This window comes from Streptomyces sp. NPDC030143 (genome assembly GCF_055573695.1).
Map to the genome: position 1 here is coordinate 1 of NZ_JBVIAY010000007.1, position 56,193 is coordinate 56,193.

The following is a 56,193-nucleotide window of genomic DNA, read 5'->3' on the forward strand; positions in this document are numbered from 1 at the left end:
GTTGATAGGCCGGATCTGGAAGCACGGTAACGTGTGGAGGTGACCGGTACTAATAGGCCGAGGGCTTGTCCTCAGTTGCTCGCGTCCACTGTGTTGGTTCTGAAACCACGAACAGCCCCGCACCCCTCATCTGGGTGGTGTGGTGTGGCGTTCACAGTTTCATAGTGTTTCGGTGGTTATAGCGTGAGGGAAACGCCCGGTTACATTCCGAACCCGGAAGCTAAGCCTTACAGCGCCGATGGTACTGCAGGGGGGACCCTGTGGGAGAGTAGGACGCCGCCGAACAATTGTTGAGGAAACCCCCGTGCCATTCGGCACGGGGGTTTTCTGCGTTCAGGGCTCCACCAGGTGCGTTTCGTACGCGAGGATCACCGCCTGGATGCGGTCCCGGGAGCCGGTCTTCGCGAGGACGCGGCCCACGTGTGTTTTGACCGTGGATTCCGCGAGGTGGAGGCGCGTGGCTATCTCCGTGTTCGTCCAGCCCTTCCCGATGACCGTCAGGATTTCGCGTTCCCGGTCCGTGAGAGCGGCGAGCCGGGGGTCCGGGGCGCTCGGAGCGGGCGGCTCGGCCGTGGCCGGGAGGTGGTGGACGTAGGTGTCCAGGAGGCGGCGGGTCAGGCTGGGGGCCACCACGGCGTCTCCCGTGGCCACCGCCCGGATGCCGGCCAGGAGCTCCTCGGGCTGTGCGTCCTTGACCAGGAAGCCGGACGCGCCGGCGCGCAGGCCGGCGAAGGCGTACTCGTCGAGGTCGAAGGTAGTGAGAATGAGGATGCGGGTGCGGTCGCCTGCGGCGGTGATGCGGCGGGTCGCCTCGATCCCGTCCATGCCGGGCATCCGGACGTCCATCAGGACGACGTCCGGGCGGAGTTCGGCCGTCAGGCGGACCGCCTCGGTGCCGTTGGCCGCCTCGGCCAGGACCGCGAGGTCGTCCTGGCTCTCCAGCAGCATGCGGAAACCGAAGCGCTGGAGGGGCTGGTCGTCGGCGATGAGGACGGTGGTCACTGCGGGGGTTCCTCCGGTAGGTGCAGATGGACACGCCAGCCCCGTTCGGGGTGCGCGCGGGGGCCGGCTTCGAGTGTGCCGCCGTACAGGGCCGTGCGTTCGCGCATTCCGGGAAGACCCCGGCCGCCGTCGGTGGCGGGTGGGCCACCGCGGCCGGTGTCGGTGACCGTCACGGTGACGGCGCCCGAGTCGGCGTAGGTGAGGGTGATGTTCGAGGTGGCGTCGGGGCCGGCGTGCTTGAGGGTGTTGGTGAGGGCCTCCTGGACGACGCGGTAGACGGTGAGCTGGCGGCCGGGCGGGAGGGCCGGGGTGCCGCGGACGGTCGTGTGGACGGGGAGGCCCGCCGCCCGGACGCCGTCGAGGAGCTGGTCGAGGTCGGTGAGGGTGGGCTGCGGGGTGAGGTCGGCGTGCGGGGCGGGGGTGTTCTCCTCGCGCAGGACGTCCAGCAGGCGGCGGAGTTCGCCCAGGGCCTGGCGGCTCGTGGTGGCGATGGCGTCGAGGGCCTGGGCGGCGCGCTCGGGGGACTTGCCGGCGGCGTAGCGGCCACCGTCGGCGAGACCGGTGATGACGGAGAGGTTGTGGCCGATGATGTCGTGCATCTCGCGCGCTATGCGGGTGCGTTCGGCGGCGGCGGCGAGGCGGGCCTGCTGGTCGCGTTCTCTCTCCAGACGGCGGGCGCGGTCCTCCAGGGCCTCGGTGTGGCTGCGACGGGTGCGGACGGTGACACCGATGGCGGCGGCCACGACCAGGGACATCAGCAACGGGACGATGTCCTTGTCGGCGCCGCCGTCGGGGTGGCGCACGGCGAGGACGACGGCGGGGAGGACGACGAGCGGAGTCGACCACAGGAAGCGCAGAGGGCGGCGCAGGGCGATGTGGAAGACGACGAGCAGCAGGAGCAGCTGGGCCTGGAGGGCGGTGCCCGTCCAGGCGTTGACCAGGGCGAACGGGATCACGGCCAGGAGTACGGCCAGAGGGTGGCTGCGTCGCCACAGGAGGGGCAGCGTGAAGCCGAGGCTGAGCACCAGCACGAGCGGGAGCGGGGCGTCGGGGTTGCGGGTGACGTTGCGCCAGCCTCCGCCGTAGTCGATCAGGGCGGCCGTGGTCCAGAAGGCGGTCAGGTGGAGGTCCCACAGCAGGGGGTGGCGTCGGTCGAAGGCCTGGACGCGGCGCGATACGCGTTGGACGTACCGGGTGAGGGGTTCGGCGGTCTGTTCCTCTGGGGGCATGTACATGTCCTGCGGCACGGTGTCCATGGTGGGGGGTGCGGGGGCCGTCGTGGAGCCGGTTCCCGTCATACGTCCCGGCGCTTCAGCAGCAGGGCGGCGAGGGCGAGGGTGGCCGCCGTCCACAGGGTGAGGGCGAGCAGGGCGGCGCCGGGGGAGGGTGTGCCGGGGGCCGGGGCGGCCCGGGTGAGGGCTTCCAGGGACCTGGAGGGGGCGCGGCGGACGAGGTCGTCGACGAGAGCGTACGGGAGCGCGCCGAGGATCTCCGGGAGGATCATCACGGCTCCCACGAGGACGCCGATGGCGAGGGGGACCGAGCGGACCAGGGCTCCGATGGCGAGGGCCATGACGCCGAGGAGGGCGAGGCCGAGGGCGTTGGTGACGAGGGCGCGGGCGACGCCCGGGTCGCCGAGGGAGGTGGCCTGGTCGGTGTCGGCGAGGAAGGTCTGGGCGAGGGGGAAGGTGACGAAGTTGGTGGTCAGGACGGTGAGGAAGGCGACGCCGCCGACGACGGCCGCCTTGGACCACAGGACGGGCAGGCGGCGGGGCACGGCGGCCAGGCTGGAGCGGATCTGGCCGCTGGAGTGCTCGCCGGCGGTGGCGAGGATACCCAGGGTGCCGATGGTGAGGTGGGTGAACTGCATGCCGAGCAGGACCAGCAGGACGGGGTCGATGTCGTCGTCCCCGCCGCCGGACTCGTAGGTCGCGCCGATGGCGAGGCCGATGCCGAGGGTGAGGACGACGGTGAACGCGAGGCTGATCCATGTGGAGCGGATTGTCCACAACTTGTGCCATTCCGAGCGCAGGATGCGGACGGGGTGACCGCGAGGTCCTTCATGCGCGGGTTCCTTCCGGCTCGCGTGCGGTGAACTCGACCGCGTCGCGGGTGAGGTCCATGAAGGCCTCCTCCAGGGAAGCGCTGTTCGGGGTCAGTTCGAACAGGGGGATGCCGTGGGCGGCGGCGGTGCGGCCGATGTGTTCGGCGTCCGTGCCGTGGACGTCGAGGGTGCCGGGGGTGGGGGTGGTGATGTCGACGCCGGGCGCGGCCAGCAGGCGTACGAGGGCCGCCGCGTCGGGGGTGACGACGCGGACGGTGCCGGAGCCCGAGTCGCGGACGAAGTCGGCGACGGTGGTGTCGGCCAGCAGGCGGCCCCGGCCGATGACGACCAGGTGTTCGGCGGTCAGGGCCATCTCGCTCATGAGGTGGGAGGAGACGAAGACCGTGCGGCCGTCGGCGGCCAGGGACTTCAGGAGGGTGCGGATCCACAGGACGCCCTCGGGGTCGAGGCCGTTGACCGGTTCGTCGAGGATCAGGGTGCCGGGGTCGCCGAGGAGGGCGGCGGCGATGCCGAGGCGTTGGCCCATGCCGAGGGAGAAGCCCTTGACGCGGCGGTGGGCGGCGTCGGTGAGACCGGCCAGTTCCAGGACGTGGTGGACGCGGGCGCGGGGGATGCCGTGGGTGTGGGCGAGGGCGCGCAGGTGGTGGTACGCCGAGCGGTCGGGGTGGACCGAGCGGGCCTCCAGCAGGGCGCCGACCCGGGTGAGGGGGGCGGGGTGGCCGGCGTAGGCGGCGCCGTCGAGGGTGACGCGGCCGCCGGTGGGGGCGTCGAGGCCGAGGAGCATCCGCATGGTGGTGGACTTGCCGGCGCCGTTGGGGCCGAGGAAGCCGGTGACGGTGCCCGGGTGGACCGTGAAGGAGAGGTCCGTGACGACGCTTCTGGCGCCGTAGCGTTTGGTGAGTCGATGGGCCGTGAGCATGGTGTCGATGCTGCTCGGGGGGTGGGGTGAGGGGCGTCCGACGAGGGCTCTATATGGGGTGAGGGGGGTAGTACTCGGGTACTACGGTGGTCCGCATGAGCTATGTGATCCGGTCCGTGCGTGCCGAGGAGTGGGCGGCGGCGCGGGAGTTGCGGCTGCTGGCACTGCGGGATCCGGTCGCGCACCTGGCGTTCCTGGAGACGTACGAGGAGGCACTGGCGAAGCCGGACTCCTACTGGCGGGAGCGGACGGAGAGGGTCGCCGAAGGGGCGCCGGGGGCGTGCCAGGTGGTCGCGGAGGGGCCGGACGGGGAGTGGGTCGGGACGGTGACCGTGCTGCTGGAGGAGGCCGGAACGACGGACTGGGCGGGGTTCCCGGTCGAGCGGCGGCAGGGGCATGTCGTCGGGGTGTTCGTGCGGCCCGAGTGCCGGGGGATCGGGCTCACCGAGGTGCTGTTCGACGCCGCGCTGGAGTGGGCCTGGGGGCGCGGAGTGGAGCGGGTGCGGCTCATCGTGCACGAGGACAACGGGCGGGCGCGGACGTTCTACCGCCGGGCGGGGTTCGTGCCCAGCGGGGTCGTCGTGCCGCTGGGGGAGGATTCCGACTCGCGGGAGCTGGAGTTCGTGCTCGAGCCGGCCCGCGGGTAGGTGTCGTGGCGGCCTGCGGGTGGGCGTCGAGCCGGCCCGCGGGTGGGTCTCGTGGCGGCCTGCGGGTGGGCGCAGAGTGCAAGGACCCCTAGGACAGGCCCCGTACGGGCAGTTCCGTGTCGGGCCAGCGGGTGCGGGCCTGTTCGCGGGAGCGGAGGAGGGCCAGGGTGGGCAGGCCCCGGTCGGCCCCGGTGGCGAGGAGGTCGGGGAGCTGGGGGAGCGGGGCGACGGCGGCGATGTCGTCCAGGACCAGGGTCAGTGGTGGGTCGAGGCGACCGGAGGATGACCGTTCGGCCATGCGCCGGCCGCGCTCGACCACGCTGGAGACGAGGGCCGTGAGGAGGGGCATCGCGCCGGGGCTGGTCCTCGGGTCCTCGATGGATTCACCGACCACGTAAAGCGTTCCCCCTTCGTTCGCAAAGGAATCCAGGGCGAGGGCATCAGTTCGGTTGGGAGTGCAGGCCTCGCGAAGGTGCACCGTGGAGAGGGCGGCCAGCGCACGGGCAGTCAGTTCCAGGGCGACGTCGCGGCGTTCGGGATGGGCGGTGAGGGCGGCTTCCAGTTCGCCGGCCGATCCGGGTGCGGCCTTCCGGTTCGTGCGCAGGGTGCGGACGGCTTCCTGGATTCCGGTGCCCTGGGCCCAGCGGTGGACGTGGCGGATGGTGCGGCCGTCCACCGCGGCGGCGTGCAGGCAGCTGCGCAGCAGGGTTTCCGCGGTGTCGGCGACGGCCTGGTCGAGGCGGGCCGTGGGCCGTACGGGGGTGAGGAGGGCGGTCGCTCTCGCCGCCGCGGTGGCCTTGTCCTCGCAGCCGGTGGTGGGGGACCAGTGGAGGCGGGCCGGGGTGTCGCAGAGGTGGGCGGGGTCGTAGAGGAGGACGGGACCGAGTTTGGCCCGTGCGTCCTTGGTGTCGTGCCAGAGGGCGGGGTGGGAGGTGACGACGAGGGCGGGACCCTCGGCGTCCCGGACCGCCCGGGCCGCGGTGGTGTGGCGGGTTTCCGGCGGTGCGTAGAGCACGGTGCCGTCGGCGCGGTGGGTCTCCCAGCCGCTCGTGCGGTCGGCGGTGAACGGGGCGGCGGGGGGTGGAGCGGCGGCGGGCGGGACGGCGGTGGGGTGCTGGGGCGGCGGTGCGGGCCGGGGGACGTCGGTGGGTTCCGGTTCCGTCCGGGGCAGCGGCACCTCGTGCTGCGCGGGGGCCGGCGCCCGGTCCGTCGCGGGAGCCGGGGCGGTGCCCTCCAGCCGTCTGCGCGCACGGACCGCCCGCCACCGGGCCACCGTCCCCAGGACGAACACCGTGAGGACGAGCAGGAGCATCAGCTGGCCGATGAACAGGCCCCAGAACAGTCCGTAGCCGGGGAGGGCGTCGGGCGGGGTGGTCGGCCAGGCGCCCGGGAGGTCGTGGGGCCGGGCGACGAGGTGGCGCATGGCGAGGGGGGTGCGGGCGAAGGTCACGCCGGCGGGCCAGGCGCCGTGGGAGAGGACGGCCGCCAGGCCGGTGGCCGTCCAGACCAGCAGGGTCATGCCGAGCAGGAACGCGAGTATGCCGACCAGGAGGCCGTCGGGGACACCGCCCTGGCCTCCCGGACCGCCGGGGCGGCCGTCGCCCGGTCTCATGTGACTCCCCCGCCCCTACGCCACCGTCGACTCGGACGAACCGTCCAAGTCGGCCAGGTGCTGTTCCATGAAGGCCGCCGCCCGCTCCTCGGCCTCCCGTTCGGCTTCGCGCAGGGCGTCGTCGTGGGCGAGGTCGACCGAGGACTCGGTCATCGCGCGGTCGGTGAAGACCAAGGGGCGTTCGGTCTCGGTGACCAGGTGTTTGACGACCTGGACGTTGCCGTTGACATCCCAGACCGCGATGCCCGGGGTGAGGGTGGGGATGATCTCGACTGCCCAGCGCGGCAGGCCCAGCACGCGGCCCGTGGCCCTCGCCTCGTCCGCCTTCTGGGCGTAGATCGTGCGGGTGGAGGCCATCTTCAGGATCGCGGCAGCCTCCTTCGCCGCCGCTCCGTCCACGACGTCGCTCAGATGGTGGACGACCGCCACGAAGGACAGGCCGAGACGGCGGCCGAACTTCAGCAGGCGCTGGAACAGCTGGGCCACGAAGGGGCTGTTGATGATGTGCCAGGCCTCCTCGACCAGGAAGATGCGCTTCTTCCGGTCGGGGCGGATCCAGGTGTGCTCCAGCCACACGCCGACGATCGCCATGAGGATGGGCATGGCGATGGAGTTGCGGTCGATGTGGGAGAGGTCGAAGACGATCAGCGGGGCGTCCAGGTCGATGCCGACCGTGGTGGGGCCGTCGAACATGCCGCGCAGGTCACCGTCGACCAGGCGGTCCAGGACGAGGGCCACGTCCAGCCCCCAGGCCCGGACGTCGTCTATGGCGACGTTCATCGCCTCCGCGGACTCCGGTTCGGGGTGACGCAGTTGTTCGACGATGTCGGACAGGACCGGCTGGCGTTCGACGATCGTCTCGTTGACGTAGGCGTGGGCGACCTTGAGGGCGAAGCCGGAGCGTTCGTCCAGGCCGTGGCCCATCGCCACTTCGATGATCGTGCGGAGCAGGGCCAGCTGGCCCGTCGTGGTGATCGACGGGTCCAGGGGGTTGAGGCGGATGCCGTGGTCCAGGGCGGCCATCGGGTCCAGGCGGATGGGAGTTATGCCGAGGGCCTGGGCGATGAGGTTCCACTCGCCGACGCCGTCCTCGCCCTGGGCGTCCAGGACGACGACCTGGCGGTCGCGGAAGCGCAGCTGGCGCAGGACGTAGGTCTTCTCCAGGGCCGACTTGCCGTTGCCGGACTCGCCGAGGACCAGCCAGTGCGGGGCCGGGAGCTGCTGGCCGTACAGCTGGAACGGGTCGTAGATGTAGCCCTTGCCGGAGTAGACCTCGCGGCCGATGATCACGCCCGAGTCGCCGAGGCCGGGGGCGGCGGTCGGGAGGTAGACCGCCTGGGCCTGGCCGGTGGAGGTGCGGACGGGCAGGCGGGTGGTCTCGACCTTGCCGAAGAGGAAGGACGTGAAGGCGTCGGTGAGGACGGACATCGGGTCCCGCATGGAAAGCCCCTACCTTCGGATGCCGGTGGCGAACGGAAGTGTGTTCACGAAGGCGCGGTGGTGCTCTCGGTCGCACCACTCCAGTTTCAGGTACGACTTGCCCGCGGACGCCCTTATCGTCCGCTTGTCGCGGGCGAGGGCCTCGGGGGAGCGGGAGGAGACGGTGATGTAGCCGACCAGGTTGACGCCGGCGGCGCCGCTGGCGAGGTCCTCGCCGCGCTGGTCGAGGCGGGAGTGGGCGGCGACGTCGCGCGGGTCGACGGTGCGGTTCATCTTGGCGGCGCGGCTGGCCTCGGCCTCGTCGTTGGTCTTCTCGGTCAGCATGCGTTCGATGGCGACCTCGGTGGGTTCGAGGTCCATGGTGACGGCGACGGTGCGGATGACGTCCGGGGTGTGGACCAGGAGCGGGGCGAGGAAGTTGACGCCGACGGGAGTCATCGGCCATTCCTTCACCCAGGCGGTGGCGTGGCACCAGGGGGCGCGGGTGGAGGACTCGCGGGTCTTGGCCTGGAGGTAGGTGGGCTCCATGGCGTCCAGTTCGGCCGGCCAGGCGTTGCGCCGGGTCATCGCCTGGATGTGGTCGATGGGGTGGTCCGGGTCGTACATGGAGTGGACGAGCGAGGCGAGGCGGCCCTGGCCGAGGGGCTGGCGGACGCGGATGTCCGCCTCCTGGAGGCGGGAGCAGATGTCGGTCAGTTCGCGGGCCATGACGACGGCGAGCCCGGCGTCGCGGTCCAGTTTGCGGCCGGACTGGGGCCGGGCGGCGCGGGCCATGGCGTGGGCCTCGGCGGCCAGCTCGCGGGTGTAGTGCATGCAGGCGACGAGGTAGGCGCGGTGCTGCTCGCTGCTTGTCGACACCATCGACTGGAGCTGGTCGTAGGACGACTGGAGCCAGGGCAGGGCCTTGTCGTCGCCGCGCTGGGCGACGTCCTTGGCGTGGGCGTCGGGGTCGGCGGGCAGGGTGCGGGCGAGCATCTGCAGGCGGGTGACGAAGCCGTCGCCGTTGGCCACGTGCTTGAGGAGGGTGCCGAAGCGGTCGACGAGGGCCTCCTGGTCCTCGCTGTCGCGCAGGCCGACGCCCGGTCCCTCGATCTCGATGGCGGCGGTGACGGTCCGGCGGTCGGCGTGCAGGAGGACGGCGATCTCGTCGGGGCCGAAGGGGGCGGCGAGCCAGGTGATGCGGCCGATGCCGGGTGGCGGGCCGACCTCGACCTCCCGGCCGTCGAGGCGGGTGCCGGCCTCCATGGCGGTGGAGCGGTAGACGGTGCCCTGGCGCAGGGTGCGCTTGTAGCTGCGGTTGATCTCGAACCACTTGTAGAACGTGCGCTGCCTGTAGGGCACGTAGACCACGGCCAGCGCGAGCATCGGGAGGCCGGCCAGGAGCACGATGCGCAGGGCGAGGAGGGGGACGAGGAGCCCGCACATCATGCCGAGGAACGCGCCGACGACGATGAGCGCGATCTCGCCGGTCTCGCGGTTGCGGCCGACGATCGCGTTCGGCCGGGCGCGGCCGATCAGATATGTACGGCGGGGCGTGATCGCGTGGGACACGTGGGACTCGGTCGTCAACGCCCTTCACCTCCCGTGCGGTTGGTACTGCTGTTGCGGGTGTTGCTGGCGTGCGGGGTGTTCACCGGGCTGGCGGAGCGGGGCGCGGGTGCGGCGGAGGGGACAGTTCCGCCGCTTCCGTTCCCGGTGCGTGTGCTGTGGGCGGCGACACCGCCGGCGGCCTGGTTGGCGGGGCGGGGGCCACCGGAGGCGGCGCCGCCGTTGCTGTCGGCGCGGGTGCTGTGGGTCTTGATGCCCTGGGCGACGAGGGTCGCCGGGGAGCTGATGACGGCGGCGGCCTTGCCCTCGGCGCCCTGCATGATGCGGTTGTTGCGCGAGTGGGCGATCTCGTCGCCGAAGCCGGGGACGAAGCGGTAGATCATCGCCGACGCGAAGATGGCGAGCAGGATGATGGCGAGGCCGGAGACGACGGCGGAGAAGGCGTCGGGGCCGTCGTCGGCGGAGAGGGCCCCGGCGAGGCCGAGGACGATGACGATGACCGGTTTGACCAGGATGACGGCGATCATGATGCCGGCCCAGCGGCGGACGTGGCTCCACAGGTTCTTGTCGACGAGGCCGGCGTAGACGACCGTGCCGAGCAGGGCTCCGACGTAGAGGAGGGCGGCCCTGATGACGAGCTCCAGCCACAGGACGCCGGCGGCGAGGATGGAGACCAGGGAGACCACGATCAGCATGATCGGGCCGCCGCCGATGTCCTCGCCCTTCTTGAGGGCTTCGGAGAAGGTGCCGAAGAAGGTGTCGGTCTGGTCGCCGGTGGTTTTCGCGAGGACGTCGGTGATGCCGTCGGTGGCCGAGACGACCGTGTAGAGGATCAGCGGGGTGAAGGCGGAGGCCAGGACGGTGAGCCAGAGGAACCCGATGGCCTCGCCGACGGCGGTGGACAGGGGCACTCCGCGCACGGCCCGCTTGGCGACGGCCAGCAGCCACAGCAGCAGGGTGAGGACGGTGGAGGCGGCGAAGACGACCGCGTACTGCTGGAGGAACCTGGGATTGGTGAAGTCGACGTTCGCCGTGTCCTTCACGGCCTCGCTCAGCTTGTCGACGGTCCAGGCGGCGGCGTCGGCGCAGCCCTTGGCGAGGGAGCTGAGCGGGTCGAGGGTGTCGGAGACACGGGGGGTGGTGGTGCCGCCGGAGGTCGCGTTGCCCCGCTCGCAGTACTTCTTGGCGTCGCCCGAGATGAGGCTGCAGTCGAAGCTGCCCGAGGGGGACGGTGAGGGGGAGCCCGAGGGGCTGGGGGAGGGGGCGGGGGTCGGCGCGGCGAAGGCGCGGCCGGCCAGCAGCACGGCTGTCGTCTGGACGGCCGTGAGGACTCCGGCGAGCCGGAGCACGCGGTGCGGGTTACCGGGCATACGTGAACCCTCCGTACTCCTGGATGGCCTTGCTGATCTCGTCGGAGGAGGCGGCCCGGTCGTCGCCGGGGACCGGGGCGGGGCCGTCCTGCTGCTGGTCGGCGACGATCTTCCAGTCGCCGTTCGTCCACCGGAGGTCGAAGGTCCAGGTCTTCCACGACGAGGTGACGGGGTCGGTCGAGGTCTCGCCGGACATGCCGATCAGCCCCAGGTACCAGACGGCGACGCGGGCGGTGGTGTCGGCGTACGCGTGGAGGGAGGTGCCCACCGGGATCACGCGGGAGACGAAGGTGTCTCCCTCGGGGGCGTTGCCGTCGGCGTCGAGGCCCAGCTGGGCGAGGAACTCGGTGGAGTAGGCCTGGTCCTTGGGGGCCTGGAGGGCGGCTGCCGCCTGGGGGGTGTAGACGGTGGCGACGATGGCGTGGCGGTTGTCGCGCTGGAACATGCCGGTGGAGCCGAGCGCCACGGCGTAGTTGGCGGCGGCCGACTGGACGCCCTGCTGGGTGCGGGGGAAGCCCGCGGGGATGCCGCCGCCGCTCTTGGTCTGTACGGGTTTCGTGCCGGTGGCCGCCGTTGCCGCCGCCTCGGGCCGGTTGGCCTCGTCGGCGGTCGTGGAGGATGCGGAATCGTCTCCTCCACGGTTCGCGAAGGCGATCGCGGCGATGAGCAGGACGACGACGCCGACCACCGTGACGAGGCTGCGCGAGGAGGAACGTCCGGGGCGGCGGGCGCCGCCGTAGGGGTCGGCGCCGGGCAGGCGCAGGCGGGTGCCCGCGGGTTCGCCGTAGTCGTGTTCGTCGCCGAGGCTCATGCCGTGTACGCCCCCTCGCTGCCGTACCGGAACGCGTGGAAGTACGACGGTAGCCGTGCTGGTTCCCGCGCGGGCGCGGTGTGGTGACTCGACATCAGGGAAACGCAACCTCAGCCGGTGGGCACGACGGGTGGGTGGGGTGGAGGGGGCCGGGCGTGCCCGGACGTGACGGACGGGCTACACGGCCATGCCGTACACGATCGTGAACAGCGTGCCGAGTGAGCCGATGATGAAGACGCCCGTCAGGCCCGCGATGATGAGGCCCTTGCCCTGTTCCGCGCTGAAGGTGTCCCTCAGGGCCGTGGCGCCGATGCGCTGTTTGGCCGCACCCCAGATCGCGATGCCGAGGCAGAGGAGGATGGCGACCGCCATCACGACCTCGATCATCACCTTGGCCTCGTTGCCCAGGCTGCCGAAGGGGCCCCAGTCCGGAGCGATCCCGCCGATGATGGTGTTGATGTCTCCCTTGTCGGCCGCAAAGAGCATGTAAGTCACCGCCCCTGATGGGTTGTTCCGCAGTCGGTCCCCTGCGGTGTGCAGAGGTCAGGCCTCATTGTCGCCGACGATGGCGCTGTCGTATGTCGACTTGGCGTCATTGTCGGGCGGGATTCGTACGAATAGCTCGTATGGTCACTCTGTGTATCACGGCAGGTCACGCCGGGCAATGAGGTGGCAGCGGAACCTGTCGTGTGGTTCCGTCGTTGTCCCACTTCACGGCATGGGCGCCGTTTCTGACGGCTGGTCGGGTGAGAGCCCCTTCGATGTTCTCATGACGGCTGCGCCGACGCGTGGTCGCCGTGAGGCACGCCGAACGGGCCGCGGCTGGCGGCCGCGGCCCGTTCGTCCTCGCCGTCCGAGGCCCCCACGGCCCACGGCGGCTGCTCGGTGAGGTGGTGTCAGCCGGTGAAGGCCTGCGTGCCCTGCGGGGTGCCCCAGCCGGTGGGGCCGTCGTAGCCGGACCGGGCGGTGCAGAAGTAGCCGGTGGTGCAGGAGCCGTTGCTGCCGCTGGTCACGTCGTTGAGGGCGGAGGTGCCGGCCGCGGCGTACGGGTAACGGGCGGGGTAGTCGCTGCTGCCGGACGTCCCGGCGAGGGCGTAGACGGCGGCGATGATCGGGGCGGAGGCGCTGGTGCCGCCGTAGGTGTTCCAGCCGGTGCCGTCGGAGCCGTAGGTGTCGTAGACGGAGACGCCGGTGGCCGGGTCGGCGACGGCCGAGACGTCCGCGATCATGCGCTTGGCGCAGCCGGTGTCGGTCTGCCAGGTCGGCTTGACGTCGTAGGAGGAGCAGCCGGAGCCGGTGCCCTCGGTGCTGCTGGTGCGCCAGACGCTCTCGGTCCAGCCGCGCGTGGTGGAGGACGGGGACAGCTTCGTGCCGCCGACGGCGGTCACGTAGCGGGAGGCGGCCGGGTACTCGGCGCCGTAGCCCGCGTCGCCGGCGGAGACGGTGATGGCGACTCCGGGGTGGTTGAAGTACGAGGAGTCGTAGGAGGAGTCGGCGGAGGACTCGGCGCCGCCGTAGCTGTTGGAGACGGACTTCGCGCCGAGCTTCACGGCCTCGTTGACGGCGGTGCCCAGGTTGGCCATGGAGGCATTCTTGGCCTCGACGAGCAGGATGCGGCAGTTCGGGCAGACGGCGGAGGCCATGTCGAGGTCGAGGGAGATCTCGCCGGCCCAGCCGCTGTCGGGGGTGGGCAGGGAGGTGGCGGAGCCGGTCTGGCCGACCTTCCTGAAGCAGCCGTCGGCGGTGGTGCAGGCGGACAGGCCGTAGTGGGAGCGGTACGTCGCGAGGTCGGACTCGGCGTTGGGGTCGTCGTAGGCGTCGACGACGGCGATGGTCGCGCCGGAGCCGTTGCTCGCCGCCGCGGCGGTCAGGCCGTAGGCGTCCTGGAGGTCGGAGGGGCCGTAGCCGGTGGGGGTGGCGGAGGAGGCGTCGGGGGAGACGGTCGCGGGGGCGACACCCTCGCGGGCGGCCTGCTCCTCCTGGAAGGCGGTGGTGCCGGAGGTGACGCGCAGGGCGTGGCAGGACGCGTAGCCCGGCCTGGGGGTGCCGCCGCACTGGGCGGTGTACCGCACGTGTGCCTCGGCGACGGCGGCGGCGACGGCCCGGGCGCCGGCCGGGTGGGGCGTGGCGGTCGCGGGGGCCGCGCTCGCGTGGGCCGCGGTGCCGAGACCGGCGAGGACGAGGGCGGCGGTGGCGGCGGCCGCGGCGCCGACGCGGCGCCATCTGCCCTGGGTGCGGGGGGAGTCGGGGGTGGACGTACGCAACGGACAGCCTCCTGTGAGAGGTGGACAGAGGCCTGCGGGTGGGGGGGTTCCGCCGGTGTGATTCCCGGCGGGGGCGGCGGCCCGCGACGACCCTCGCTTGTTGGGTACGTGACAACAAGGTGGGTTCCGTGATCCTGACTCCGGCCTTACGGAAAAGGACACGGTGCTTACCGGGGGATGGCGGGGGGATGGGCGGGCGATGGGGGCGGCTTGACCGGGGACACAGCGGACGCACAGGGAGGAGAGGCGCATCGTGGGGGCGTCGGGGCCGAAGAAATGTGGCCGTGCGGCGAGGCGGGGTTGACCTCAAGCGCGCTCGAGGTACCACCATTTACCGCATGAACACAGCAGAGTTGAGCCGTGAGGCCGAGATCGAGGCGATCCGGCAGGTGGTGGCGACCGTCGAGCACAGCCAGCAGAACGAACTCGTGGAGGAGTTCACCGGCCTGTTCCGGTCCGACGCGATGTGGACGACCGCGCACGGCCGGCGGCTCTTCGGCCGCGACGCCATCACGGACTTCACCCACACCGTGCTGCCGGGCGCGATGGCCGACTCGACCGTCACCTACGAGGTGGAGCACGTGCTGTTCATCCGCCCCGACGTCGCCGCCGTGAAGGTGCGGGCGCAGTACCGGAGCCCCGACGGCCGTCCGCTCGGCAACCCCACCAGCCCGCTCTACGTGATGAGCAAGGAGGACGGCCGCTGGATGCTGACGGCGTGCCAGAACACCGAGGTGCTGCCGCAGACGTGACGGGGCGGCCGCCGCCGGAGGTGGGCCGCCGGGGGCGGCGGTGTCGGAGGTGGGCGGCGGTGGGTCGTGAGCACGGCCTCCGGGGCGCTGTTCACCCGGGGGTGGCGGGCCTGGGGTCGTGTGCCGTGTGCGGAGGGGGGAGGCGGCGGTGTCGTCTGACCGGTCTCTCACCTTCGTCGGCCACAGTGAGCCGGGTGATCCCGATGACCCCGACGATCCGGAGGGTGCGCGCTCCCCGCTTCCTCGGCTCCCGCAGGCGCGCCCTGTGGGCGGCCGTCGTGCTGCTGTCCGTCACCTCCGCGTCCCAGACGGCGGCCGACGCCGGGCCGGGACCCTTCGGGGTGACGGTCGCGGCGGCGGTGACGGCGCGGTCCGCGCGGGTGGGGGCGCTGTTCGCGGCGGGGACGGACGGGCGTCACCTGGCCGGCGAGCACGTGTGCACGGCCTCCGTCGTCCACAGCCCGCACCACGACCTGATCGTCACCGCGGCGCACTGCCTGGACGCGGCCGGGACGGACGTGGGAATGGTCTTCGCCCCCGGGTACCGCGACGGCCGGGCCCCCTACGGGCTGTGGACGGTGAAGCGGTCCTTCCTGCCCGACGGGTGGGCCAGGGATCGGGACGAGGACAGCGACGTGGCGTTCGCGGTGCTCGCGCGGGACGGGGGAGCGGGGAACGTGGAGGACGTGGAGGACGTGGTCGGGGCCGAGCGGTTCGTCACCGGCACCGCGACCGGCGCGACGGCCGTGACCGTCACCGGTTATCCCGACGCCACGGAGACCCCCGTCACCTGCACCGACAAACCCACCGCCCACAGCGGCACCCAACAGCGCGTCGCCTGCCCCGGGTTCACGAACGGGACCAGCGGCAGCCCCTGGGTGAACGGCGACGGCCAGGTCGTCGGGGTCCTCGGCGGACACGAGCAGGGCGGGGCCACGGCCGACATCTCCTACAGCGTCGTGCTGGGGAAGGAGGCGGCACGGTTGTACCGGGAGGCGGCGGCGGATCCCTGACCGGCGGTGGGGGCCGGTCGAACCCGCAGGTGTGGCATGGTCGTCCGGTGGACGCACTGAAGGCTCACGACCCCGCGCGGATCGGCGCGCACACCCTGCTCGCCCGGCTCGGCGCCGGTGGCATGGGGCAGGTCTACCTCGGTCGCTCGCCCGGCGGACGGCTGGTGGCGATCAAGGTGATCCGGGAGGAGATCACCGACCACCCGGAGGCGCTGGCGCGGTTCCGCCGCGAGGTGGAGACCGCGCGGGCGGTCCGCAGCGCGTACACGGCCAACCTGATCGACGCCTCCCTGGACACGGCCCCGTACTGGCTGGCGACGGAGTACGTGCCGGGGCCCACGTTGAGCGGGGCGGTGGGGGTGCGGGGGCCGCTGCCCGTCGAGACCTGTCGGGCGCTGCTCGCGGCCCTCGCCGAGGGCCTCGCGGCCGTGCACGCGCACGGGGTCACTCACCGGGACCTCAAACCGCAAAACGTGATCCTCTCCCCACAGGGCCCTCTGCTCATCGACTTCGGGATCGCCCGGAGCGCCGCCCAGACTGCGCTCACCGAGGCCGGATTCGCACCCGGCACCCCCGGCTTCACCGCGCCGGAGGTCCTGCTGCGCAACGACGTCGGCCCCGCCGCCGACGTGTTCGCGCTCGGTGCGACCCTCGCCCACGCCGCCACCGGCCGGCCGCCCTTCGGTCACGGCGAGCCGGCGGGGGTCGGTTACCGCGCGGTTCACGAAGCCATCGATCTGGAGGGAGTGGAACCGGGGTTGGCGGCCCTCATCGAGGCGTGCGTGGCCAAGGATCCGGCGGCCCGCCCCTCCCTCGCGGACGTGATCGCCCGCTGCGGAGTGCGGACGGCGCTCGTCGAAGACACGTTCTACGGCGGGCTCTCCGCGTTGGGTGAGGCGGTGCCCCCGACGCCCCGGGCGGTGGCCGCGCCCCCGATACCGGCACCCCCGGTCCACCTGCCCCTCGGCCCGCACGACGTGCCCACCGCGAGCGCCGCCCACCGCTACCCCTACACACCCACGCAGGTGACGTCTGCGACCGTCGTCGCCCCGCCGCGCAGGAAGACGTGGCTGATCACCGGGGCGGCCTGCCTGGCCGTGAGCGTGGGTGCGGTCGCCGCCCTCACCCTGCTTCCCGGCAACGACGACGACAAGGGGAAGGACCGGGCGGCGGGCCCCGCTACCACCTCGGCCACGCCCACCGCCACCGCCGGCGGCGACGAGTCGGAGCTGCTGCCGCCGGCCTACGTCGAACAGACGAACCCCTCCCGCGACTACTGGAAGGCTGACCCGGCGTCAGCGGACGGCGAGGGCTCGTGCAGCCTGCCGCCGGAGGAGCGCAACGAGCAGATCCAGGGGTCGGTCGCCGCGGCGGGCGCCGACGCTCCCTACACCTCCGGCAAGGGCACCATCGGTTTTCGGCTCAAGTACGCAGCCGCGGAGCCGTACTACGTCTCCGTGGCCGTCAAGCCGCCGCACGCGATCGACGCGGACACCGGCCGGCCCGTCGAGGGGATGGCGGTGGAGAACCTGGACCTCGGGTACACCAGCAAGCCGGTCCCCGCCGGCACGGAGTGGGTATACCTGACGTACCCCGACGACTTCCAGGAGATCGTCCGCGGTGAGAAGTACGGCGACGCCATCCCCGTCGAGAACGACCCCGGCGACTGGACGGTGCTCTTCCTCCATGTCGAAGGAACCGACAAGTACGCCAGTATTTACTGCCTCGGGTTCGTCGCGAAGTAGCCCGCACGACACGGACAGGCTCGAGAAAGACCCGTAAACAGGGCCACAGTGGGGGAGGGTTGAGGCGTGCGGAAAGTTTGGGTGGTCGGCGGAGCCGCGGTCGGGCTCGGGCTGAGCTTCGTGATGCTGCTCGTCATCGGGGTGTACGTCATCGCCGGAAACGTCGTCAACGGGGTGGGGGGCAGGAGCGTCGGACTGGCCAAGGGAGCCGTTCCCGCCGCCTATCAGACGCTTGTCCAGAAGTGGGGCACCCTCTGTGCCGCCATCAACCCCGCTCTACTGGCCGCCCAGCTGTACCAGGAGAGCGGCTTCGACCCGGATGTCGTCAGCCACGCCGACGCGCGCGGCATCGCCCAGTTCATCCCCAGCACCTGGGCCTCGCACGGCATCGACGGGGACGGCGACGGTGACCGCGACATCTGGGACCCGAATGACGCGATTCCATCGGCGGCGTCGTACGACTGCGAGCTCGCGAAGTACGTCAAAGACGTGCCGGGCGACACCACCAACAACATGCTCGCGGCCTACAACGCGGGTGCCTACCGCGTCATAAGGGCGGGCGGAGTCCCGGCCATCACCGAGACGCAGAACTACGTCAAGCGGATCCGGACGCTGGAGAAGAGCTTCGCCGCCCCCGTCACCCGAGTGGACCCCTCCGAGCAGGCCGCCGGGGCCATTTACTTCGCTCAGAAGAAGTTGGGGACGCCCTATCTCTGGGGTGGGAACGGTACCGCTGATCAGGGCGGACGGTTCGACTGTTCGGGGTTGACCAAGGCCGCCTACGAGAGTGTCGGGATCACCTTGCCCCGGGTGGCGAACGATCAGTACAACGCGGGCCCGCACCCCTCCCGGGACGAACTGCTGCCGGGGGATCTGGTGTTCTTCTCGCCCGACCCGACCAACTCCCGGGCCATCGACCACGTGGGGATCTACGTCGGTGGCGGGTACATGATCGACGCGCCCTACACGGGTGCCGTCATCCGGTTCGACCCGATCGACACCCGTAAGTACTTCGGCGCCACCCGGGTCACCGAAGATGGCGCGAAAGCGCTCCCCACAAGGGTCTGAACCGGACGGTAACCCGCCCCCTGAGCTGCGGTGATGTGTCTCTCTTCGATAACGTCTGCGTGATCATTCGGTGGAGAGTGGAACGTATCAACGGGGGCCGTGCGTTCCTGTTGATGTAGCCGGGCAATGCCTGTGACATCTACGCAGTCCACGGGGGTGGGCAGATGACGGCGCGCGGGACGCGCGTCGGCAGGAACACGATGAAGGGGCCGCAGCACCATGGCTGGACTCGCCGATTCCGGGTCGAACCCCGACGTCGACCTGCTCTATGACATCAACGGCCTCGCCAAGGACGCGCCGCACTGGCTGGACCGCGTCGTCGAGTTCGTCGGCGAGTACGGGCTGCTGCTCGCGATGGTGCTGCTCGTGCTGTGGTGCTGGTGGACCGTGCGCCGACGGCCGGGCAGCGCCGAGGACGCGGCGTCCTCGGTGGCCGCGCTCGTGTGGGCGCCGCTCGCCGCGGGCGTCGCCGTGCTGGTCAACGTGCCCATACGGGGGTTCGTGGAGCGGCCACGGCCCTTCCTCGACCACCAAGGGCTGGAAGTCCTGGTCTCCGGGAAGACCGACTACTCCTTCGTCAGCGACCACGCCACCATCACGATGGCGATGGGTGTCGCGCTGTTCGTCGCCAACCGCAGGTTCGGGCTCGTGGGACTGGGTCTGGGGCTGCTGGAGGGCTTCTGCCGGGTGTACATGGGCGTGCACTACCCGACGGACGTGATCGGCGGGTTCGCGCTGGGGACGGCCGTCGCGCTGCTGTTGTCGCCGCTGGCCTCGATGCTGCTGACGCCGGTGCTGAAGGCCGTGGACCGGTCGCCCCGGGTCGGATGGGTCGTGCGGAGCCGGGCGGCCCGGGAGCAGGCCGTCCCGGACACGCTGATGCCGGGCGCCCGGGTCGAGTCCAACGCTGCGGAGCGGGACCTGGCCGCTTAGAGCTCCGAACACGAGGGGGAGCCCGGCTCGTGCCGCCCGGCACCGCGCCTCGCCGCGTTCCTCATGGTGCGAGGACCCCTGGGGGTCTTTCGCCGTCGGCCCGCGACCTGGTGAACGACAGGGCCCGGGCTCCGCGCCGTGCGGCTCACAGGCCCTGGGGGTAGGCGAAGACTCCGCGCGGGTCGTACTGCTTCTTCAGCTGGGTCAGCCGGGGGAGGGCCGGGCCGTAGTAGGCCTTGCGCCAGTTGGCCAGGGTCGGGTCCGCGTAGTTCTGGTAGGCCGCGCCGGAGGCGTGGGGCCGCATGGCCGTGTGGGCCGACGCCAGCCAGGACTGGGCCGTCGCGCCGCTCGTGCCGGCGCCCCAGGAGACGAGGTACTGGGCCAGCATGCGGGAGCGGCGGTGGACGAAGGCCGTGGCCGTGGGGGAGACGCGGTTGACGGCGCCCCCGAGGGCGGTGAGGGCGATGCTGCCCGAGCCGCCGCGGACGGTCGTCAGCTGCTTCAGCAGGGTCTGGACGCCGGCGGTCGTCAGGGAGCGGTCGAAGAAGTCGGAGCGGGCCGCGTACGTCTCCCGGCGCAGCTTGCCCTGCGGGGAGCGGCCCGGGGTGGAGCCCGGCAGGTGGCACTGGGCGTCCGTGGCGAAGGAGGAGCAGCCGGCGTAGATCTCCATGGCCTGTTCGTAGGAGCGGCGGCGCAGGGAGACGCTGCTCGCGGGTGCGCCCGCACGGTCGGCCAGACGGTCCACGGCGTTCTTGAGCTGGCCGTGGGTGCCGATGCAGAACGCGGAGACGGAGATCCTCGGGGTGCCACCGGGGGAGTTGGACAGGTGGAGGGCGGACCAGATCTCGTCAGGCTGTGAGGGGCCCCACTCCTGCCAGGCCTTCACCACCGCCGCCGCCCGGGACCACGGCCACGAGAGGTAGCCGGTGACGGCCTGCGGCGCGGGGTGTGTCCTGAAGTGCAGTTCGGTGACGACGCCGAACTGGGCGTTGCCGGCGCCGCGCAGGGCCCAGAACAGGTCCTTGTTCTCGGTGGCGCTGGCGGTGAGCTGCCTGCCGTCGGCCGTGACCAGCGTCGCCCGGGTGAGGCTGTCGCAGGTCAGGCCGTAGGCGCGGGAGACGACGCCGTGGCCGCCGCCCAGCACCAGGCCGGAGACGCCGACCGTGGGGCAGGAGCCCGCCGGTATCGTGGCGCCCTTCGCGGCCAGCGCGCGGTAGACGTCGATGAGTTTGGCCCCGGCGCCGACCACGGCCGTGCCGCCGCTCGCGCGGATCCGGCTCAGCCGGGAGACGTCGAGGACGAGCCGTCCGTCGCCGGAGGACCAGCCGCCGTAGGAGTGGCCGCCGTTGCGGATGGCGACCTTGGTGCCGTGGGCGCGGGCGTAGGCCAGGGCGGTGCGGAGGTCGTCGGTGTGGGCGACGTAGGCGACCGCCGCCGGTTTCAGCGCGTCGAAGCGCGTGTTGTACAGCTGGCGGGCGGTCGGCCAGGAGGCGTCGCCGGGGCGGACGAGCGAGCCGTCCAGGTCGCGGGCCAGCGCCGCCCAGTTCGCGGCGGCCACCGCGCTCGTCGTGCGCAGCGGGGTGTGCGGGTCCCTGCCGCTGCCGATCCCGTGGACGGCGGCTGCGACCGCCGCTGTCGCGGCCGTGCCGCCCGCGATGAACGTACGTCGTTCCATGTCCGTGCCCTCGCGCTTTCCGTCGGCTCCAAGGAGCGAGACGGGAGCGGGGGGCTCGGGGTTCCAGCGGCGACCGGGCGGTTCAGCCGCGCGCGTGGCCCGCCGCGTCCGCTCTGGCGAGGCTTCTCGCCCTGCGCGCCGGGCCGCGCCAGCCGCAGGTGCAGCGGGCGAGACAGAAGGGGCCGTGTTCGACGGTGGAGGTGCGGTGGAGTTCCTCTTCGGCGGGGGACGGCACCGAGCGGTCCTGCTGGGTCACACCCACACGCTACCCACCCCCGGTAAAGGTCACGTATGGCGGCCGTAAGCCTTCGGCCGCGTGACGGGGTCACCCGGCCGTCGTTAACCGGGGCGACAGGGAGCCCGTGACGGACGTACCGGCTGGGGGTAGGCAGGAGATGGCCGAGCGGCGGCAGCAGCGGTGGGTGACGGTGGTCGTCGCGGGGCTCGTGGTCGGGGTCTGCGCCGGGGCCGCGGGGTGTTCCGACGGCGGGACGCCGGCCGACGACGCGGCGGCGGCCGACCCGGTCGAGACGCTGCGGCGGGCCGCCGACACCCTGGTCCTCGCGGGCAGTTCGAGGGCCCGGACGTCGATGGAGATGGCCGCCGGCGGCACCCGGGTGACCATCAGGGGCGAGGGCGTCTACGACTTCCGGCGGCAGCTCGGGCGACTGCGGGTGGTGCTGCCGCAGGATCCGGCGGGCCCGGGCGCGCGCCGGCCGATCACCGAACTCCTCGCGCCGGGCGCGCTGTTCATGAAGAACCGGGGCGCCGGGGTGCCCGCCGACAAGTGGGTGCGGGTGGAGACGGCGTCGCTGTCCGACGGGAACCTGGTGACCGGCGGGGCCACCGATCCGTACGCCGCCGCCGAGGTGCTGCGCGGGACGCGTTCGGCGACGTACGTCGGCAGGACACGGCTGGCCGGGGTCGACGTGCGGCACTACCGGGGGAGGGCCGATCTGGTGGTGGCCGCGCGGGAGGCGTCGCCGGGCGGGCGGAGCGCGTTGGACGCGGCGGCGAAAGGGTTCGCCACGGCCGTGGTGCCCTTCGACGTCTATCTCGACGACCAGGGGCGCATCCGCAAGGTCCGGCACCGGTTCAGCTTCGTCAACGGCCGGGGGAAGGACGTCGTGGCGGTGGCGTCGACGACGCTGCTGTACGGGTTCGGGTCCGCCGCGGACGTACGGTTGCCGGCGGCCGGGGACATCTACACCGGGCGCATTGCGGTGGAATGACCCGGTCCGCCCTGTTGTGCGGGGGCCGGATCCGGCCAGGGTGCCGGTATGAGGACTAGCCCGTCCGTGCCATGCGCGGTGTGTAGGCCGCTCCCTACTCTAGGAAGCCGGTGACGGCAGAGACGAGGTGATGCGCGTGGCTCCGGTCGGCGGTACGGCGGTGCAGGACCACGAGGCCCTCGCCGAGATCGAGTTGTGCGGGGAGCTGATCATCGCGGCCTCGGCGGCGGAGGAGCGGCTGAGTCTGGAGAGCATCGACGAGGTGCTGCGGGTGGCCGAGGAGAGGAACGCCGCCGGGGGCTGAGGGGTGGTCGGAGCGGGGCTGCCGTCACGGGCCGGGGGGTGACCGGAGCGGGGCGTCGCCGAGGGCTCAGGGGCCGGTCGGGATGCCGTCGACGGCTCCTCGCGGGCCGGTCAGGTCCGCAGCAGGCGGCCGATCGCCTTCGTCGCCTCCTCCACCTTCGCGTCGATCTCGCCGCCGCCCTTGAGGGCCGCGTCGGCGACGCAGTGGCGCAGGTGCTCCTCCAGCAGCTGCAGCGCGAAGGACTGCAGGGCCTTGGTGGAGGCGGACACCTGGGTGAGTATGTCGATGCAGTAGGTGTCCTCGTCGACCATGCGCTGGAGGCCGCGGATCTGGCCCTCGATGCGCCGCAGGCGCTTGAGGTGCTCGTCCTTCTGCTTGTGGTAGCCGTGCACCCCGCGGTCGTGGTCGGTCACGACGCGGTCGGCGGCCTCGGGGGCCGTGCGGCTCTCGGTGGCGGCGGTCTCGGCGGTGGCGCCCGCCTCGGTGGTGGTCATCGCGTCCTCCAGACATATACCCCTACTGGGTATATCGTACCGAACTTCTACGGGTAGGAGGGGTGTGGTCGCTGCTTCGGGTGGCCTGTGGACTGGACCACCCGGCGGCCCCGCTGCCGGTCGCTCTGCCCGATGGGCGACACTGGTGGACGGCCCGTTAGCAGTGGCCGGATGATGCGCCTAGCATCAGCCTGACCGAAACCGATGCATTTTGAGGACCCCACGTGCGCTTTCGTCTGACCCCGAGGGAGACGAGCTTCTACGACATGTTCGCCGCGTCCGCGGACAACATCGTCACCGGCTCGAAACTCCTCATGGAACTGCTCGGGGCGGACACCGCCGGCCGGGCCGAGATCGCAGAGCGGATGCGGGCCGCGGAGCACGCCGGTGACGACGCCACGCACGCGATTTTCCACCAGTTGAACTCCTCCTTCATCACGCCGTTCGACCGTGAGGACATCTACGCGCTGGCCTCGTCGCTCGACGACATCATGGACTTCATGGAGGAGGCCGTCGACCTGGTCGTCCTCTACAACGTGGAGGAACTGCCCAAGGGCGTCGAGCAGCAGATCGAGGTGCTGGCCCGGGCGGCGGAGCTGACCGCCGAGGCCATGCCGAACCTGCGGACCATGGAGAACCTCACCGAGTACTGGATCGAGGTCAACCGGCTGGAGAACCAGGCGGACCAGATCCACCGCAAGCTGCTCGCCCACCTCTTCAACGGCAAGTACGACGCGATCGAGGTGCTGAAGCTCAAGCAGATCGTGGATGTGCTGGAGGAGGCGGCGGACGCCTTCGAGCACGTGGCCAACACGGTGGAGACCATCGCGGTCAAGGAGTCCTGAGCCTCTCATGGACACCTTCGCTCTGGTCGTGACCATCCTGGTCGCGCTCTTCTTCACGTACACCAACGGCTTCCACGACTCGGCGAACGCGATCGCCACGTCCGTGTCGACCCGGGCGCTGACGCCTCGGGCGGCGCTGGCGATGGCCGCGGTGATGAACCTCGCCGGTGCCTTTCTCGGGTCCGGGGTCGCCAAGACCGTCAGCGAGGGGCTGATCCAGACCCCCGAGGGGTCGAAGGGGATGGGGATCCTGTTCGCCGCGCTGGTCGGGGCGATCACCTGGAACCTGGTCACCTGGTACTTCGGGCTGCCGTCGTCGTCCTCGCACGCCTTGTTCGGCGGCATGGTGGGCGCGGCGCTGGCCGGGGGCACGACGGTCTACTGGCACGGGGTGCTGGAGAAGATCGTCATCCCGATGTTCGTCTCGCCGGTGGTCGGTCTGCTGGTCGGATACCTGGTGATGACCGCGATCCTGTGGATCTTCCGGCGGGCCAACCCGCACAAGGCGAAGCGGGGGTTCCGCATCGCGCAGACGGTGTCGGCGGCGGGGATGGCGCTGGGGCACGGTCTTCAGGACGCGCAGAAGACGATGGGCATCGTGGTGATGGCGCTGGTCATCGCCGACGTCGAGGACTACGGGGATCCGATCCCGGTCTGGGTGAAGATCGTCTGCGCGGTGATGCTGTCGCTGGGGACGTACGCGGGTGGATGGCGCATCATGCGGACGCTCGGGCGGAAGATCATCGAGCTGGATCCGCCGCAGGGGTTCGCGGCGGAGACCACGGGGGCGTCGATCATGTTCACGACGGCGTTCCTGTTCAAGGCGCCGATCTCCACGACGCATGTGATCACCTCGGCGATCATGGGTGTGGGGGCGACGAAGCGGATCAACGCGGTGCGGTGGGGGGTCGCCAAGAACATCGTGCTGGGGTGGTTCATCACGATGCCCGCGGCGGCGGCGGTTGCGGCGTGTGCGTTCTGGATCGTGCGGCTGGCGTTCCTGTAGCCCGGCCCGGCAGGGGCTGCGCCCGGGCTGACTCGCCCACGGGCCCGCCCGGGCAGGAGGCTCCGCCGTCGACCCCGCGAAGGGCTCCGCCCCTCCGACCCCGCGAAGGGGCTCCGCCCCTTGGACCCCCGCGGCCTATGCCCACCCGGCCCGGTCGGCCGGCGAGTTGCCGCCGGGCCCACGGTGTGTGGGCGTTGCCGCCCCGTCTTGGGTGGCTCGGGTCGGTGGGAGGGTGCTGGCGGGGGCTTCCCTGTGGGCGTTGCCGTCCCGGCTCGGCCGGCCGCGGGGACGCCGTCGGGGTCTTCGTGTGGGTGTCGCTCGCAGCGGGCTCGGCCGGGGCGGCTGGAGGTTGCCACCGCCGGTTTCCGTGGGCGTCGCTGTCCGCGCTCTGATCGGCTGGGGAGGGCGCGCCTCGGGGGCGGTCGGGGCTGGCTGATCGCCTCCCCGTCCCGCCCCCGTCCGGCGGAGGGAATGCGGTGGGCCCGCCCCCCGGGTGTCGGGGGGCGGGCCCTTTGCGTCCTCGCGGTGGCACCGCCATGCAGCACCGCGAGGGGTTCGCGCTCAGCCGAAGCGGCCTGAGATGTAGTCCTCCGTCGCCTGGACCGACGGGTTGGAGAAGATCCGTTCCGTGTCGTCGATCTCGATGAGCTTGCCGGGCTGGCCGACGGCGGCGAGGTTGAAGAACGCCGTGCGGTCGGAGACGCGGGCGGCCTGCTGCATGTTGTGCGTCACGATGACGATCGTGAAGCGCTCCTTCAGCTCGCCGATCAGGTCCTCGATCGCGAGGGTCGAGATCGGGTCGAGGGCCGAGCAGGGCTCGTCCATCAGGAGGACGTTCGGCTCGACCGCGATCGCCCGCGCGATGCACAGCCGCTGCTGCTGGCCGCCCGAGAGGCCGGAGCCCGGCTTGTTCAGGCGGTCCTTGACCTCGTTCCACAGGTTCGCGCCCTTGAGGGACTTCTCGACGATGTCCTGGAGTTCGCTCTTCTTGTAGTTGCCGTTCAGGCGCAGGCCCGCCGCCACATTGTCGAAGATCGACATCGTCGGGAACGGGTTCGGGCGCTGGAAGACCATGCCGACCTCGCGGCGCACCGACACCGGGTCGATGCCCTGGCCGTAGAGGTCCTCGTCGTCCAGGAGGACCTTGCCCTCGACGCGGCCGCCGGGGGTCACCTCGTGCATGCGGTTCAGGGTGCGCAGGAACGTCGACTTGCCGCAGCCGGACGGGCCGATGAACGCCGTCACCGACCGCGGCTCGACCGTCATCGAGATGTCCTCGATCGCCTTGTGGGAGCCGTAGTAGGCGGTCAGTCCGCTTACGTCGATTCGCTTGGCCATGTCTCTACTTCACTTCCGGTTCGGTCGGTCGCTGTGGGGCCCCGAGCGGCGGTGGCCGCTGCTGCTTCAGCGACTGGTCTTCGGGGCCTTCCAGCGGGCGATGCCGCGAGCCACCATGTTGAGGATCATCACGAAGGCGATCAGCGTGAGCGACGCCGCCCAGGCACGGTCGTAGGCCGCCTGCGAACCGGCGCTCTGAGCGTACTGCTGGTAGATGTACAGCGGCAGGGACGCCTGCGCACCCTCGAAGGGGTTGGCGTTGATGAAGGGGTTGCCGAAGACGAGGAGCAGGACGGGGGCCGTCTCGCCGGCGATGCGGGCCACGGCCAGCATGACGCCGGTGATGATGCCGCCGATGGAGGTCGGGACGACCACCTTCAGGATCGTGCGCCACTTGGGGATGCCCAGGGCGAGGGAGGCCTCGCGCAGCTCGTTGGGGACGAGCTTGAGCATCTCCTCCGTCGAGCGCACGACGACCGGCATCATCAGGATGGCCAGGGCGAGCGAACCGGCGAAGCCGAAGGGCTGCATGTCGAACATCAGCATCAGGCTGAGGATGAACAGGCCCGCCACGATGGACGGGATGCCCGTCATGACGTCCACGAAGAACGTGACCGCCCTCGCCAGGTTGCCCCGGCCGTACTCCACCAGGTAGATCGCGGTGAGGATGCCGATCGGGGCGCCGATCAGGGTGGCGAGGCCGACCTGCTCCAGGCTGCCGAGGATGGCGTGGTAGATGCCGCCGCCGGGCTCGGAGTCGGCGACGACGCCCATCGAGTGCGTCAGGAAGTAGACGTCGAGGACCTTGACGCCGCGCTGGACCGTGGCCCAGATCAGCGACGCCAGCGGGATCAGGGCGAGGACGAAGGCGACCCAGACCAGGGCCGTGGCGATCCGGTCCTTGGCCTGGCGCCGGCCCTCGACGCGGGCCGCGATGACGTAGGTGCCGAGGACGAAGAGGACACCGGCGATCAGGCCCCACTGGACCCGGCTGTGCAGGCCTCCGGCCAGGCCGATGGCGACGGCCAGGGCGATGGAGCCGGCCGCGACGGCCCAGGGGGTCCACCTGGGCAGGCTGGCGCCGCGCAGGCTGCTGGGGCGCTTGTCGGTGACGACGGCGTTGCTCATGCGTTGGCCCCCGAGTACTCCTTGCGGCGGGCGATGATCGCGCGGGCCGCGCCGTTGACCAGCAGGGTGATGACGAACAGGACCAGACCGGAGGCGATGAGCGCGTCGCGGCCGAACTCCGTCGCCTCGTTGAACTTGCTGGCGATGTTCTGGGCGAAGGTGCCGCCGCCCGGGTTGAGCAGGCTGGCGTGGATGTCGAAGTCGGGGGAGAGGACCGTGGCCACGGCCATCGTCTCGCCCAGCGCGCGGCCGAGGCCGAGCATCGACGCGGAGATCACACCGGAGCGGCCGAAGGGCAGGACGGCCATGCGGACGACTTCCCAGCGGGTGGCGCCCAGCGCCAGGGCCGCCTCCTCGTGCATCTGCGGGACCTGGCGGAAGACCTCGCGGCTGACGTTGGTGATGATCGGCAGGATCATGATCGCCAGCAGGATGCCCACCGTGAGCATCGAGCGCGGGGCGCCCTGGTCCCAGGAGAAGATCCCGGTCCAGCCGAGGTAGGTGTCCAGCCAGCCGAACAGGCCGTCGAGGTGCGGTACGAGGATCAGCGCGCCCCACAGGCCGTACACGATGGACGGCACGGCGGCGAGCAGGTCGATCACGTACGCGATGGGCCCGCGCAGCCGGCGCGGCGCGTAGTGGGTGAGGAACAGGGCGATGGCGACCGCGATCGGGACCGCGATGAACATCGCGATGACCGAGGAGACCACCGTGCCGAAGGCGAGGACGGCGATGCCGAACTTCGGCGGAACGAGGCTGGTGTTCCACTCGAAGGCCGTGAGGAAGTTGGCTTCGTCCTTGCTGATGGCGAGCGAGGCGCGGTAGGTCAGGAAGACCGCGATCGCGGCCATGATCACCAGCAGCAGGATGCCCGACCCGCGGGAGAGAGCGAGGAAGATCCGGTCACCGGGTCGGGTGGCGCCGCGGGCCGCGCGCTTCTGCTCGGTCGCGGTCGGCGCGGTCGTGGGGGGAGGGAGCTCGTCCGTCGGATTCTGTGTCGTTATGTCCATGGGGTTCTCCGGTCTGCGGAGCCGCTGGTCGATGGGCGGGCGGCTCGGGCGGGGCCGGGTGTGCGGGCGGCCCCTGGCGGCGGTGCACCGGACGGCACGGTCGGGGCCGGGTCTCCCCGGCCCCTGACCGCGCTTTCAGATCAGCTCAGGCCCTCGATGGTGGTGCGGACCTTGGTGATGATGGCGTCGGGGATCGGCGCGTAGTCGATGCCCGAGAGGATGCCCTGGCCCTCCGTGCTGGCGATGTAGCGCAGGAACGCCTTGGTGGCGGGCAGGGTGTTGGACTTGTTGCCCTTGTCGCAGACGATCTCGTACGTGACCAGGGTGATCGGGTAGGCGCCCTCGGCCTTGGTGCTGTAGTTGATCTTCAGCGCGAGGTCCTGGCCGGTGCCGACGACCTTGGCGTCCGCGATGGCCTTGGTGGCACCGTCGGAGGAGGCCTTGACCGGGGTGGCGGCGCCGGTGTTGATGGCGACCGTGCCCAGACCGTCCTTGGCGTACGACAGCTCCATGTAGCCGATGGCGCCGTTGGTCTGCTTCACGCCCTGGGCGACACCGGAGGAACCGGCGGCGGACTGGCCGCCCTTGGCCTGCCAGGCCTTGCCGCCCTCGTAGGGCCAGTCGGCCTTGGCGGTGGCGATCAGGTACTTGGTGAAGTTGTCCGTCGTGCCGGACTCGTCCGAGCGGTGGTACGGCTGGATCTTGAGGTCCGGGAGCTTCGCGCCGGCGTTGAGCTTGGCGATCGCCGGGTCGTTCCAGTTGGTGATCTTGCCGTCGAAGATCTTGGCGATCGTCGAGGCGTCGAGGACGAGGTTGTCCACGCCGGAGAGGTTGTAGGCGACGGCGATCGGGCCGCCGACCATCGGCAGGTCGATGCCCTGGCCGCCGGAGCAGACCTGCTTGGAGGCGGTGACCTCGTCGGGCTTCAGCGCGGAGTCCGAACCGGCGAAGGCGACCTGGCCCTGCGTGAACGCGGTGACACCGGCGCCGGAACCGGAGCCCTTGTAGTTGACCTGGACGCCCTTGCAGGCCTGCGTGAAGTTCTTGACCCAGGCGTCGATCGCGTTCTTCTGGGCGGAGGAGCCGTCCGCGAGCAGCTGGCCGCTGGCGTCGTCACACTTGATGGACCCGGGCGCGGCGGCCGCGGACGAGGTGCTGCCCCCGCTGCTGGAGCCGGTGTCGTCGGAGCCGCACGCCGTGAGGGCCAGGGCGCCGGAGACGGCGAGAGCACCGAGGGAGAGGGCCCGCCGGTTCATGCGCTGAAGCTTCACTTGAGGGAGATCCTTCCAGGAGCCGCCGTCCTGAATCCGGCGGCGTGCGAAAGTCTGGGTGGCGCGGAGGCGTCCACCGAGGCCGCGCTCCGCACCGTGCAAGGCTGAAATTAGGCAGATCAGGTGAAGGCGCCTATGGGCGTGAATGAACGGGGGGTGAACCCCTGGCGGCGGTGTGGTTAGGTCACGGAACGCTTACGTCGAGGACACGGCGCGATCCCGGCGGCCCGTGTTCCGGATCATGCCGGGATCATGCCGGGTGCAGGACCTGGAGCAGGGCGTCCACGAGCGTGCGGTCCCTCGGCTGGGTGAGTTGGGCGCGGGCGGCCCGCGGGGACAGCCACAGCAGCCGGTCCACCTCGTCGTTCGGCGTGAAACCGCCGGACAGGGCCTCGGCCGCCCAGTAGCGGACCTCCTTGGGGCGGCCCTGGGCGAGGTAACGAAGGGTGGGCAGCACGGCGCCCGGCAGGGCCGTGTAGCCCGTCTCCTCCGCGACCTCGCGCACCGCGCAGGCCAGCGGGTCCTCGCCCCGCTTCAGCTTGCCCTTGGGATGCGACCAGTCGTCGTACTTCGGCCGGTGGACCAGACACACTTCCAGCTCACCGCCCGCGGGCGAGCGGCGCCACAGGACGCAGCCCGCCGCCTGGACGGGGATGTCGTTCGGGGGGCTCAACGGGTCACCGCCTTCCACGGCTCGTGGGGGCTCCGAGGGGTCCTCGCACTGTGCCCGCCCGGGCCGCGCGGCCCGGTACCGCACCTCGCCGCGTCGCCGGAAAGCCCTGGTGGCTCCGCTACGAGGACTCTCCGGCGCCTTGCGATGCACGGCACCGGGCGACGCGGCCTGATCAGGCGCTCACAGTGCAAGGACCCCTGAGAGTTCCGAGCGAAAGGGGAGACCGGCTCGCGGCGTCCCGCACGCACGCTCGCCGCGTTGCCGGAAGTCCCTGGTGGCTCCGCTACGAGGGGCTTCCGGCGCCGCGCGATCGCACGCACCGGACGTCGCAAGCTGATCGGCCTCCCTTTTCGTTCGAAGCTCTAAGGCGTTCCGACGGCACGTTTCTGCCACGAGCGTTGGAAGGCGTAGCGGGCCGCCTCCACCTCGTGGCGCTGGTCGGCGTGGAGCACACCGAGCGCGTACGCCGTCGCCGGGGCGATACGGGGGGTCCGGGCGGCCTGGGCCGCGGCGGCCGCCGCCTCCGAGGCGTCGCGGTGCCGGTCCAGGGCCTGGCCGGACGACAGCAGCCGGACGTCGCGGGGGGCGTCGGCCGCGCCGTGCAGCACTTCCAGGGCGTAGCGGTGCAGCCGCAGCAGCAGGCGGACCTGGTGCCAGGGGGCGTCCTGCGGATGCGGGGCCGGGTCCGGGGAGAGGCCGTGGATCAGGGCCTCCGCGTTGTAGGGGTGGCCGGCGGTGACCAGGGGAAGGGCGGTGACGGCGTCGGTGAGGCGTTCCTCGGCGGCGGCGGCCAGCGGGCGCAGGTCGGCGGTGGCGGCGGCGGGCGTGAGGGGGACCTCGCTGGCCAGGACGGCGACCTTGTCGACGACGGCGTGGAAGCGGGAGGAACCGAGGGCCTGGAGGGCGGTGGAGTGGGCGCGGGTGCGGGCCAGGGTGAGCTGACGGTCCAGGAGCGCGCCGGCTCTGGCCGCGCCGACGGTGAGGTTGCCGCGGTCCGGGGGGAGCAGGGAGGTCGCCGTGGCGGCGGGCGCCTTGCGGGTGCCGTGGGCCGCCGCGGCCGGGGCGGGCTGCGCCGCGCGGGCCCTGCCCGCGGGTCCCGCCGCCTGGGCCGGCACCGTGGCCCCGGACAGGCGGTGCAGGGCCAGCAGCAGCCGCTCCAGACGGGCCTCGCAGGCGTGCTCCACGGCCAGCGTGCCCGACAGCCAGGCCAGTTCGGGGCGGATCTCCTCCGACCATCCGGCATCGAGCAGCGGGCGGAAGGTGTGCAGGCTGCCGCTGATGCGGCGGGCCGAGCGGCGCAGGGCGCGGGCCGCGTCGACGGGGTCGGCCGGGCCGGCGGCCGAGCCATTCGGCCCGCCGCCGCTCTCCCGGTGCAGACGCAGGGCCCGGAGGAACTCCGTGGCCTGCGTCCGCAGATAGGCCGCGAGGGCCTCCCCCGTCCGGACCGTGGCGGCCGGCCCGGGCGTGGGGTCCGTCAGGTCATGGTGTTGCTGTGCCACGCCGGCGCCTCCGGGCGTCTATGAGCATCTCCTGGACGTTGCGCAGGGGCCCGCCGTCCGCGTCGGTGGCGTGCCGGGTCCACTCGCCGTCCGGGCCGAGGTGCCAGGAGGCGGTGGCGTCGGACATGCCGGTCTCCAGCAGCCGGTTCAGGGCCGCGCGGTGAGCCGGGTCGGTGACCCTGACCAGTGCCTCGATACGGCGGTCGAGGTTGCGGTGCATCATGTCGGCGCTGCCGATCCACACCTCGGGTTCGCCGCCGTTGCCGAAGGCGAAGAGCCGGGAGTGTTCGAGGAAGCGGCCGAGGATCGAGCGGACGCGGATGTTCTCCGACAGGCCGGGCACGCCCGGGCGCACCGCGCAGATGCCGCGCACCCACACGTCGACGGGCACACCGGCCTGGGACGCCCGGTAGCAGGCGTCGACGACGGCCTCGTCGACCATCGAGTTGACCTTGATGCGCACGTAGGCGGGGCGTCCGGCGCGGTGGTGCTGGACCTCCTTGTCGATGCGCGAGACCAGTCCGTCGCGCAGGGACTTGGGGGCGACCAGCAGCCGGCGGTAGGTCTCGCGGCGGGAGTAGCCGGAGAGCCGGTTGAAGAGGTCGGAGAGGTCCGCGCCGACCTGCGGGTCGGCGGTGAGCAGGCCGAGGTCCTCGTACAGCCTCGCCGTCTTCGGGTGGTAGTTGCCGGTGCCGACGTGGCTGTAGCGGCGAAGCGTCTCGCCCTCCTGACGGACCACCAGCGACAGCTTGCAGTGCGTCTTCAGGCCGACGAGACCGTAGACGACGTGGCAGCCGGCCTCCTCCAGCTTGCGCGCCCACTTGATGTTGGCGTGCTCGTCGAAGCGGGCCTTGATCTCCACCAGCACGAGGACCTGCTTGCCGGACTCGGCGGCGTCGATGAGCGCGTCGACTATCGGGGAGTCGCCGGAGGTCCGGTACAGGGTCTGTTTGATCGCGAGGACGTCCGGGTCGGCGGCCGCCTGCTCCAGGAAGGCCTGCACGGACGTCGAGAAGGAGTCGTAGGGGTGGTGCAGCAGCACGTCCCGGCTGCGCAGGGCGCCGAAGATGTCCGGCGGGCTCGCCGACTCGACCTCGGCGAGGTCGCGGTGGGTGCCGGCGATGAACTTCGGGTACTTCAGCTCCGGCCGGTCGAGGCTGTGGATGCGGAAGAGACCCGTGAGGTCCAGGGGGCCGGGGAGCGGGTAGACCTCCGCCTCGCTGATCTTCAGCTCGCGCACCAGCAGGTCGAGCACCTCGCGGTCGATGGACTCCTCGACCTCCAGGCGCACCGGCGGGCCGAAGCGGCGCCGCATGAGCTCCTTCTCCAGGGCCTGGAGGAGGTTCTCGGCGTCGTCCTCCTCGACCTCGAGGTCCTCGTTGCGGGTGAGGCGGAAGGCGTGGTGCTCCAGTACCTCCATGCCCGGGAACAGCTCCTCGAGGTGGGCGGCGATGACGTCCTCGATGGGGACGTAGCGGCCGGGGGAGCTCTCCAGGAAGCGCGACAGCAGCGGCGGCACCTTGACGCGCGCGAAGTGCTTGTGGCCGCTCACGGGGTTGCGGACGACGACCGCGAGGTTCAGCGACAGGCCCGAGATGTACGGGAAGGGGTGCGCGGGGTCGACGGCCAGCGGGGTGAGGACCGGGAAGATCTGGTGCCGGAACAGCGTGAAGAGCCGCGCCTGCTCCTTCTCGGTCAGCTCGCTCCAGCGGACCAGGTGGATGCCCTCCTCCGCGAGTGCGGGGGCGACGTCCTCGTGGTAGGTAGCGGCGTGCCGGGCCATCAGCTCGCGCGAGCGGGCCCAGATCATCTCCAGGACCTCGCGGGGCTGGAGGCCGGAGGCGGAGCGGGTGGCGACGCCGGTGGCGATGCGGCGCTTCAGACCGGCCACCCGGACCATGAAGAACTCGTCGAGGTTGCTCGCGAAGATGGCGAGGAAGTTCGCGCGTTCGAGGAGCGGGGTGTTGGGGTCCTCGGCCAGTTCGAGGACGCGCTCGTTGAAGGCGAGCCAGCTGCGCTCCCGGTCGAGGAAACGACCCTGCGGCAGTTGGGGCCCGTCGTACGGCGCCTCCTCGTACTCGTCGAGGTCGGCATCGAGGTCGGGTTCCAGATCCGAGACCACGGCGGCCACGGTGTGCGGGCGGTGCGCGGCTATGGAGCCCACGGAGGGCTGTGCGTGCTGGATCGGGGCCTGGGTGTTCTGCTGGCTCATGAACCCATTCTTCCGCGCCGACGCCGTTACAGGCGCGTCGGAACGTGCGGGCGGGAGCGCGGCGGAGCGTCCCCGGAGCGGGATTCCCTCGGGGGGCGGAGAAGGCTCGGGCACGGCGGGGTTCATTGGCCGAGCGTCGCAAGGCCGTCTGAACCGACGGTTACGGCGACATGGCGTGCGGGATATCTGGGGGCGGCCCGCGGGGATCGGGTCCGTGAGCCGCCCGGGGTCAGGCCGTGCGGCGGCGCAGCAGTCGGAACGCGGCCGTGGTCGCGAGGACGGCGACGGCGAGGACGATGCCGGACTCCACGAGTTGCAGGGGCCAGTAGTGCGACTCGGGGTGGGAGCGCGTGAAGTAGCCGGTCACGCCGAGGTCGTCCAGGCAGCGGCGCATCTCGGCGGCCGGGCCCTCGCACCCGCCGTGGTCGACGCCGGGCGTGGACCGGCCGTCGATCAGGACGCCGTACTGCGTCTCCAGCGCGTTGTCGGGGGTGTCGACGTGGGTCGCCGAGGTGCGGGTCACGGTGGGCCACAGGGAGGCGCGGTGGCGTTCCAGGACGAAGTGGAGCAGCCAGGTCGTGGTGACGGCGGCGCCCATGGCGGGCAGGGTGCGTCCCAGCAGGAGCGCGGCGAGCGCGCCGAGCGCGAGGGCGCACAGGGCGTACGCGCCGACGGTCGCGCCGCGGGCCGCGTAGGACGCCCCGGACATCCAGTCCTCCCAGAGCAGGTCCCGGTTGGTGTCCCACGTCCAGCGGAACGCCAGGACCAGGACGGCCGTGCCGAGCGTCACGGCGAGCGCGGGGACGGCGAGCTTGGCGGTCAGCCAGCGGGCGGGGGTGACGCCCTGGGTCCAGGCGAGGCGCGCGGTGCGTTCTCCAGGTCCCGGCCGATCAGCGCCCCCGCCGGCGAAGGCGGCGACGGCGAGGAAGGCGAAGCCGGTCGCCAGGCCGATCCCGTGGACCGGTTCCTCGAAGCCGACGACGCCGACCGTCGTGTCGCACCAGTCCTGGCCCGCCCGGTCGCAGGCCTCCTGCCGGGCGCGGGCCTTCTCGGCGGTGACCTCGGTCAGCCACACCAGCCAGGCCGCCAGGCCCGCCACGGCCGCGGTCCACACCAGGAGGGCGGCCCGGTGCAGCCGCAGGACGGTCCGCGCGGTGCCCCAGCGGGAGGCGGGTCCGGCGGTCCGGCTGCCCGGGGTGCGGGCGGTTGCGACGGCGGTCATACGGCGGTCTCCTCGCGGCGCCGAGGGGTGGCGGTCGAGCGCCGGAGCAGCACGAACGCGGCCAGGGTGAGGGCGGCGGCGACGGTCAGGACCAGGGCGGTCGTAGTCAGCTGGAGCGGCCAGTAGTGGGAGTGCGGGTGGTAGGTGGCGTAGAAGCCGGTGGCGTAGAAGCCGGTGGCGTCGAGCTCGGCGTACAGGGCGTTGCAGCCGGCGACGTCCAGCGGGCCGCAGCCGGGTCGGCGATGTGCGCCCCGCCGGACGTGACCAAGCCGGAGTCGACGAGGGCGCCGTCGTAGCGGTAGCCGGCGCCGAGCGAGGTGACGCGGGTGACGGCCGGCCACAGGTGCGGCATGACCAGGTCGGCCAGGACCCGGACGGCGGCGACGAGGCCCAGTCCGACGACGAGCGCGGCCAGGGTGCGGCGCAGCACGAGGCCCGCGAGGGCGCCGGCGGCGAGACCGGCGAGGGCGAAGGCGACCGTGGTGGTGCCGTTGGCGTGCAGGGTCGGGTTGTCGTACCAGCTCTTGGCGGTGTCGATACGGCCTTCGCCCTCCCGCCACGCCAGGTGGTGCAGGACGACCAGCAGGCCGGTGCCCGCGGCGACGAGGACGGCGGGGGCGAGCTTGACGGCCAGCCAGCGGGTGGGGGAGATGCCCTGGGTCCAGGCGAGGCGCGCGGTGCCGTGCTCCAGCTCGCGGCCGACGAGGGCGGCGCCCGCCCAGGCGGCGACGAGGAACGGGAGTACGTTCAGGGCGACCGTGGTGTAGGCGTACACGTCCTTGTACAGCAGGATCGCGTCCTGGTCGTAGGCGCAGCGGCTTGTGCCGGCGCAGGCGCCCCACTGTCGCCAGGCCTCGCCCGCCGCGTCGGTGAGCGGGTTCCACAGCGCCAGCAGCGCCACGGCGAGGACGGCGACCAGGACCGTCCACAGCAGGAGGGCGGGGCGGTGGATGGGGTGGGGGGACGTCAAGCGGAAGCCGGGAGGATCGGGCCCGGAAACCGGTGGGCCGGATCGTGAACCGATCGGCGGGGCTCGTCCGATGAGGGGATGTGAGCGAAACGAGAAGCGACGGGGAGCTGCTGCGGGCCATCGCGGCGGACGGGGACCGTCATGCCTTCGAGGAGCTGTACCGGCGGTTCGCGCCGTGGCTGACCGCGCGCATGCGCAGCCGTTGCGCCGACGCCGGGATAGTCGACGACGTCGTGCAGGAGACGTTCCTCGCGGTGTGGCGGGGCACCGCCCGCTACCGGGAGGAGGGCGACGTGGCCGGCTGGCTGTGGCGCATCGGCGCCCGCCGGCTGGTCGACGCCGTCCGCGGTGACGGCGCGCGCGGCCGGCTGCGCCAGGCTCTGGCCCGGCTTCGCCACCGCGACGAGGCCTCCGCGGAGGAACGCGTCCTCGCGGGTGTGGAGCACGGCGACCTCGCCGGGGCCCTCACCCGTCTCTCGCCGGAGCTGAGGGCGGTCCTCCAGGCCACCGTCATCGACGGACTCACGACCCGGGAGGCGGCCGTCCTGCTCGGCATCCCCCCGGGCACGGTCAAGACGCGGGCCCAGCGGGCCCGCAAGCAACTGCGGGAGGCGCTGGCATGACGTGGCACGTGGCAGAAGAGGATCTGCGGGCCTACGCGCAGGGGGAGCTCGCGCCGCCGCTGCTGTGGTCGGCCGACGCGCACCTCATGGGATGCGCGCAGTGCCGGGCCCGGCTCGCACCGGCCGACCCCGTGGCGCTGGACGCCGGCTGGGAGCGGCTGGACGCCGAACTGGACGCACCGCATCCCGGTCCCGTCGAGCGGCTGATGGTGCGGCTCGGGGTGGCCGACCACACCGCGCGGCTGCTGACCGCGACGCCGGTGCTGCGCCGCTCCTGGCTGCTGGCGGTGGTGTCGCTGCTGGTCATGACGGTGCTGGCGGTGCGTGTGGTGGACCGTCCCGCCCTGTTCCTGGCGCTCGCCCCGCTGCTGCCGCCGGCCGGCGTGGCCCTCTCCTACGGGCGGACCCTCGACCCGACGTACGAGATGGCCCTCGTCGCCCCGCTCCACGGCTTCCGGCTGCTGATGATCCGCACGGCCGCGGTGCTCACCGCGGGCCTCGCGTTCAACGGCCTGGCCACCCTCGCCCTGCCGGAGTACGGGCTGCTCGCCCTGAGCTGGCTGCTGCCCGCGCTCGCCCTCACCGCCACCGGCCTGGCGCTCACGCCCCGGCTCGGCCCGGTCCTCGCACCCGTCCTGGTGGGCGGGGCCTGGCTGACGGTGCTGCTGGTGGCGCAGGCCCAGCACCACACCCTCGCCCCCTTCGGCGCGACGGGACAGTCGGCCGCCGCGGCCGTCACGGTCCTCGCGACCGTGCTGCTCCACCGGACCAGAGACCGCTTCGACGCGCGTCCCGTCGGCGGCTTCGCGGACGGCGGCGCCGGATGACACCGCCGCCGCCCCCGCCCCCATCCACCGACCGGACTTCCTGGAGCCCCGCATGACCTCCGCACCCACCACGGTGACCGCCACCGACCTCTCCCTGCGCTACGGCGGCACCCGCGCCCTCGACGGCGTCTCGCTGCGCCTGACCCGCGGCGTCACGGGCCTGCTCGGCCCCAACGGCGCGGGCAAGACCACCCTGTTGCGGGTGCTGGCCACGGCCGTGCCGCCCGACGGCGGCGGGTTCACGGTCCTCGGTCACGACCCGGGCACCTCGGCCGGCCGTCTCGCTCTGCGCCGCACGCTCGGCTACCTGCCCCAGACCCCCGGCTTCCACCCGGACTTCACGGCCTTCGAGTTCGTCGACTACGTGGCGATCCTGAAGGAGCTGACCGACCGCGGCGCCCGCCTCCGGGAGGTGCGGCGCGTGCTGGAGGCCGTCGATCTCGCGGACGTGCGCGGGCAGCGCATCAAACGCCTGTCCGGCGGCATGCGGCAGCGCGTCGCCCTGGCCGCCGCGCTGGTCGGCGACCCCGGCTTCCTCGTCCTGGACGAGCCGACCGTCGGCCTGGACCCCGAACAGCGCATGCGGTTCCGCGAGTTGATCGCCGACGCCGGCCACGGCCGCACGGTCCTGCTGTCCACCCACCAGACGGAGGACGTGGCGATGCTCTGCCACCGGGTCGTGGTCCTGGCCCGCGGCCGGATCCGCTTCGAGGGATCCCCCGCCGAGCTGACCGCCCGCGCGGCCGGCCGGGTCTGGAGCAGCGCCGAGCGTGACCCGGGAGCCCTCGCCGGCTGGCGCACCGGCACCGGCACCTTCCGCAACGTCGGCGACCCCCCGCAGGGCGCCGACCTCCTCGAACCCACCCTGGAGGACGGCTACCTGCTCGCCCTCGACGGCGAGAACAGCACGGTGACGGCATGAGCGCCACGGTCACCCCGATCGGCGACCGGGCCGCCGCGCCGCCCGAGCCCCTGCGCGACGGTCGCCGCTTCGGCGCCGTCCTCGCCCTGGCCCGCTTCGAGGCCCGTGACCTGTTCACGCAGATGCCGGTCCTGCTCCTCCTCGCCCTCTACCTCGGCATCGCCGCCTGGCGCCTGTTCAACGGCAAGGAGGGCATGGCGGATTACCCGATCCTCCACATGGTCGACCGCGACACCCAGACCGAGCCCCTGCTCCTCGCCGTCGCCCTGCTCATCTGCACCAACGCGGCCGCCCTGCGCTCGCGGAAGAACGGCACGGGCCACCAGTTCGACGTCCTGCCCATGGAGCCCTGGCGCCGCACGGCCGCCCATGTGCTGTCCGTGGTCCCCTTGGCGGCCCTCACCGCGCTCGTCGTCACGGCCGAGTTCACCTGGCAGGCACTCAGGCCCGGCGCGATCGGCCACGGTTCGGTCGGCGAGCTGGCCGTGGCCCCCCTGACCGTGCTGCTGGCCGGCGTCACGGGCGTGCTGCTGGCCCGTCTCGTGCCGACCCCCTTCGCCCCGATGCTGTTCGTGGTCGCCGCCTATCTGCTCGTCGTCGTGGGCTCGGCGGCCGGGGCCGAGGGCAGGTGGGTGGGCTGGCTCTCCCCGGTCCTGTTCTGGAGCACCTCCGGCGGCGACCCCGTCCCCTCCGACCTCCTCGGCCGCCCGGCCGGCTGGCACGCGCTCTACCTCGTGGGCCTGTGCGCGCTGCTGACCTGCGGGGCGATGCTGCTGTCCGGCGGCCGTACCGTCCGCCTGAAGGCGGCGACCGCCCTCGCCCTCGCGACGACCGCGGCCGGCGTGATCGGCCAGGTCCCACGGGACACGGCGGCCCTGGAAGCGGCGCGCGAGACGGCGTCCACGTCACCGCAGAAGGTCCAGTCGTGCACGGCCGTCGACGGGTCGACCTACTGCTCCTTCCCCGAGTGGACGGTCGTGCGGGACGACTGGGCCGACGTCGTCGCCCGCGTCCGGTCGGCCGCGGGCACCGCCGCCGACGCCCGCCTGACGGTCCGCCAGCGCATCGACACCAGCGGCGGCATCGAGACCGACACCACCCTGACCCCGTCCCGCACCCCGGACGAGGTGACGGTCGGCACCCGCTGGGGCGGCAACCGCGTCCCGGAGTTCGCGGTCGGTGTCGCCACGGTCCTGGTGACCGGCAGGGAGGCCGACGGTGAGGACATGTGCGACGCCCGCCCGGTGACGATCATGTGGCTGGTCCTGGGCGCCGACGCCACCCCGACGACCACCTTCCAGAACCTCCGCCTGGACGACAGCACGAGCGGCTCCGGAGTGGTCCTCTCCCCGACGAATCCGCTGTCCCTGACGGCCGGCCAGACGGCGGTGATCCGCGCACTGCTGTCCCGGCCGCGCGCCGAGATCACCGCGAAGGTCACCTCCCACTGGTCGGAGCTGACCTCGCCGCGGACGTCGACGACTCAGGCGGCGAAGCTTCTGGGGGTCCCGGTGTCGGCGGGAGCGGACTCGTGCGAGTAGAGCGGCGTCTCCCGCGCGGGCGGGTCCCGGCGTCCCTCACCGCCGCCCTGCTGCGCTCGCTCCTGCCGCGCCTGTGGCACACCCTGCCCTGGCGGGTCCCGGCGGTGGCCGGTGGCCTCGGGCTGCTCCTCGCCGCGAGCCCCCGGTGGACGGAGGGGGCGCCGGACGAGCGGGCGGGCCTGCTCCTGCTGCGGCTCGCCGCGCTGACCGGGGCCCTGGGCCTGGCTCACGTCCTGGACGACCCCGCCCGGCACACGACGGTCACCTCACCCCTCGGCCGCCCCCTGCGGGTCGGCCTGCGCCTGGCGCTCGTCGCCCCACCGACGGTCCTGTGGTGGACGGCGGCCCTGCTCCTGGTGCCGGGCCCGTCCCGGCCACCGCTCACCCGGGCCACCCTGGAGGCCGCGGCCCTAGCCGTCAGCGCCGTCGCCCTGGCGGCCGTCACCGTCCGCTTTACGGACAGGGCGCAGGTGGGCAGGGGCACCGCGGTGCTGCTCGCGAGCGCGGCGGCGGTGGTGGCGCTCATACCCGAGCGGTGGGGACTGTCGGCGGCCCCCTGGGACCCGTGGGGCGAGGCCACGCGGATCAGATGGGCCCTGGTACTGGGGGCGGCCACGGCGACGGGCGTGCTCTGCACACCGGAGCCACTGCGACGCAGACCGGTGCGCACCCGGAACGGACGGGCGCTGTCGACCTCGTCGGGCGGGTGCGGACGGATCCGGCCGGGGCGGCACTGAGCCTGTCGGGCGGGTGCGGGCGAGCGCCGGCCGGGGCGACGCTCACCCTGTCGGGCGGGTGCGGACGAGGCCCGGTGGGCGAAGCGCCCTGTCGGGCGGGGTCGGGCGGGGTGAGGACGAGGCCCGGTGGGCGAAGCGCCCTGTGCCCCGCGCCCGAGCTCCCTGCTACCCGAGCTGACTGCCGCGTGCCTGAGCTCCCTGCTACCCGAGCTGACTGCCGCGTGCCCGCCCTGACTGCCCGGCGCCCGAGCTGAGTGCCGTGTCCCCGAGCTGACTGTCCCGCATCCCCGCCTCGCCGTCCCCGCCCGCCGGTCAGAGCTCAGGTCTCCGTCCGGTACATCAGGTCCGTCTCGTGGGTGACGAAGCCCAGCCGCTCGTACACCGACACCGCCGCCTTGTTGTCGGCGTCGACGTAGAGCATCGCCGTGGGAAGCCCCTGGGCCGCGAGATGGCGCAGGCCGATCGTGGTGAGGGACTTGCCGAGGCCGCCGCCCTGCGCGTCGGGGGAGACGCCGAGGACGTACACCTCGCCGAGTCCCTCCTCGGCGTGGACCTTCGTCCAGTGGAAGCCGATGAGCCGGTCGGCGTGGAAGGCGAGGAAGAAGCCGGCGGGGTCGAACCAGGGCTCGGCCTTGCGGTCGTCCAGGTCGCGCTGGGTGAGGGAGCCCTGCTCGGGATGGTGGGCGAAGGATTCGGCGTTGACGGCGAGCCAGGCGGCGTCGTCCTGGCCGGGGACGAAGGCGCGGACGGTCACGCCGTCGGGCAGCACCGGATCGGACAGGTCGAGGTCGGTCAGGGACCGCCGCATCTGTCGCAGTTCGCGGAACAGCGTCAGCCCCAGGACCTGCGCGAGGTGCCGGGCGGCGGAGTGGCCGCCGTGGGCCCAGACCCGCAGCCGCTTGCCGGAGGCGGCGAGCAGGGCGGAACCGAGCGCACGACCGTGTCCGTGCCCGCGGTGCAGCGGGTGGACGACGAGTTCGGCGGCCGGGGCCTCCACCGGGTCGGTGTCCTCCAGCTGGGCGTAGCCGACGAGGTCCTCGCCGACGGTGAGCAGCAGATGGGCCACGCCCTCGCGGGCGCCGCCGCGCAGTTGCAGCCGGCCCTGTTCGGACACCGCCTGCTGGCCGTCGTTCCGGGCGGCGTCCGTGAGCAGGTCGAGGACGGCCTCGGTCTGTTCGGGAGAGAGCGCGGAGAGGGTCTCGATGGATCGGGAGCCGTGGGTCCGTGCGGTGTCGTCGCTGGTCATGCGTACGAGGGTAAGGGCCGGGTCGGGCAAAGTGGCGGCACGGGAAGGCCGTTCCGGCACGCGAGGCGAAACGCCCGGAAAAGACACAGGTGGCGGTAAAGGTCAGGGCAAAGGGAAACCAGGATGTAATCATGAACCCCCTGTCGCGCTACGCGCGTTGACTCTAGGCTGCGGCCCGACGGGGCCACTCATCTTCCACGCCTCTCAGGGCCGGGCCGGCCCGGAGGACGCCGACACCACAGGGGGGCGCATGCCAGCCACTTCCCAGTCGAATCCGAGCCGCAGACGCCGTACGTACGGGCTGCTCGCGGCGGCCGCGGGTCTGGCCACCGCGGGCGCGATGGTCGCCGCGCTCCCGGCGGGCGCGCACGACAGCGGGTACGGCAAGCCGCTGCCCAGCCGCTACCAGGACGTGCAGCTGCTGTCGTTCAACGATCTGCACGGCAACCTGGAGCCGCCGGCCGGTTCCTCGGGCCGGGTCACCGAGATCCAGCACGACGGCACGACGAAGACGATCGACGCGGGCGGTGTGGAGTACCTCGCGACGCACCTGCGTCAGGCCCGCGCGGGCAAGGGCTACTCGATCACCGCGGCCGGCGGCGACATGGTCGGCGCCTCCCCGCTGATCTCGGGTCTGTTCCACGACGAGCCCACCATCGAGGCGCTGAACAAGCTGGACCTGGACGTCACCTCCGTCGGCAACCACGAGTTCGACGAGGGCGCGAAGGAGCTGGCCCGGCTGCAGAACGGCGGGTGCCACCCGACGGACGGCTGCTACACGGACCAGGGCTTCGCGGGCGCCGACTTCCCCTACCTGGCGGCGAACGTCCTGGACGAGAAGACCGGCCGGCCGATCCTGAAGCCGTACTGGGTCTGGAAGAAGAAGGACGTCAAGATCGGCTTCATCGGCGTGACCCTGGAGGACACCCCGGGTGTCGTGTCCGCCGAGGGCGTCAAGGGCCTGAAGTTCAAGGACGAGGTCGAGACCATCAACACGTACGCCAAGGTGCTCCAGCGCCAGGGCGTGAAGTCCATCGTGGCGCTGATCCACGAGGGCGGTCTGCCGGCGTCGACGTCGTACAACTACGACTGCGACTCGCCGGGCGCGGGTGACGGCATCTCCGGGCCGATCGTCGACATCGCGAAGAACATCACGCCGCAGGTGGACGCGCTGGTGACGGGCCACACCCACGCCGCGTACGCGTGCACCGTCAACGACCCGTCGGGCCGGCCGCGCACGGTCACCTCGGCGGCCTCCTTCGGCCGCCTGTACACGGACACCACGCTGACCTACGACCGCTTCACGGGCGACATCGCCCGTACGGCGGTGAAGTCGGCGAACCACGTGGTCACCCGGACCGTCCCCAAGGCGCCGGACATGACCGAGCTGATCAGCAGGTGGAACACGCTCGCGGCGCCCATCGGCAACCGCGCGATCGGCTATGTCTCCGCCGACGTCCCCAACACGGGCACCGAGTCCCCGATGGGTGACCTGATCGCCGACGCGCAGCTCGCGTACGGCAAGGAGCTGGACCCGGAGACCGACCTCGCGCTGATGAACCCGGGCGGTGTCCGGGCGGGCCTGACCTACGCGGCCAAGGGCAGCGAGGGCGACGGTGTGGTGACGTACGCGGAGGGCTTCACCGTCCAGCCGTTCTCCAACACCGTGAACCTCCAGGACTTCACCGGCGCCCAGCTGGTCCAGATCCTCAAGGAGCAGGTGAGCGGCTCGAACGCGTCCGCGCCGAAGATCCTCCAGCCGTCCGCCAACCTGACGTACACGCTGGACCTGACGAAGACCGGCGCCGACCGTGTCGTCACGGACTCCATCCGGCTGAACGGCGCGGCCGTCGACCCGGCCGCCACCTACCGCATCGCGACGAACAGCTTCCTCGCGGGCGGCGGCGACGGCATCACCACGCTGGGCCAGGGCACGAACGACCTGGTCGGCATCGACGACCTGGCCGCCCTGGAGCGGTACCTGACGGCGAACTCCTCGCCCGCCGACCCGATCGAGCCTCCGGCGGCGAACCGCATCACGATCGTGAAGTAGGCCTCCCGGCCCCCTCCGGGGCCCGGTCCGTCACGCCTCGCCGTGGACGGACCGGGCCCCGCTCGCTTTTCTCGCCGGCGACGAGGACTCACGCCCACCCACGAGCCGAGCCTCCCGCCGGATGCCGGATGCCGGATGCCGGATGCCGGATGCCGGATGCCGGATGCCGGATGCCGGATGCCGGATGCCGGATGCCGGATGCCGGATGCCGGGCGGGTCCTCGCCGTCGACGAGGGTCGCCCGGTCGAGGGGGCACCCACGACGAACCCGCCGCCCGCGCGGGAGGTACGCGAGGCCGGCCGCACCGTGGCCGCAGGGGGCGGCGGCGGACGACACGAGGGGGCCGCGGGTGACGGCCGGGGAGGTGTGACTCCCGCTCAGACCTTGCGCCGGTCGAACCACACGGTCGCCAGCGTCGGCAGCAGCCCCGCCCAGAAGATCACCTGCGGAACCGTCCGCTCCGACCAGGGCACCTGGGTGAGCAGCAGGGCGCACAGCATCGCCCAGGCCGCCTGCGCCAGGACGACGCGGGGCCAGGCGCGGCGTCGGACCAGCGACCCGAGGTTGACCCGGACACCCGCCCGCAGCCGGCGGTACCGCAGCAGGGCGCCGAGCGCCCAGATCACGGTCATCGGCACGAGGTCCCACAGCCGCTGGCCGAGCGGCAGCGGCAGTTCGCGCCGGACCTCCCCCTCCGGGGCGAAGAGGTCGAGCCCCACCCCGGCGAGGGCCACACAGAGCAGGGCCAGCCAGCGGACGCCCCGCAGCAGCCGGTAGGAGGCCTCGTCCAGGCCACGTTGCATCACCGTCGAGTCGGGGGCGGCGGCCAGCGCGTCGGCGTACAGGGTGGCGGCCTCGCCGGCCTGCACGCCGGGTGCGTCCGCCTCCCTGGCCGTCCGCCGCTCCAGGGCGGCCCGGTGCTGGGGGTCGAGCCGGAGGATCGCCTCGTCCAACTGGGCGGCCACGGTCCGGTTGTTCGCCAGGTCGGCGATCAACCACGCCACCTCGTAGGCGAACACCTCCTCCGGTGCCAGCCGGATCGCCTCCTGGGCGAGTTCGCCCGACTCCCGCAGGAAGCCCTCCATGGCCGAACGGCTCACCGCGCCGTGGGCCCGGCCGTGTTCCACCGCGCGGATGCGGTACAGCCAGTGGCCGAGCAGCGCGTAGCCGTACCAGTAGTCGGGGGCGAGGCGGATGACCTCGCGCAGCACGTCCTCGGTCTCGTGGAACCGGCCGCCGACGGCTTTCAGGGCGTGCGCGTGCATGATGAGCGCGCCGATGTCCTGGGGGGCCAGGGCGAGGGCCCGTTCGGTGGCCTCCAGCGCCTTCGCCCCGTCCTCGACGTCCTGGAGGTGGCTGCGTGCCAGTTTGACCCAGGCGCGGACGTCGTCCGGGTCCTCCGCGAGTCGTGTGGCCAGGAGCTGTCTGGCTTCTTCGCAGCGTTTGAGGTCGATGAGGGCGTCGGCCCGTTCCACGACGGGGTGCACGGTGCTCACAGCTTGCGTCTCTTCTTCAGGTAGGCGACCAGATCGTCGTACATACCGCCCTCGTTGGCGAACATCGCCACGTTGCGGGCGGAGGCGAACCAGGGCTCGGCGGAGGGGACGACGTCCTTCGCGGCGGCCAGCAGGTCCTTCATGCCGATCATGCGGACGGTGCCGGCGCGGGCGGACTCCAGCAGCGCGCGTTCGGCCGCCGCCTCGCAGACATGGGCCAGGTCGGCGCCGGACAGGCCGTCGGTGGCCTTGGCGAGCCTGCCCAGGTCGATGTTCTCGACGGGCCGTTCGCGCAGGTGGTAGCGGAGGATCGCCTCGCGGGCCGGGGCGTCGGGCGGCAGCACCAGCAGGGTGCGGTCCAGGCGGCCGGGGCGGCGCAGGGCGAGGTCCACGTCCCAGGGCACGTTGGTGGCGGCCAGCACGAACACGCCCTCGTTGGCGGCGGCCTCGATGCCGTCGAGTTCGGTGAGCAGCTGGTTGACGGTGGTGCGCATGCCGCTGTGCGCGGTGCGGCTGCGCTTGGCGCCCAGCGCGTCCAGTTCGTCGAGGAAGACCACGCACGGCGCCTGCCGGCGGGCGGTCTGGAAGACCTCGTGCATGTTGCGCTCGGAGTTGCCGATCCACATGTCGAGGACGTCGTTGACGGACACCGACAGGAAGGCGGCGCCGAGTTCGCCGGCGACCGCGCGGGCGATGAACGTCTTGCCGCAGCCGGGCGGACCGTACAGCAGCAGGCCGCCGCGCAGGCTCTTGCCGTACAGGCGGCGCAGTTCGGGGTTGCGCAGCGGCGCGAGGAAGGCGGCCTCCAGCCGGTCCTTCACGTCCTGCATGCCGCCGACGTCGGCGAGGCGTACGGTGCCGGGCCGCTCGACGTCCCACGCGTCGGCGTCGCCGGGGTCGTCCTGTCCGTCGGCGCGCACCGGTGTCTGCACGAACCTCGGCGGCACCACGTCCCCGACCTGGTCCTCGGCGGCCTTCCAGTCGAACCCCGGGGGAGCCGTCGGCGGCTCCGTGGGCTGCGGAGCCTGAGGGGCCTGGACCGCTCGAGGGGCCTGGGGCGGCTGAGGCGGCTGACCGGCCTCAGGGGACCGCGTGGCCTGAGAGGTCCGGGGTGCCTGGGGCGTTGCAGGGTCCGCGGCCTGATGGGTGGGCACCCCCATCGCCCGCGCCATCAGCTCCCGCGCCTGCGCGTCCCCCGGCGTGTGCTGCAGGGCGACGGCGACCTCGGCGACGGCGGCGTCGGGCCGTCCGTCGCCGAGGAGGAGCTCGGCCAGGTGCAGACGCAGGGGGACGTCGGTGGGGGCCGCGGCAACTGCCGTGCGCAGGCTGCGGATCAGGGGCGACTCTTCCGGCATGGCCCCTACCCTACGGAGCCCCTCCGACAGTCGCCCCGCCCGGCCCGACGGGTCAGGAGGCCGTGGGCGTCCAGCCCGCCAGCCAGTCGGCGACCTCCTGCGTCGCGGCCTGGGCGTCGGTCAGGTGCGGCCGGTCACCGCTCTGGGCGCCCGCGCCCGCACCCTTGTTCTGGTACTCGGCGAACCGGTCCTCCTTCCAGGAGAAGCCGCTCATGTCCGTCCACGGAGCGGTCCTGATCGCGGCGCTGAGCGTGGTGTTGCGGACCGTCGTCTGCGGGTCGAGGCTCGCGTCGCCGCCGGCGTGCCAGGGGCGGCCCAGGTAGAAGCTGCGGGCGGAGACGTCGCCCTCGACCGTGGAGTTGGCGATCAGGATGCCCTTGCGGCCCGCGGCCGTGCTGGGGGCGGTGACGTAACCGGCCGAGGTGCCGTTCCAGCGCTTCTTCAGGGTGATGACGGACCGGTCGATGACCGCGCTGGCCCGGCCGAAGACGAAGTCGACGTTGCCGATGACGTAGGAGTTGGTCATGTAGACCCGGCCCAGCCGGTCCTTGGCGGCGGTGTCCACGAGCAGGGTGTCCTGGTCGCCGCTGACGATGACGCCGTCGAGGAACACCTTGTCGGCGGCGGTGCGCAGGGCGACGGCCTGGTGACCGGACAGGGACTGGTTGGCGGCCTCGTCGAAGTCGTTGGAGACGGTCAGGTTGCGGGCCTGGAAGTCGTCCGCCTCGACGGCGACGGTGGCGCTGCCTCCCGTGCCGTAGGTGCCACCGCCGGGCTTCGGCGTGCCCGCCGCGTTGTTGTGGACGATGACGGTGTCCCTGCGGCTGGCGCCCGTGCCCTGCAAGGTGACGTGCGGCTTGTCGGACGGGACCTTGACCGTCTCGCGGTACGTGCCCGGCCTGATCCTGATCACCACCCGCGAGGGGTTGTTCGCGGGGACGGCGTTCACGGCCGCCTGCACGGTCCGGTACTGCCCGCTGCCGTCCTTGGCGACGGTGAGCGTCGTCGCGGCGGCCGCCTTCGTGGCCGCCGGGGCCGTACCGATCGAGGTGCGGGGGCCGGCACCGGACTTCAGGAGCGCGGGCACGGCGGCGGTCCTGTCGAGGGTGTAGGGGTAGTACGTCTTCGGGTCGAAGGCGCTTCCCCCGCTCTCGTTGCGCCCGCTCGTCGAGACGAAGGTGTTCCCCTTCTGCACGAGGGAGGCGGTGGCGTCCTTGATGACCGGGTTGGTGACGCCCTGGAAGTAGGAGTTCTCCAGGAGCATCTTGGTCCTGCCGCGCGCGTAGTTGCCGTACGAGGACTTGATCGCGGTGCCCGGGACGTCCTCGAGGAAGTTGTTGTAGAGGTGCGCGTGGGCGGCGTTGTCCGTCGACGGGTTGCGCTGCTCGGTCTCGCGGATCCAGTTGTGGTGGACGGTGATGTCGGTGACGACGTTCTCGGTCCAGCCGATGCCGAAGGCCTTGTTGTCGTCGCTCAGCCTGTTCCAGGACACGGTCACGTACGTGCTGTCCCTGCGGACGTCGATCAGGCCGTCGGCCATGTGCCGCAGGTCGTTGTGGTCGATCCACACGTGGTGCGCCCCGTCCATCTGGACGGCGTCGAAGTCGTGCTCCTTGTCGTTCCAGACACCCTGGTACGCGTCCCGGATCGTCAGATTCCGGATGATCACGTTGTGGACGCCCTGGCCGAGGAAGAAGCCCCCGCCGACGATGTGACCGGAGGTGCCGGCGCCGACGATGGTCTTGTCGGAGGCGACCTTGATCTCCTTGCCGACCGGGTTCATGGTGATGGTTCCCGCGACGACGATCACGTAGGGCTCGGCGGCCGTCGCGTACTTCTCGAGATCGGCGAGCGTCCTGACCGTGACCGTCCTGCCGTCACGGCCGCCGTAGGTGCCGTTCTGCCCGAGGGCGTTGACGGAGGCGAACCCGTCGGCGGTGGCGGTGGCCCAGGACGGGGCCGCGGCGGACGCCTCGTCCGGGACGCCGACGCCGTACGTCAGGGCGCCGGCCGCCGTCAGTGCCGCCACGGGCACCATGACCGCGAGTGCCCTCCTGCGCCTGCGGTGGCGGGGCCTGCCGGTGTCAGTGTCGCGGTGCGCGCTCATACGACCATCCGTTCCGTGTGTGGGGGACTCGGGACCGCTCGGGGGTCGCCGCACGGAACGGAAAGGTTGCCGCCTCACACGGGAGGTGTCTCCGGCGGAGGGGTCGGCGCCCCCGGCAGCCGTACCGTCGCCACCGTGCCGCCGGTCTCCGCGCGGGCCAGGGAGACCTGGCCGCCGGCCTGCTGCACGGTACGGGCCACGATCGACAGGCCGAGGCCGGAACCCGGCAGGGCGCGGGCGCTGGGGGAGCGCCAGAACCGGTCGAAGACGTGGGGCAGTTCGTCCTCGGGGATGCCGGGCCCGTGGTCGCGGACGGTCAGGACGCCCCCGCTGAGCTGCACCTCGATCGTGCCGCCGTCCGGGCTGAACTTGACCGCGTTGTCCAGGACGTTGACCACCGCCCGCTCCAGCGCGGCCGGCTCCGCCCGGGTGTACCAGGGTTCGAGGGAGGCCGTGATGGTCAGCTCCGGGCCGCGCAGCCGTGCCCGGCGCAGCGCCGCCTCCACGGTGTCCTCCAGCGACACCACCTGCACGCGCTCACCGCGCTGCCCCTCCGACCGCGACAGCTCCTGGAGGTCGCCGATCAGCGCGGCCAGCTCGGTCACCTGCGCCTTCACCGACGCGAGGAGCGCCTTGCGGTCCGCCTCGGGGATCGGCCGGCCCGTCTCCTCGCTGCGGGTCAGGAGCTCGATGTTGGTGCGCAGGGAGGTCAGCGGGGTCCGCAGTTCGTGCCCCGCGTCCGCGATCAGCTGTTGTTGCAGCTCACGGGAGCTGGCCAGCGAGGACGTCATCGAGTTGAAGGAACGGGACAGGCGGGCGACCTCGTCGTCGGCGGCGTCCTCGACGGGGATGCGCACGTTCAGGTCCTCGGTGCGCGCCACGTGCTCGACGGCCTCGGTCAGCCTGTCGACGGGACGCAGACCGGCCCGGGCGACCGCGAGGCCCGCTGCGCCGGCGCCGACCACCCCGATGCCGGAGACCAGCAGGAGGATCAGGGCCAGGTCGTTGAGCGTGTTCTGGGTGCTCTTCAGCGAGACGGCGACGACGAGCCCGACACGGGGGCCGACCTGCCCGCCGACGGTGGTGGTGCCGAGCGGCTGGACCAGCACGCGGACGGCGTTGCCGTCGCCGTCGGTGCCGTCGCGGAAGTACAGCCTGTCGGTCTCGCCGGCCCTGATCTCCGCCTTGTCGGAGGCGGTGACCTTCACCTTGCCGATGGAGTCCTGGAGGACGCAGATCGTCCCGTCCTCCGTGACCACCTGGAGGTAGTTGTTGCGGAAGGGGTTGGTGGTGCCCGCCGGCGTCTCGGTGCAGTCGTTGAGGGCGCCGAGGATCTGCGGCCCGGGCGCGCGCATGCCCTTCTGGAGGTCGTCGTCGACCTGGTCCATCAGCTTGCCCTGCACGATGAACCAGCACGTCACCGAAACCGCCGCCACCGCGAACGCCACGGCGGCGGCGACCAGCATCGACAGCCGCGCCCGGATCGGCAGGGCTCGGAACCACCGGGCGACCCGGTTCACTCCGCCCCGCCCTGCCGCAACACGTACCCCACGCCCCGCACGGTGTGCACGAGCCGCGGTTCGCCCGCCGCCTCCGTCTTGCGGCGCAGGTACATCACGTACACGTCCAGCGAGTTGGACGACGGCTCGAAGTCGAAGCCCCAGACGGCCTTCAGGATCTGCTCGCGGGTGAGGACCTGACGCGGGTGCGCCATGAACATCTCCAGGAGCGTGAACTCGGTGCGGGTCAGTTCCACGGCCCGTCCGCCGCGCGTGACCTCGCGTGTCGCGAGGTCCATGCGCAGGTCGGCGAAGGTGAGTGCCTCGTCGTCCTGGACGCTGCGGGTCACGGCGGCCGCGTAGGAGCTGCGGCGCAGCAGGGCGCGGACGCGGGCGAACAGTTCGTCCAGCTCGAAGGGCTTGACCAGGTAGTCGTCGGCCCCCGCGTCCAGCCCCGTGACCCGGTCGCCGACCGTGTCGCGGGCGGTCAGCATCAGGATCGGGGTGGTGTCGCCCGCGCCGCGGATGCGGCGGGCGGCGGTCAGCCCGTCCATGCGGGGCATCTGGATGTCGAGGACCACCAGGTCGGGCCGGTAGGCGGTCGCCTTCTCCAGGGCGTCCGTGCCGTCCACGGCGACCTCCGTGTCGTACCCCTCGAAGGCGAGGCTGCGCTGGAGTGCTTCGCGCACCGCCGGCTCGTCGTCGACGATCAGGATGCGCTGGGGGTCACGGTCGCCTTCGGCGGGGCTCATGGGCGTGGGTTCCTCGGATGCGGTGGAGGGGGGCTGAACGCTTTCAGCCTAGAGGGGGTCAGGCGCGGACGGTCCGGCGGCGACGGGCGGCGGAGCGGCGGGCCGCGGCCGACGCGGCGGTGATCTCCGGGGCCCGCGTCACCGGCGGGTGCAGCTCGTGCGCCACGCCGAGGGCCAGGGCGAGGTCGGCCGCGCCGGCGCCGGTCACCTGGTGCGAAAACTGCTTGATCATGACGTGCTCCCTGCGGTCCTGGCCGGTGTCAGTTGTCGGAGCCGCCGGCTCGCAGCGTCGCGAGGTCGGACTTGACGGTGTTGATGGGGATGGCGAAGCCGAGGCCGACGCTGCCGGCGTCGGAGGAGGTCGCGTCCGCGGCGGAGTACATCGCGGAGTTGATGCCGATGACGTTGCCGTTCGCGTCGATCAGCGCACCGCCGGAGTTGCCGGGGTTCAGCGAGGCGTCGGTCTGGATCGCCTTGTACGTCGTCGTGGAGGAGCCGGTGTCGCCGTTGAACTCCCGGCCGCCGAACTCGAACGGCCAGCCGCCGCCCTGCTGTTGCTGCTGCCGGCCCTGGCTCTCGTCGGTCGAGACGGTCACGTCGCGGTCGAGGGCGGAGACGATCCCGCTGGTGACGGTGCCGGTCAGGCCTTCGGGGGAGCCGATCGCCACGACCGTGTCGCCGACCTGGACGGCGTCGGAGTTGCCGAGGCTCGCCGCCTTCAGGCCGGAGGCGTTCTGCAGCTTGATCAGCGCGAGGTCCTTCTTGCTGTCGGTGCCGACGACGTTCGCGGTGTAGGTCCTGCCGTCGCTGGTCGTCACCTTGACCGAGGAGGCGCCCGAGATGACGTGGTTGTTGGTGAGGATCTCGCCGCCGGAGGTGATGATCACGCCGGAGCCGGTGGAGGAGCCGTCGGCGAGGGTGGCGTTGATCTCCACGACGCTCGGGCTGACCGCCGCGGCGATGGCGGCGACGTCGCCCTTCTTGCTGGAGGGCACCACGCTGGTGGTGGTCGAGGCGGCGACCACGTCGTTCTTGCCGGTCAGTTCCTGGATGCCGTACGCCGTGCCGCCGCCGATCGCCGCGGCGACGATCGCCACGGCGGCGAGCAGCGCCAGCGGGCCCCGGGCGCGCTTCCTCGGCACGGGGCCGGCCGTCGTGGGGGTGAGGAGAGCGGTCCCGCCGCTGCCGGTGCCCGGCGTGGGCTCGTAGGCCGGCGGGGGCGGCCATTCGGGGTTCACCGGGGCGGAGGCGTGCTGCCGGGCGCCCTGGTACGGGTTCTGGTACGGGGTGTCGTACTCGCCGTCGCGGCGGATGCTCTCGGTCATGGCACTGAGCTTCCCGCCCGACCATGAGAGCTCCCTGAGTGCTCCCTGAGAACCCCGGCAGAAGCTCGTGTGCCCGATATGAAGGCCGTCCCGGCGTTCGGGCGGGGGCTCTCAGCGAACCCTCATCCAGGCCGGGGGGCGGCTGCTACGCGCAGCCGCAGGACCGGCGCGGCACCAGCCGCGACGGGAACAGCTTCAGCCGCTCGCGGCGCGATCCGGCGACCCGCAGACCGTCGTCCAGGACCAGGTCGACGGCCGCGCGGGCCATCGCCGGGCGGTCGGACGCGATCGTGGTCAGGGGCGGGTCGGCGAGCGCCGCCTCCTTGATGTCGTCGAAGCCGGCCACGGCCAGTTCGCCGGGCACGTCGATGCGCAGCTCGCGCGCCGCGCGCAGCAGGCCGATCGCCTGGTCGTCGGTGGAGCAGAAGACGGCGGGCGGACGGTCGGGGCCCGACAGCAGCTCCAGGCCCACCCGGTAGGCGTCGTAGCGGTTGTACGGCGCCTCGAAGAGCCGGCCCTCGGTGGGGATCCCCGCCTCGTCCATGGCGCGCCGCCAGCCTTCGACGTGGTCGGAGACGGGGTCGCCGACGGCGGGCGTCTCGGCGGTGCCGCCGACACAGGCGACGTACTCGTAGCCGTGCTCCAGCAGATGGCGTACGGCGAGCTGGGCGCCGCCCAGGTCGTCGGTGACGACGGCGACGTCGTCGATGGCCTCGGGCCGCTCGTGCAGCAGGACGACCCGGGCGTCCCAGGCGTCGATCTCGGCGGCGGCCAGGTCGTTGAGGGCGTGGGAGACCAGGATGAGCCCCGAGACGCGCATCCCGAGGAACGCCCGCAGGTAGTGCACCTCGCGCTCGCCGATGTAGTCGGAGTTGCCGACCAGCACCATCTTCCCGCGCTCGGACGCGGCCTGCTCGACCGCGTGCGCCATCTCCCCGAAGAAGGGCTGGCGCGCGTCCGGGACGATCAGGCCTATGAGGTCCGTGCGCCGGGACGCCATCGCCTGGGCGACACGGTCGGGCCGGTACCCCAGCTCCTTGATCGCGGCGAGGACACGCTCGCGCGTGGCCGGGGCGACCGGCCGGGGTCCGTTGTTGATGACGTAGCTGACGACGGCAGTGGAAGTGCCTGCCAGCCGCGCCACGTCATCCCTGGTTACCTTGGCCACGCGCGGAGTCTACGCGGATGGATCCGCGCCGGGCAGGGCGCGGGAGCGCTTCCCCCTGCGGGAGCGGTGCCCGCCCTGAGCAGCCTCACGCCTCGGCCGTGACCTCGTCGGCGTCCACGGACACCTCGTTGTCCGCATTGCTCCGTTTTGACCGGTCCGCTGCGGCCTTGGACTCGTCGGCGGCCCGCTCGACCTTCTCGGGCGTAACGAATCGATAACCGACGTTGCGGACGGTTCCGATGAGCGACTCGTGCTCGGGGCCGAGCTTGGCGCGCAGCCGTCGTACGTGCACGTCGACCGTGCGGGTGCCGCCGAAGTAGTCGTAGCCCCACACCTCCTGCAGGAGCTGCGCACGTGTGAAGACGCGGCCCGGGTGCTGGGCCAGGTACTTCAGCAGCTCGAACTCCTTGAAGGTGAGGTCGAGGACGCGGCCCTTGAGCTTGGCCGAGTAGGTCGCCTCGTCCACCGACAGGTCGCCGTTGCGGATCTCCATGGGGGAGTCGTCGGCGACGATCTGCTGGCGGCCCATGGCCAGCCGCAGCCGCGCCTCGACCTCGGCCGGGCCGGCGGTGTCGAGGAGGACGTCGTCGATGCCCCAGTCGGCGGTGACGGCCGCGAGGCCGCCCTCGGTGACGACGAGGACGAGCGGACAGCCCGGCCCGGTGGAGCGCAGCAGTTGGCACAGGCTGCGCACCTGTGGAAGGTCACGGCGCCCGTCGATCAGGATCACGTCGGCGCCCGGGGTGTCGACGAGGGCCGGGCCCTCGGCCGGAGCCACACGCACGTTGTGCAGCAGCAGTCCGAGCGCGGGCAGCACCTCCGTCGACGGCTGGAGGGCGTTGGTCAGGAGCAGCAGAGAACTCATACGTCTGGTTCCTCCTCGGTCCCTGCGAGGACGTTTGCGGCACTGCGGCACTGCTCTGCGCGTCCCGAGGCCCGTACACCCGCGGTCACCTGGTGTTTCCCGCTTCGTATACAGCGCTTCCGAAAGCACAAAAGGACCCGGGGGCTTCGCTGCCCGAGTCCTCTGTTCAGCAGAATAGCCCACATGAGCAACGGCGCGGCAGGTCACAGGGCACGTTCCGTCATTCGTCCGAACTCCGAGACGAACAGACCAGCACGATTGCGGACGTTCCTGCACACCGCCGACGGTGTCTCCCTCGATTCCGTATACGACCCGGGACCGGTCGTATACGACACCTCGGGGTTGCCCGCCGGCCATCCGGTGTTCGTGGTGGCGCACGGCTTCACCGGCGACGTGGACCGCCCCCACGTGCGGCGGGTCGCCGCCGCGCTCGCCCGGCACGGCGCCGTGCTCACCTTCTCCTTCCGCGGCCACGGCCGCTCCGGCGGGCGCTCCACGGTCGGCGACCGGGAGGTCCTCGACCTGGTGGCCGCGGTGGACGGAGCCCGCCGGCTCGGACACGCGCGCGTGGTCACCGTCGGCTTCTCCATGGGCGGCTCGGTGGTGCTGCGGCACGCGGCGCTGTACCCGCGCACGGTCGACGCGGTCGTCTCGGTCAGCGCGCCCGCCCGCTGGTACTACCGGGGCACGGCTCCCATGCGCCGGCTGCACTGGCTGGTCACCCGCCCCGAGGGCCGGCTGGTCGGCCGCTACGGCTTGCGCACCCGCATCCACCACCGCGCCTGGGACCCGGTGCCGCTCTCCCCGGTGCAGGCGGTTCCGAAGATCGCCCCGACGCCGCTGCTGATCGTCCACGGCGACAGCGACGGCTACTTCCCCGTCGACCACCCCCGGATGCTCGCCGAGGCCGCCGGTGAACACGGCGAACTCTGGCTGGAGCCCGGCATGGGCCACGCCGAGCACGCCGCCGACGACGGGCTGCTGGCCCGCATCGGGGACTGGGCGGTCTCCCGGGCGGGCTAGCCTGGCCCTGTTGACCGTCGATGCACTGACCGGACTGACTGAGGAACGAGATGGCAAAGGGCACGGTGCGCTACTGGGCGGCCGCCAAGGCCGCGGCGGGCGTCGCCGAGGAGCCGTACGACGCGGCCACCCTCGCCGAGGCGCTCGAGGCCGCGCGGCAGCGACACCCCGGTGAACTCACGCGTGTCCTGCGGCGATGCTCCTACCTCGTCGACGGCGACCCCGTGGGCACCCGCGCACATGAGACGGTACGGCTGGCCGACGGCGGCACGGTCGAGGTGCTCCCGCCGTTCGCAGGAGGGTGACGATGACCGACCAGCCGTACCGGCAGCAGTACGAGGGCGACCCGCAGTACGAGGGCAGGCAGCACCACGAAGGCCGGCAGCAGTACGAGGGCGGGCAGCCGTACGGGGACGGCCAGCAGTACGAGGCCTACCACCCGTACGCCCAGCAGCCGCAGCAGCCGCAGCAGCCGCAGGTCTGGCCGGGGCAGCAGCCGTACCACCAGGGGTACGACGACCCGCAGGCGGCGCTCCAGTACACCCAGCAGTGGCAGGGCCAGACCTGGGAGACGAGCGTGCAGCCG

The 56,193-nt window shown here is 72.2% G+C and carries 52 protein-coding genes and 1 rRNA gene (1 of these 53 only partly in view); 20 read left to right on the forward strand and 33 right to left on the reverse strand.

Features of this window, described 5'->3' with window-relative positions; translation table 11 throughout:
* Positions 1-168: 168 nt before the first annotated feature.
* Positions 169-285: ribosomal RNA gene (rrf, locus tag ACZ4YY_RS14250) — 5S ribosomal RNA — on the forward strand.
* Between the two features lie 48 nt (positions 286-333).
* Here rrf and ACZ4YY_RS14255 read toward each other — a convergent pair.
* The 4 genes from ACZ4YY_RS14255 to ACZ4YY_RS14270 are packed head-to-tail and all read right to left on the reverse strand — an operon-like array spanning position 334 to position 3,986.
* Positions 334-1,002 carry a response regulator gene (locus tag ACZ4YY_RS14255; protein WP_468288603.1) on the reverse strand — a complete coding sequence of 223 codons (669 nt, stop codon included), beginning with the start codon at positions 1,000-1,002 and terminating at the stop codon, positions 334-336.
* Entirely contained in the window at positions 999-2,258 is a 1,260-nt protein-coding gene (locus ACZ4YY_RS14260) for a sensor histidine kinase (protein WP_468289444.1), read from the reverse strand. The genes ACZ4YY_RS14255 and ACZ4YY_RS14260 overlap by 4 nt, the downstream gene beginning before the upstream one ends.
* Before the next feature lie 38 nt (positions 2,259-2,296).
* The gene (locus ACZ4YY_RS14265) at positions 2,297-3,013 is read right to left on the reverse strand and encodes an ABC transporter permease (RefSeq protein WP_468288606.1); all 717 of its coding nucleotides are present in this window, start codon (positions 3,011-3,013) and stop codon (positions 2,297-2,299) included.
* 49 nt (positions 3,014-3,062) lie between these two features.
* Positions 3,063-3,986, reverse strand: a complete 924-nt coding sequence (locus ACZ4YY_RS14270; RefSeq protein WP_468288608.1) for an ABC transporter ATP-binding protein — start codon at positions 3,984-3,986, stop codon at positions 3,063-3,065.
* A 95-nt stretch (positions 3,987-4,081) separates the two neighbouring features.
* Here ACZ4YY_RS14270 and ACZ4YY_RS14275 point away from each other — a divergent pair, with 95 nt between their 5' ends.
* Entirely contained in the window at positions 4,082-4,633 is a 552-nt protein-coding gene (locus ACZ4YY_RS14275; protein ID WP_468288611.1) for a GNAT family N-acetyltransferase, read from the forward strand.
* An 88-nt stretch (positions 4,634-4,721) separates the two neighbouring features.
* Here the strand turns inward: ACZ4YY_RS14275 and ACZ4YY_RS14280 are convergent, their stop codons facing one another.
* The 7 genes from ACZ4YY_RS14280 to ACZ4YY_RS14310 all read right to left on the reverse strand — a co-directional run bounded on the left by ACZ4YY_RS14280 (position 4,722) and on the right by ACZ4YY_RS14310 (position 13,678).
* Positions 4,722-6,245: a type IV secretory system conjugative DNA transfer family protein gene (locus tag ACZ4YY_RS14280; RefSeq protein ID WP_468288614.1), complete on the reverse strand. Its 1,524-nt coding sequence runs from the start codon at positions 6,243-6,245 to the stop codon at positions 4,722-4,724.
* Between the two features lie 15 nt (positions 6,246-6,260).
* Positions 6,261-7,685, reverse strand: a complete 1,425-nt coding sequence (locus ACZ4YY_RS14285) for an ATP-binding protein (protein WP_468288617.1) — start codon at positions 7,683-7,685, stop codon at positions 6,261-6,263.
* A gap of 9 nt (positions 7,686-7,694) precedes the next feature.
* Entirely contained in the window at positions 7,695-9,254 is a 1,560-nt protein-coding gene (locus tag ACZ4YY_RS14290; RefSeq protein ID WP_468288620.1) for an SCO6880 family protein, read from the reverse strand.
* Positions 9,251-10,603: a hypothetical protein gene (locus ACZ4YY_RS14295; protein WP_468288623.1), complete on the reverse strand. Its 1,353-nt coding sequence runs from the start codon at positions 10,601-10,603 to the stop codon at positions 9,251-9,253. Before ACZ4YY_RS14295 ends, ACZ4YY_RS14290 begins: the two co-directional genes overlap by 4 nt.
* Complete coding sequence (locus tag ACZ4YY_RS14300) at positions 10,593-11,414, reverse strand: hypothetical protein (RefSeq protein WP_468288625.1); 822 nt, start codon at positions 11,412-11,414, stop codon at positions 10,593-10,595. Before ACZ4YY_RS14300 ends, ACZ4YY_RS14295 begins: the two co-directional genes overlap by 11 nt.
* 177 nt (positions 11,415-11,591) lie before the next feature.
* A complete protein-coding gene (locus ACZ4YY_RS14305) occupies positions 11,592-11,900 on the reverse strand; it encodes a hypothetical protein (RefSeq protein ID WP_003991275.1) in 309 nt (102 codons plus the stop codon).
* A 410-nt stretch (positions 11,901-12,310) separates the two neighbouring features.
* A complete protein-coding gene (locus ACZ4YY_RS14310) occupies positions 12,311-13,678 on the reverse strand; it encodes a S53 family peptidase (RefSeq protein ID WP_468288628.1) in 1,368 nt (455 codons plus the stop codon).
* Between the two features lie 338 nt (positions 13,679-14,016).
* Between ACZ4YY_RS14310 and ACZ4YY_RS14315 the strand changes: the two genes are divergently transcribed.
* The 5 genes from ACZ4YY_RS14315 to ACZ4YY_RS14335 all read left to right on the forward strand — a co-directional run bounded on the left by ACZ4YY_RS14315 (position 14,017) and on the right by ACZ4YY_RS14335 (position 19,189).
* Positions 14,017-14,430: an SgcJ/EcaC family oxidoreductase gene (locus tag ACZ4YY_RS14315; protein ID WP_468288631.1), complete on the forward strand. Its 414-nt coding sequence runs from the start codon at positions 14,017-14,019 to the stop codon at positions 14,428-14,430.
* A 203-nt stretch (positions 14,431-14,633) separates the two neighbouring features.
* Entirely contained in the window at positions 14,634-15,443 is an 810-nt protein-coding gene (locus ACZ4YY_RS14320; RefSeq protein ID WP_468288634.1) for a trypsin-like serine peptidase, read from the forward strand.
* Positions 15,444-15,490: 47 nt separating this feature from the next.
* Positions 15,491-17,188, forward strand: a complete 1,698-nt coding sequence (locus ACZ4YY_RS14325; protein WP_468288637.1) for a serine/threonine-protein kinase — start codon at positions 15,491-15,493, stop codon at positions 17,186-17,188.
* A 123-nt stretch (positions 17,189-17,311) separates the two neighbouring features.
* Complete coding sequence (locus tag ACZ4YY_RS14330) at positions 17,312-18,256, forward strand: C40 family peptidase (RefSeq protein WP_468289446.1); 945 nt, start codon at positions 17,312-17,314, stop codon at positions 18,254-18,256.
* Positions 18,257-18,475: 219 nt separating this feature from the next.
* Positions 18,476-19,189 (forward strand): phosphatase PAP2 family protein, encoded by a 714-nt coding sequence (locus tag ACZ4YY_RS14335; RefSeq protein WP_468288640.1) that lies wholly within the window; start codon positions 18,476-18,478, stop codon positions 19,187-19,189.
* A gap of 145 nt (positions 19,190-19,334) precedes the next feature.
* Here ACZ4YY_RS14335 and ACZ4YY_RS14340 read toward each other — a convergent pair whose 3' ends face one another.
* Positions 19,335-20,864 (reverse strand): FAD-binding oxidoreductase, encoded by a 1,530-nt coding sequence (locus ACZ4YY_RS14340; protein ID WP_468288643.1) that lies wholly within the window; start codon positions 20,862-20,864, stop codon positions 19,335-19,337.
* 82 nt (positions 20,865-20,946) lie between these two features.
* Positions 20,947-21,120 carry a hypothetical protein gene (locus ACZ4YY_RS14345; RefSeq protein ID WP_468288646.1) on the reverse strand — a complete coding sequence of 58 codons (174 nt, stop codon included), beginning with the start codon at positions 21,118-21,120 and terminating at the stop codon, positions 20,947-20,949.
* A 139-nt stretch (positions 21,121-21,259) separates the two neighbouring features.
* Between ACZ4YY_RS14345 and ACZ4YY_RS14350 the strand changes: the two genes are divergently transcribed.
* Together ACZ4YY_RS14350 and ACZ4YY_RS14355 are read left to right on the forward strand one after the other, a co-directional pair.
* Positions 21,260-22,096, forward strand: a complete 837-nt coding sequence (locus ACZ4YY_RS14350; RefSeq protein ID WP_468288648.1) for an SCO4651 family lipoprotein — start codon at positions 21,260-21,262, stop codon at positions 22,094-22,096.
* 136 nt (positions 22,097-22,232) lie between these two features.
* Positions 22,233-22,400: a hypothetical protein gene (locus ACZ4YY_RS14355; protein ID WP_468289488.1), complete on the forward strand. Its 168-nt coding sequence runs from the start codon at positions 22,233-22,235 to the stop codon at positions 22,398-22,400.
* Positions 22,401-22,510: 110 nt separating this feature from the next.
* Here the strand turns inward: ACZ4YY_RS14355 and ACZ4YY_RS14360 are convergent, their stop codons facing one another.
* A complete protein-coding gene (locus tag ACZ4YY_RS14360) occupies positions 22,511-22,894 on the reverse strand; it encodes a metal-sensitive transcriptional regulator (RefSeq protein ID WP_468288650.1) in 384 nt (127 codons plus the stop codon).
* 224 nt (positions 22,895-23,118) lie between these two features.
* Between ACZ4YY_RS14360 and ACZ4YY_RS14365 the strand changes: the two genes are divergently transcribed.
* Entirely contained in the window at positions 23,119-23,739 is a 621-nt protein-coding gene (locus ACZ4YY_RS14365; RefSeq protein ID WP_355884573.1) for a DUF47 domain-containing protein, read from the forward strand.
* Positions 23,740-23,746: 7 nt separating this feature from the next.
* Positions 23,747-24,745: an inorganic phosphate transporter gene (locus tag ACZ4YY_RS14370; protein ID WP_468288652.1), complete on the forward strand. Its 999-nt coding sequence runs from the start codon at positions 23,747-23,749 to the stop codon at positions 24,743-24,745.
* A 561-nt stretch (positions 24,746-25,306) separates the two neighbouring features.
* Here ACZ4YY_RS14370 and pstB read toward each other — a convergent pair.
* The 9 genes from pstB to ACZ4YY_RS14415 all read right to left on the reverse strand — a co-directional run bounded on the left by pstB (position 25,307) and on the right by ACZ4YY_RS14415 (position 36,068).
* Complete coding sequence (pstB, locus tag ACZ4YY_RS14375; protein ID WP_468288654.1) at positions 25,307-26,083, reverse strand: phosphate ABC transporter ATP-binding protein PstB; 777 nt, start codon at positions 26,081-26,083, stop codon at positions 25,307-25,309.
* Between the two features lie 66 nt (positions 26,084-26,149).
* Entirely contained in the window at positions 26,150-27,211 is a 1,062-nt protein-coding gene (gene pstA / locus ACZ4YY_RS14380) for a phosphate ABC transporter permease PstA (RefSeq protein ID WP_468288656.1), read from the reverse strand.
* Positions 27,208-28,221, reverse strand: coding sequence for a phosphate ABC transporter permease subunit PstC (gene pstC / locus ACZ4YY_RS14385; RefSeq protein WP_468288659.1), 1,014 nt, complete (start codon positions 28,219-28,221; stop codon positions 27,208-27,210). The genes pstA and pstC overlap by 4 nt, the downstream gene beginning before the upstream one ends.
* A 140-nt stretch (positions 28,222-28,361) precedes the next feature.
* Positions 28,362-29,492: a phosphate ABC transporter substrate-binding protein PstS gene (gene pstS, locus ACZ4YY_RS14390; protein WP_468288662.1), complete on the reverse strand. Its 1,131-nt coding sequence runs from the start codon at positions 29,490-29,492 to the stop codon at positions 28,362-28,364.
* A gap of 250 nt (positions 29,493-29,742) precedes the next feature.
* A complete protein-coding gene (locus ACZ4YY_RS14395; protein WP_468288665.1) occupies positions 29,743-30,165 on the reverse strand; it encodes an NUDIX hydrolase in 423 nt (140 codons plus the stop codon).
* Between the two features lie 362 nt (positions 30,166-30,527).
* Positions 30,528-31,664, reverse strand: a complete 1,137-nt coding sequence (locus ACZ4YY_RS14400; protein ID WP_468288668.1) for a CHAD domain-containing protein — start codon at positions 31,662-31,664, stop codon at positions 30,528-30,530.
* The gene (locus tag ACZ4YY_RS14405; protein WP_468288671.1) at positions 31,645-34,002 is read right to left on the reverse strand and encodes an RNA degradosome polyphosphate kinase; all 2,358 of its coding nucleotides are present in this window, start codon (positions 34,000-34,002) and stop codon (positions 31,645-31,647) included. The genes ACZ4YY_RS14400 and ACZ4YY_RS14405 overlap by 20 nt, the downstream gene beginning before the upstream one ends.
* 103 nt (positions 34,003-34,105) lie before the next feature.
* Complete coding sequence (locus ACZ4YY_RS14410) at positions 34,106-35,098, reverse strand: hypothetical protein (protein ID WP_468288674.1); 993 nt, start codon at positions 35,096-35,098, stop codon at positions 34,106-34,108.
* Positions 35,099-35,204: 106 nt separating this feature from the next.
* Positions 35,205-36,068: an ABC transporter permease gene (locus tag ACZ4YY_RS14415; RefSeq protein ID WP_468288677.1), complete on the reverse strand. Its 864-nt coding sequence runs from the start codon at positions 36,066-36,068 to the stop codon at positions 35,205-35,207.
* Between the two features lie 80 nt (positions 36,069-36,148).
* Here ACZ4YY_RS14415 and ACZ4YY_RS14420 point away from each other — a divergent pair, with 80 nt between their 5' ends.
* The 5 genes from ACZ4YY_RS14420 to ACZ4YY_RS14440 are packed head-to-tail and all read left to right on the forward strand — an operon-like array spanning position 36,149 to position 40,718.
* Positions 36,149-36,691, forward strand: a complete 543-nt coding sequence (locus ACZ4YY_RS14420; protein ID WP_468288680.1) for an RNA polymerase sigma factor — start codon at positions 36,149-36,151, stop codon at positions 36,689-36,691.
* Positions 36,688-37,518, forward strand: coding sequence for a cupin domain-containing protein (locus ACZ4YY_RS14425; protein ID WP_468288683.1), 831 nt, complete (start codon positions 36,688-36,690; stop codon positions 37,516-37,518). The genes ACZ4YY_RS14420 and ACZ4YY_RS14425 overlap by 4 nt, the downstream gene beginning before the upstream one ends.
* A 52-nt stretch (positions 37,519-37,570) precedes the next feature.
* Complete coding sequence (locus ACZ4YY_RS14430) at positions 37,571-38,440, forward strand: ABC transporter ATP-binding protein (RefSeq protein WP_468288685.1); 870 nt, start codon at positions 37,571-37,573, stop codon at positions 38,438-38,440.
* Positions 38,437-39,981, forward strand: a complete 1,545-nt coding sequence (locus ACZ4YY_RS14435) for an ABC transporter permease (protein WP_468288688.1) — start codon at positions 38,437-38,439, stop codon at positions 39,979-39,981. Before ACZ4YY_RS14430 ends, ACZ4YY_RS14435 begins: the two co-directional genes overlap by 4 nt.
* Positions 39,972-40,718: an ABC transporter gene (locus ACZ4YY_RS14440; RefSeq protein WP_468288691.1), complete on the forward strand. Its 747-nt coding sequence runs from the start codon at positions 39,972-39,974 to the stop codon at positions 40,716-40,718. The genes ACZ4YY_RS14435 and ACZ4YY_RS14440 overlap by 10 nt, the downstream gene beginning before the upstream one ends.
* Before the next feature lie 319 nt (positions 40,719-41,037).
* On the opposite strand, the gene mshD is transcribed toward ACZ4YY_RS14440, so the two are convergent.
* Positions 41,038-41,964 (reverse strand): mycothiol synthase, encoded by a 927-nt coding sequence (mshD, locus tag ACZ4YY_RS14445; RefSeq protein WP_468288694.1) that lies wholly within the window; start codon positions 41,962-41,964, stop codon positions 41,038-41,040.
* A 250-nt stretch (positions 41,965-42,214) separates the two neighbouring features.
* Between mshD and ACZ4YY_RS14450 the strand changes: the two genes are divergently transcribed.
* On the forward strand, positions 42,215-44,017 hold the full coding sequence (locus ACZ4YY_RS14450) for a bifunctional metallophosphatase/5'-nucleotidase (RefSeq protein WP_468288697.1): 1,803 nt from the start codon (positions 42,215-42,217) through the stop codon (positions 44,015-44,017).
* A gap of 377 nt (positions 44,018-44,394) precedes the next feature.
* Here the strand turns inward: ACZ4YY_RS14450 and ACZ4YY_RS14455 are convergent, their stop codons facing one another.
* From ACZ4YY_RS14455 to ACZ4YY_RS14495, 9 genes are all read right to left on the reverse strand, one after another.
* Positions 44,395-45,513 carry a hypothetical protein gene (locus tag ACZ4YY_RS14455; RefSeq protein ID WP_468288700.1) on the reverse strand — a complete coding sequence of 373 codons (1,119 nt, stop codon included), beginning with the start codon at positions 45,511-45,513 and terminating at the stop codon, positions 44,395-44,397.
* The gene (locus tag ACZ4YY_RS14460) at positions 45,510-46,868 is read right to left on the reverse strand and encodes an ATP-binding protein (protein WP_468288703.1); all 1,359 of its coding nucleotides are present in this window, start codon (positions 46,866-46,868) and stop codon (positions 45,510-45,512) included. Before ACZ4YY_RS14460 ends, ACZ4YY_RS14455 begins: the two co-directional genes overlap by 4 nt.
* A gap of 52 nt (positions 46,869-46,920) precedes the next feature.
* Positions 46,921-48,975 (reverse strand): pectinesterase family protein, encoded by a 2,055-nt coding sequence (locus ACZ4YY_RS14465; protein WP_468288706.1) that lies wholly within the window; start codon positions 48,973-48,975, stop codon positions 46,921-46,923.
* A gap of 74 nt (positions 48,976-49,049) precedes the next feature.
* Positions 49,050-50,441 carry a HAMP domain-containing sensor histidine kinase gene (locus ACZ4YY_RS14470; RefSeq protein ID WP_468289448.1) on the reverse strand — a complete coding sequence of 464 codons (1,392 nt, stop codon included), beginning with the start codon at positions 50,439-50,441 and terminating at the stop codon, positions 49,050-49,052.
* A 50-nt stretch (positions 50,442-50,491) separates the two neighbouring features.
* Positions 50,492-51,226: a response regulator transcription factor gene (locus ACZ4YY_RS14475; RefSeq protein WP_468288709.1), complete on the reverse strand. Its 735-nt coding sequence runs from the start codon at positions 51,224-51,226 to the stop codon at positions 50,492-50,494.
* A 58-nt stretch (positions 51,227-51,284) separates the two neighbouring features.
* The gene (locus ACZ4YY_RS14480) at positions 51,285-51,458 is read right to left on the reverse strand and encodes a hypothetical protein (protein WP_468288712.1); all 174 of its coding nucleotides are present in this window, start codon (positions 51,456-51,458) and stop codon (positions 51,285-51,287) included.
* Positions 51,459-51,486: 28 nt separating this feature from the next.
* Entirely contained in the window at positions 51,487-52,551 is a 1,065-nt protein-coding gene (locus ACZ4YY_RS14485; protein WP_468288715.1) for a S1C family serine protease, read from the reverse strand.
* A 145-nt stretch (positions 52,552-52,696) separates the two neighbouring features.
* Positions 52,697-53,719, reverse strand: a complete 1,023-nt coding sequence (locus ACZ4YY_RS14490) for a LacI family DNA-binding transcriptional regulator (protein WP_468288718.1) — start codon at positions 53,717-53,719, stop codon at positions 52,697-52,699.
* A gap of 85 nt (positions 53,720-53,804) precedes the next feature.
* Entirely contained in the window at positions 53,805-54,584 is a 780-nt protein-coding gene (locus ACZ4YY_RS14495; RefSeq protein ID WP_468288721.1) for a winged helix-turn-helix transcriptional regulator, read from the reverse strand.
* 183 nt (positions 54,585-54,767) lie between these two features.
* Here ACZ4YY_RS14495 and ACZ4YY_RS14500 point away from each other — a divergent pair, with 183 nt between their 5' ends.
* The 3 genes in view from ACZ4YY_RS14500 to ACZ4YY_RS14510 are tightly spaced (at most 50 nt apart) and all read left to right on the forward strand, a layout consistent with a single transcriptional unit that may run on beyond the window.
* Entirely contained in the window at positions 54,768-55,607 is an 840-nt protein-coding gene (locus tag ACZ4YY_RS14500) for an alpha/beta hydrolase (protein WP_468288723.1), read from the forward strand.
* Between the two features lie 50 nt (positions 55,608-55,657).
* On the forward strand, positions 55,658-55,912 hold the full coding sequence (locus tag ACZ4YY_RS14505) for a MoaD/ThiS family protein (protein ID WP_468288726.1): 255 nt from the start codon (positions 55,658-55,660) through the stop codon (positions 55,910-55,912).
* A gap of 2 nt (positions 55,913-55,914) precedes the next feature.
* Positions 55,915-56,193, forward strand: partial view of a hypothetical protein gene (locus ACZ4YY_RS14510; RefSeq protein ID WP_468288729.1) — the beginning only. 990 nt of this gene lie beyond the right edge of the window; only the first 279 of its 1,269 coding nucleotides appear in the window; the start codon lies at positions 55,915-55,917; its stop codon lies beyond the right edge, outside the window.

Bases quoted from the DNA above. Each gene is read 5' to 3' on its own strand.
- ACZ4YY_RS14480 (WP_468288712.1), bottom strand. From the start codon at position 51,458: ATGATCAAGCAGTTTTCGCACCAGGTGACCGGCGCCGGCGCGGCCGAC.
- ACZ4YY_RS14295 (WP_468288623.1), bottom strand. From the start codon at position 10,603: ATGCCCGGTAACCCGCACCGCGTGCTCCGGCTCGCCGGAGTCCTCACG.
- ACZ4YY_RS14435 (WP_468288688.1), top strand. From the start codon at position 38,437: ATGAGCGCCACGGTCACCCCGATCGGCGACCGGGCCGCCGCGCCGCCC.
- ACZ4YY_RS14405 (WP_468288671.1), bottom strand. From the start codon at position 34,002: ATGAACCCCGCCGTGCCCGAGCCTTCTCCGCCCCCCGAGGGAATCCCG.
- ACZ4YY_RS14425 (WP_468288683.1), top strand. From the start codon at position 36,688: ATGACGTGGCACGTGGCAGAAGAGGATCTGCGGGCCTACGCGCAGGGG.
- ACZ4YY_RS14275 (WP_468288611.1), top strand. From the start codon at position 4,082: ATGAGCTATGTGATCCGGTCCGTGCGTGCCGAGGAGTGGGCGGCGGCG.
- ACZ4YY_RS14475 (WP_468288709.1), bottom strand. From the start codon at position 51,226: ATGAGCCCCGCCGAAGGCGACCGTGACCCCCAGCGCATCCTGATCGTC.
- pstB (WP_468288654.1), bottom strand. From the start codon at position 26,083: ATGGCCAAGCGAATCGACGTAAGCGGACTGACCGCCTACTACGGCTCC.
- ACZ4YY_RS14305 (WP_003991275.1), bottom strand. From the start codon at position 11,900: ATGCTCTTTGCGGCCGACAAGGGAGACATCAACACCATCATCGGCGGG.
- ACZ4YY_RS14285 (WP_468288617.1), bottom strand. From the start codon at position 7,685: ATGCGGGACCCGATGTCCGTCCTCACCGACGCCTTCACGTCCTTCCTC.
- ACZ4YY_RS14330 (WP_468289446.1), top strand. From the start codon at position 17,312: ATGCTGCTCGTCATCGGGGTGTACGTCATCGCCGGAAACGTCGTCAAC.
- ACZ4YY_RS14260 (WP_468289444.1), bottom strand. From the start codon at position 2,258: ATGGACACCGTGCCGCAGGACATGTACATGCCCCCAGAGGAACAGACC.
- mshD (WP_468288694.1), bottom strand. From the start codon at position 41,964: ATGACCAGCGACGACACCGCACGGACCCACGGCTCCCGATCCATCGAG.
- ACZ4YY_RS14505 (WP_468288726.1), top strand. From the start codon at position 55,658: ATGGCAAAGGGCACGGTGCGCTACTGGGCGGCCGCCAAGGCCGCGGCG.
- ACZ4YY_RS14320 (WP_468288634.1), top strand. From the start codon at position 14,634: ATGACCCCGACGATCCGGAGGGTGCGCGCTCCCCGCTTCCTCGGCTCC.
- ACZ4YY_RS14340 (WP_468288643.1), bottom strand. From the start codon at position 20,864: ATGGAACGACGTACGTTCATCGCGGGCGGCACGGCCGCGACAGCGGCG.
- ACZ4YY_RS14500 (WP_468288723.1), top strand. From the start codon at position 54,768: ATGAGCAACGGCGCGGCAGGTCACAGGGCACGTTCCGTCATTCGTCCG.
- ACZ4YY_RS14460 (WP_468288703.1), bottom strand. From the start codon at position 46,868: ATGCCGGAAGAGTCGCCCCTGATCCGCAGCCTGCGCACGGCAGTTGCC.
- ACZ4YY_RS14370 (WP_468288652.1), top strand. From the start codon at position 23,747: ATGGACACCTTCGCTCTGGTCGTGACCATCCTGGTCGCGCTCTTCTTC.
- ACZ4YY_RS14270 (WP_468288608.1), bottom strand. From the start codon at position 3,986: ATGCTCACGGCCCATCGACTCACCAAACGCTACGGCGCCAGAAGCGTC.
- ACZ4YY_RS14430 (WP_468288685.1), top strand. From the start codon at position 37,571: ATGACCTCCGCACCCACCACGGTGACCGCCACCGACCTCTCCCTGCGC.
- ACZ4YY_RS14350 (WP_468288648.1), top strand. From the start codon at position 21,260: ATGGCCGAGCGGCGGCAGCAGCGGTGGGTGACGGTGGTCGTCGCGGGG.
- ACZ4YY_RS14280 (WP_468288614.1), bottom strand. From the start codon at position 6,245: ATGAGACCGGGCGACGGCCGCCCCGGCGGTCCGGGAGGCCAGGGCGGT.
- ACZ4YY_RS14360 (WP_468288650.1), bottom strand. From the start codon at position 22,894: ATGACCACCACCGAGGCGGGCGCCACCGCCGAGACCGCCGCCACCGAG.
- ACZ4YY_RS14300 (WP_468288625.1), bottom strand. From the start codon at position 11,414: ATGAGCCTCGGCGACGAACACGACTACGGCGAACCCGCGGGCACCCGC.
- pstC (WP_468288659.1), bottom strand. From the start codon at position 28,221: ATGGACATAACGACACAGAATCCGACGGACGAGCTCCCTCCCCCCACG.
- ACZ4YY_RS14450 (WP_468288697.1), top strand. From the start codon at position 42,215: ATGCCAGCCACTTCCCAGTCGAATCCGAGCCGCAGACGCCGTACGTAC.
- ACZ4YY_RS14315 (WP_468288631.1), top strand. From the start codon at position 14,017: ATGAACACAGCAGAGTTGAGCCGTGAGGCCGAGATCGAGGCGATCCGG.
- ACZ4YY_RS14485 (WP_468288715.1), bottom strand. From the start codon at position 52,551: ATGACCGAGAGCATCCGCCGCGACGGCGAGTACGACACCCCGTACCAG.
- ACZ4YY_RS14335 (WP_468288640.1), top strand. From the start codon at position 18,476: ATGGCTGGACTCGCCGATTCCGGGTCGAACCCCGACGTCGACCTGCTC.
- ACZ4YY_RS14495 (WP_468288721.1), bottom strand. From the start codon at position 54,584: ATGAGTTCTCTGCTGCTCCTGACCAACGCCCTCCAGCCGTCGACGGAG.
- ACZ4YY_RS14410 (WP_468288674.1), bottom strand. From the start codon at position 35,098: ATGACCGCCGTCGCAACCGCCCGCACCCCGGGCAGCCGGACCGCCGGA.
- pstA (WP_468288656.1), bottom strand. From the start codon at position 27,211: ATGAGCAACGCCGTCGTCACCGACAAGCGCCCCAGCAGCCTGCGCGGC.
- ACZ4YY_RS14465 (WP_468288706.1), bottom strand. From the start codon at position 48,975: ATGAGCGCGCACCGCGACACTGACACCGGCAGGCCCCGCCACCGCAGG.
- ACZ4YY_RS14470 (WP_468289448.1), bottom strand. From the start codon at position 50,441: ATGCTGGTCGCCGCCGCCGTGGCGTTCGCGGTGGCGGCGGTTTCGGTG.